This is a genomic window from Streptomyces sp. NRRL S-37 (genome assembly GCF_000721605.1).
Lineage (GTDB): Bacteria > Actinomycetota > Actinomycetes > Streptomycetales > Streptomycetaceae > Streptomyces.
In genome coordinates this window covers 168,054-222,187 of record NZ_JOIZ01000007.1, presented here as the reverse complement: position 1 = coordinate 222,187, position 54,134 = coordinate 168,054, and the positions used below count along the sequence as shown (strand labels likewise).

Here is a 54,134-nt window from a genome sequence, read left to right as displayed (position 1 = left end):
TAGATCGAGTCGACCGGGATACGGCCGATCTCCTGGCCGACCTGCTTGTTCTGCACGGCGGAGACGTAGCCGCGACCGCGCTCGACGGTCAGCTCCATCTCCAGCTTGCCCTTGCCGTTGAGCGTGGCGAGGACGAGGTCGGGGTTGTGCACCTCGACACCGGCCGGCGGGGCGATGTCGGCGGCGGTGACCAGACCCGGGCCCTGCTTGCGCAGGTACATCACGACCGGCTCGTCGTGCTCCGAGGAGACGACCAGCTGCTTGATGTTGAGGATCAGGTCGGTGACGTCCTCCTTGACGCCCGGCACGGTGGTGAACTCGTGCAGGACGCCGTCGATGCGGATGCTGGTGACAGCGGCACCGGGGATCGACGACAGGAGGGTACGGCGGAGCGAGTTGCCGAGGGTGTAGCCGAAGCCCGGCTCCAGCGGCTCGATCACGAACCGGGAGCGGAATTCGTCGACGACCTCTTCGGTCAACGAGGGACGCTGAGCGATCAGCATGTGGTGATCCTTCAGTCAGGGGCGCCCGCTATTTGACGCCCGACCAGTACTGCAAGGGTACGGGCGATACGACCCGAAAGAGTCGTACCGCCCGTGAAAACCCTGGTGAAGCAGGATCAGACGCGTCGGGAACGACGCGACGGATCAGACGCGACGGCGCTTCGGCGGGCGGCAGCCGTGCTGCGACATTGCGGGGGACGACCCCCGCACCCCCAGCAGGGAGCCGACCGACCGGGCCCGTGCGTCAGACGCGACGGCGCTTCGGCGGGCGGCAGCCGTTGTGCGGGGTCGGGGTGACGTCCTGGATGGAGCCGACCTCGAGGCCCGTGGCCTGCAGGGAGCGGATCGCGGTCTCACGACCGGAACCCGGGCCCTTGACGAACACGTCGACCTTGCGCATGCCGTGCTCCTGAGCGCGGCGGGCGGCCGACTCGGCGGCCATCTGCGCGGCGAACGGCGTGGACTTCCGGGAGCCCTTGAAGCCGACGTGGCCGGCGGAGGCCCAGGAGATCACGTTGCCGGACGGGTCCGTGATCGACACGATCGTGTTGTTGAACGTGCTCTTGATGTGCGCGTGGCCGTGAGCGACGTTCTTCTTTTCCTTGCGGCGCACCTTCTTGGCAGCGCCCTGACGACCCTTGGGGGGCATCTGTACTCCTACGGGAGGTGGTCGGTCCTACAGCGAAGACCGCTGGACGGCGAAGTCCGCTGAGGACTACTTCTTGCCCGGCTTCTTCTTGCCGGCGATGGCGCGACGCGGGCCCTTGCGGGTACGCGCGTTGGTGCTGGTGCGCTGACCGCGGACGGGCAGACCGCGACGGTGACGCAGACCCTGGTAGGTGCCGATCTCGACCTTGCGGCGGATGTCGGCCTGGATCTCGCGACGGAGGTCACCCTCGGTCTTGATGTTGTTGTCGACGTACTCGCGGATCGCGACGAGCTGCTCCTCGGAGAGGTCGCGGACGCGGGTGTTCGGGTCGACGCCGGTGGCGGCCAGCGTCTGCTGCGAAAGGGTCCGGCCGATGCCGAACACGTAGGTGAGGGCGATCTCCACGCGCTTTTCGCGCGGGATGTCAACACCGGAAACGCGTGCCATTCAATGGCTCCAGTTGATTGTCGGAGGTCTTCCACAGGACCGGATCCCGGCCCGCCGTACCAGGTACGGACCAGGTCCCCGGCCTCCGAGCCGGGGGTGTCGAGCCGTGCGGCTCGGGACCTGCGTATGAACGTGTGTTGCTCGCGTCGCGCGAAGTTCTGCGGAAGTCGCAGAGGGTCGATCGTGCTGCGGTCAGCCCTGGCGCTGCTTGTGGCGCGGGTTCTCGCAGATGACCATGACCCGGCCGTGACGGCGGATCACCCTGCACTTGTCGCAGATCTTCTTGACGCTCGGCTTGACCTTCATGGGTGTGAGGTTCTCCGGGTCAGTGCCATCACCCCGGCATGCCGGGGAGCGGGCAAGATCTACTTGTATCGGTAGACGATCCGGCCACGCGTCAGGTCGTACGGAGACAGCTCCACCACGACCCGGTCGTCAGGGAGGATGCGGATGTAGTGCATACGCATCTTGCCGCTGATGTGTGCCAGGACCTGGTGGCCGTTCTGGAGCTCGACCCTGAACATGGCGTTCGGAAGAGACTCGACGACAGTGCCCTCGATCTCGATGGCACCTTGCTTCTTGGCCACGCTTCGCCCTTCGAATCGACTACCTTGATCGACTCTGGCGTGCACCGTGTGTAGTACATGCAGGCATGCGGGTGCACAAGAGCCGACGAGTCAGTCTACGTCAGCGCACCCGGAAAAACGAATCGAGAGATCCTGCCCCACGCGGGAGATCCTTAACCGAGCGGAACGCGTCCCTTGACGCCGCTCGCGCGGACCCGGCGTCCGGGGCGCCTCACAGGCGCTCCGCGCAGCCGCACCGGCCGGCGGACCGCCTGTGGCCGGCGGCCGTCAGCCGAGCGGGTCCGGAGCCGCCGTGATGCCCATCTCCGCGAGCTTGGCCTTGCCGCCGTCGGGGGCGGTCAGGACCAGGGGGCCCTGCTCGGTGAGGGCGACCGAGTGCTCCCAGTGGGAGGACCAGGTGCCGTCGGTGGTGATGACCGTCCAGTCGTCGGAGAGGACCTTCGTCCTCGGGGTGCCCAGGGAGACCATCGGCTCGATGGCCAGGCAGAAGCCCGGGACCAGCTTGGGGCCCTTGCCCCGCTTGCGGTCGACGTAGTTCAGCAGGTGCGGGTCCATGTGCATCTCGGTGCCGATGCCGTGGCCGCCGTAGTCCTCGATGATCCCGTACTTGCCGCCGCCCGGCTTGGGCTGGCGGCGGATGTACGTCTCGACCGCGCGGGAGATGTCGACGAGCCGGTTGCCCTGCTTCATGGCCGCGATGCCGGCCCACATCGACTCCTCGGTCACCCGGGACAGCTCGACCAGCTCCGGGGAGTGGCCGGACCCGACGAACGCGGTGTACGCGGCGTCGCCGTGCCAGCCGTCGATGATCGCGCCGCAGTCGATGGAGATGATGTCGCCGTCCTTGAGGACGACGTCGTCGGAGGGGATGCCGTGGACGACGACGTCGTTCACCGAGGTGCAGATCGTCGCGGGGAAGCCGCCGTAGCCGAGGAAGTTCGGCTTGGCGTTGTGCTCCGCGAGCACCTTGCGGGCGACCTGGTCCAGATCCTTCGTCGTGGCCCCGGGCACGGCGGCCTCACGGGTGGCCGCGTGGATGGCGGCGACCACCAACCCCGCCTCACGCATCTTGGCGATCTGCTCAGGGCTCTTGATCTGCACCATGGGGACGACGGCCTTTCTGGACCGGGAAGGGACACGAACGCTATCCACGATAACCGCGGGCAATCGTGCCGCGGGGCGGCACGGGCGGGCGGTGGGGGTCCCCCCGCCCGAGCGCAGCCGGGAGCGGGGGAGGCACCCCGCGAAGGCCGGGCCGCGCGCACACCCCCGGCCAAGCCACAGCCGCGGCCCCTCACCCACAGGAACCGCGGCCATGACCGTCGTACAGGAACTACTCGCCGCTCTTCAGCGCCTCCAGCGCCCGCTCCGTGACCTCGTCGACGGGGCCCATCGCGGAGATGGTCACGACCAGCCCCTGCGCCCGGTAGTAGTCGATGATCGGCTCGGTCTGCGTGTGGTAGACCTCCAGCCGCGTCCGCACGGTGTCCTCGGAGTCGTCGTCCCGCTGGTACAGCTCACCACCGCAGACGTCGCAGACGCCCTCCTGCTTCGGCGGGCTGTACGTCACGTGGAACACGTGCGCGGACTCGTTGCGGCAGATCCGCCGCCCGGCGATCCGCTTGACGACCTCGTCCTCGGGGGCCTCCAGATCGAGGACCGCGTCCAGCTTGATGCCCTCGGTCTGCAGCAGCTCGTCCAGCGCCTCGGCCTGCGACACGTTGCGCGGGAAGCCGTCCAGCAGGAAGCCGCCCTCGGCGTCGGGCTGCTCCATACGGTCCTTGGCCATGGCGATGGTGACCTCGTCGGGGACGAGATTGCCCGCGTCCATGTAGGACTTCGCGAGCTTCCCCAGTTCGGTCTGCCGGCTGATGTTGGCGCGGAACAGGTCGCCTGTCGAAATGTGCGGGATGCGCAGTTTCTCGGCAAGGCGGGTGGCCTGCGTACCCTTACCGGCACCCGGCGGCCCGACGAGGACGATTCGCATCAGCGGAGGAACCCTTCGTAATTGCGCTGCTGGAGCTGGCTCTCGATCTGCCTCACCGTCTCGAGACCGACACCCACGATGATCAGGATGCTGGTCCCGCCGAACGGGAAGTTCTGGTTCGCCCCGAAACCAGCCAACGCCATTGTCGGCACGAGAGAGATCAGACCCAAGTACAGCGAACCCGGCCAGGTGATCCGGTTGAGTACGTAGCTGAGGTACTCAGCGGTCGGTCGGCCAGCCCGGATGCCCGGGATGAAGCCACCATACTTCTTCATGTTGTCGGCGACTTCCTCGGGGTTGAAGGAGATCGCCACGTAGAAGAAGGCGAAGAACACGATCAGGAGGAAGTACAGGACGATGTGCGCCGTGGCCGCGGGGTTGGCGAGGTTCGCCTCGACCCACGTCGCCCAGCCCGCCGTCGAGCTGGAGAACTGGACGATCAGCGCCGGGATGTACAGCAGCGACGCGGCGAAGATGACGGGGATGACGCCCGCCTGGTTCACCTTGAGCGGGATGTACGTCGACGTACCACCGTAGGAACGGCGGCCGACCATGCGCTTGGCGTACTGCACGGGGATCCGGCGCTGGGCCTGCTCCACGAAGACGACCAGGCCGACCATGACGAACCCGACGAGCATCACGGTGCCGAACTCGATCCAGCCGTCCGCGAGGCTGCCCTGCTCCTTGATGGCCCACAGGGCGGAGGGGAAGGTGGCGGCGATCGAGATGAACATCAGGATCGACATGCCGTTGCCGATGCCGCGGTCGGTGATGAGCTCACCGAGCCACATGACCACGGCCGTGCCGGCGGTCATGGTGATGACCATGGTGATGGTCACGAAGATCGACTGGTCCGGGACGATCTGGCTCGCGACCGGGCAGCCCTGGAACAGGGCGCCGCTGCGGGCGGTGGCCACCAGACCGGTGCCCTGGAGGATGGCCAGCGCCACCGTCAGATAACGGGTGTACTGCGTGATCTTCGCCGTACCGGACTGGCCCTCCTTCTTGAGGGCTTCCAGACGCGGGATCACCACGGTCAGCAGCTGCAGGATGATCGACGCGGTGATGTAGGGCATGATGCCCAGCGCGAAGATCGTGATCTGGAGCAGAGCCCCGCCGCTGAACATGTTGACCAGACCGAACAGACCCGAGTTGGCTTCGGCGTTGTCGATACAGGTCTGGACGTTGCGGTAGTCGACGCCCGGGATGGGAACGTTGGTACCGATCCGGTACACCACGATGATGCCGAGCGTGAAGAGCAGCTTCTTGCGCAGGTCGGGCGTCTTGAACGCCCGGGCGAACGCGGTGAGCACGGTGCCTCCTGCGACCCCCCGCGCATCTGCGTCAAGGGTGACGGTCTTGAGATTCCGACTAAGGACGAATACGTAACGGTCAACTGCCGCCCTGAGTGCCCGCGTGGGGCGCCCGAGGTCGGTGGGCAGCGCAGGCCACCTTACCGGCGACCATGCCGCCCTAGGAACGACCAACCGGGGATACCCCAAATGTGGGGTATCCCCGGTCGGGATCGCTCTACGTCATCGAGACACCTGAACGGGTCAGACGAGCTCGGTGACGGTACCGCCGGCGGCGGTGATCTTCTCCTTGGCGGAGCCGGAGACGGCGTCGACCGTCACCTGCAGCGCCACGGAGACCTCGCCCTGGCCGAGGACCTTGACGAGGCTGTTCTTGCGAACGGCGCCCTTGGCCACCAGGCCCTCGACGGTGACCTCGCCACCCTCGGGGTACAGCGCGGCCAGCTTGTCGAGGTTCACGACCTGGTACTCGGTCTTGAACGGGTTCTTGAAGCCCTTCAGCTTCGGGAGACGCATGTGGAGCGGCATCTGGCCACCCTCGAAGCGCTCCGGAACCTGGTAACGGGCCTTGGTGCCCTTCGTACCACGACCGGCCGTCTTACCCTTCGACGCCTCACCACGACCGACACGGGTCTTGGCGGTCTTGGCGCCGGGGGCGGGACGGAGGTTGTGGATCTTGAGCGGGTTGTTCTCCGCCATGATCAGTCGACCTCCTCGACCGTCACGAGGTGGCGGACGGTGTGCACCATGCCGCGGAACTCGGGGCGGTCCTCCTTGACGACCACGTCGTTGACCTTCTTCAGGCCGAGCGAACGCAGGGTGTCACGGTGGTTCTGCTTGCTGCCGATGTAGGACTTGACCTGCGTGATCTTGAGCTGCGCCATGATCACACACCCGCCCCGGCACGCGCACGGAGCAGAGCCGCGGGGGCGACGTCCTCGAGCGGCAGACCACGGCGGGCCGCGATCTCCTCGGGACGCTGCAGACCCTTGAGGGCCGCCACGGTCGCGTGCACGATGTTGATCGCGTTGTCGGAGCCGAGCGACTTCGACAGCACGTCGTGGATACCGGCGCACTCGAGCACGGCGCGCACCGGACCACCGGCGATCACACCGGTACCGGGCGACGCGGGCTTGAGCAGCACGACGCCGGCAGCCTTCTCACCCTGGATGGGGTGCGGGATGGTGCCCTGGATGCGGGGGACCTTGAAGAAGTGCTTCTTGGCCTCCTCAACGCCCTTGGCGATGGCGGCCGGCACCTCCTTGGCCTTGCCGTATCCGACACCCACGGTGCCGTCACCGTCGCCCACCACGACCAGCGCGGTGAAGCTGAAGCGACGACCACCCTTCACAACCTTGGCGACGCGGTTGATCGCGACGACGCGCTCAACGTACGCGGTCTTCTCGGCGGCAGCTGCGCCGCCGTCACGGCCCTTCCGGTCCCGCCGCTCGCCGCCACCGGCACCGCCACCGCGGCGCTGGGGTCCAGCCATTGGAATTACCTCTCTCTGTTTCCGCTAGCTCGGAACCGGCTCAGAACTTCAGGCCGGCTTCGCGGGCGGCGTCCGCCAGAGCGGCGATGCGCCCGGCGTACTGGTTACCACCACGGTCGAACACGACGGCCTCGACACCGGCGGCCTTGGCGCGCTCGGCGACCAGGGCGCCGACCTGCTTGGCCTGCGCGGACTTGTCGCCCTCGCCACCGCGGACCGACGCGTCCAGGGTGGACGCCGACGCCAGGGTGTGACCCTTCAGGTCGTCGATCACCTGCGCCACGATGTGGCGGTTGGAGCGGGTCACGACCAGACGGGGGCGCTCCGCGGTACCCGCGATCCGCTTGCGGATCCGGATGTGGCGGCGCTTGATCGCGGCGCGCTTGTAGGCGTCGCCCTTGAGGATCTTCTGCCCGTATGCCATGGCTTACTTACCCGCCTTTCCGACCTTGCGGCGGATGACTTCGCCCTCGTACTTGACGCCCTTGGCCTTGTACGGGTCGGGCTTGCGCAGCTTGCGGATGTTGGCCGCAACCTCGCCGACCTTCTGCTTGTCGATGCCCTCGACCGAGAAACGGGTCGGGGACTCCACCTTGAAGGTGATGCCCTCGGGGGCCTCGACGGTGATCGAGTGGCTGTAGCCGAGGGAGAACTCCAGGTTCGAACCCTTGGCGACAACGCGGTAACCGACACCGCTGATCTCGAGCTTCTTCACGTAACCCTGGGTCACGCCGGTGATCATGTTCGCCACCAGCGTGCGGGACAGGCCGTGCAGGGCCTTGCTCTGACGCTCGTCGTTGGGGCGGGTGACGTTCAGCACGCCGTCCTCACCCTTGGCGATCTCGATCGGCGCCACGACGGTGTGGGTCAGCGTGCCCTTGGGGCCCTTGACCGCGACCGTACGGCCGTCGATGGTGACGTCCACGCCGGCGGGAACCGCGATGGGGAGCTTGCCGATGCGCGACATAGCTGTTTCCTCCGTTCCCTTCCGCTACCAGACGTAGGCGAGGACTTCCCCACCCACGCCCTTCTTGCCGGCCTGCTTGTCGGTGAGGAGCCCGTGCGACGTGGAGATGATCGCCACGCCGAGGCCGCCCAGCACCTTCGGCAGGTTGGTGGACTTCGCGTACACCCGGAGACCGGGCTTGGAGATCCGCTTGATGCCCGCGATGGAGCGCTCACGGTTCGGGCCGAACTTCAGCTCGAGGACGAGGTTCTTGCCGACCTCGGCGTCCTCGGTCTTCCAGCCCGTGATGAAGCCCTCCTGCTGGAGGATCTCCGCGATGTGCGACTTGATCTTCGAGTGCGGCATCGCCACGGAGTCGTGGTACGCCGAGTTCGCGTTCCGCAGACGCGTAAGCATGTCTGCGATCGGATCAGTCATGGTCATGAATTGGCCTTCGGCCTCTCTCGCCGGGGTTTCCTGGTGCGCCATCCCTCTCCCCGATCCGAGACGGGACGGGTGCGGCGCGGTGGACCTACGGCGTAGTAAGTCGTCTGGGGCACGGCAGGTGCCCAACCCCGCAAGCCTAAGCCATGCGGAGCGGGCCTCCTGCCGTTCCCAATGCTTACCGAGAGCCCTGGGAGTCCGGAATTGCCCGGATTACCAGGAGCTCTTGGTCACGCCCGGCAGCTCGCCACGGTGAGCCATCTCACGAAGGCACACGCGGCACAGGCCGAACTTGCGGTACACGGAGTGCGGGCGGCCACAGCGCTGGCAGCGGGTGTAGCCACGCACACCGAACTTGGGCTTGCGAGCAGCCTTCGCGATCAGAGCCTTCTTCGCCATCTCGCTCACGCCTCCTTGAAGGGGAAGCCGAGGTGACGGAGAAGGGCGCGGCCCTCTTCGTCGTTGGTCGCCGTGGTCACCACGGTGATGTCCATACCCCGGGTGCGGTCGATCTTGTCCTGGTCGATCTCGTGGAACATGACCTGCTCCGTGAGACCGAAGGTGTAGTTGCCACGGCCGTCGAACTGCTTGGGGGACAGGCCGCGGAAGTCGCGGATGCGCGGCAGCGCGAGCGACAGGGTGCGGTCCAGGAACTCCCACATGCGGTCGCCACGGAGCGTGACGTGGGCACCGATCGGCTGGCCCTCGCGCAGCTTGAACTGCGCGATGGACTTGCGGGCCTTGGTGACGGCCGGCTTCTGACCGGTGATCGTGGTGAGGTCGCGGATGGCGCCCTCGATCAGCTTGGAGTCGCGGGCGGCGTCGCCCACACCCATGTTGACCACGATCTTGACGAGGCCGGGAACCTGCATGACGTTCTCGTAGGAGAACTGCTCGCGCAGCTTGCCCGCGATCTCCTCGCGGTACTTCGTCTTCAGACGCGGAGTGGTGGTGGTCGTCATCAGATGTCCTCACCCGTCCGCTTGGCAACGCGGATCTTGTTGCCTTCGTCGTCGAAGCGGTAACCGACGCGCGTGACGACCTTCTTGCCGTCCTTCTCCACGACCAGCTGGACGTTGGAGACGTGGACCGGGGCCTCGGTGGTCACGATGCCGCCGGCCTGCGAGCCGCCGGCGGTCGGGCCGGCCTTGGTGTGCTTCTTGACCCGGTTGACACCCTCGACCAGGACACGGTCCTCGCGGGGGTAGGCCGCGATGACCTTGCCCTGCTTGCCCTTGTCCTTGCCGGTGATGACCTGGACCAGGTCGCCCTTCTTGATCTTCATGCTCACAGCACCTCCGGCGCGAGGGAGATGATCTTCATGAACTTCTTCTCGCGCAGCTCACGGCCGACGGGGCCGAAGATACGGGTGCCGCGAGGGTCGCCGTCGTTCTTCAGAATGACGGCGGCGTTCTCGTCGAAGCGGATGTACGAGCCGTCCGGACGGCGGCGCTCCTTGACGGTGCGAACGATGACCGCCTTGACGACGTCACCCTTCTTCACGTTGCCACCGGGGATCGCGTCCTTGACGGTGGCGACGATGACGTCACCGATGCCCGCGTAGCGGCGACCGGAGCCACCGAGCACACGGATGCAGAGGACTTCCTTCGCACCCGTGTTGTCGGCGACACGCAGTCGCGACTCCTGCTGGATCACGTCTATCTCCTGTTTGTCTGCCGGTTCCCCGACGGGGTCGGTCGATCGACCCCGTCGGAGCCTGGCGGAACTGTCCTGCGAGGGATGCCCCGCGGGAACGTACTGGGGAATTCCCTTGCGGGAATTACCTACTTGGCCTTCTCGAGGATCTCGACGATGCGCCAGTGCTTCGTGGCGGACAGCGGCCGGGTCTCCATCAGGAGGACGCGGTCGCCGACGCCGGCGGAGTTCTGCTCGTCGTGGGCCTTGAGCTTGCTCGTGCTGCGGATGACCTTGCCGTACAGCGCGTGCTTCTTGCGGTCCTCGACAGCGACGACGACGGTCTTGTCCATCTTGTCGCTGACGACGATGCCCTCGCGGGTCTTGCGGTCGCCCCGAGCCTCGGTGTTCGTCTCAGTCACGTTGTTCTCGCTCATGCGTTCTCCACCGTCTCGATGCCCAGCTCGCGCTCGCGCATCAGGGTGTAGATCCGCGCGATGTCCTTACGGACGGCCTTCAGCCGACCGTGGTTCTCGAGCTGACCGGTCGCCGCCTGGAAGCGGAGGTTGAACAGCTCTTCCTTGGCCTCGCGGAGCTTCGCCAGAAGCTCCTCGTTGCCCAGCTCGCGCAGCTCGGACGCCTTGGTACCGGCCGACATCACGCTTCACCTGCCTCGCGCTTGACGATCCGGCACTTCATCGGCAGCTTGTGGGCCGCACGCGTCAGCGCCTCACGGGCGATCTTCTCGTTGGGGTAGGACAGCTCGAACATGACCCGGCCCGGGTGCACGTTCGCGATCCACCACTCCGGCGAACCCTTACCGGAACCCATGCGGGTCTCGGCCGGCTTCTTCGTGAGCGGGCGGTCCGGGTAGATGTTGATCCAGACCTTGCCGCCACGCTTGATGTGGCGGGTCATCGCGATACGGGCCGCCTCGATCTGGCGGTTGGTCACGTACGCCGGCGTGAGGGCCTGGATGCCGTACTCGCCGAACGCGACCGTCGTACCACCCTTGGCCATACCGCGGCGCTTCGGGTGGTGCTGCTTGCGGTGCTTGACCCTACGGGGGATCAGCATGTCGGTCAGGCCTCCGTTCCGGTGCTCTCAGCCGGAGCGGCAGCCGGAGCGTCGGCCTTGGGGGCCTCGGCAGCGGGAGCCTGCTGCGGCTTGCGGCCGCGACCGCCACGCTCGCCACCGCGGCCACCACGGGCCGGGCGGTCGGCGCCACCGCGGGCCGGGCGGTTACCCGCACGGGCAGCGGCGTTCTCGGCGCGGACCTCGGCGATGTTCTTGACGTCGCCCTTGTAGATCCAGACCTTCACGCCGATGCGGCCGAAGGTCGTCTTGGCCTCGAAGAAGCCGTAGTCCACGTTCGCGCGGAGCGTGTGCAGGGGCACACGGCCCTCGCGGTAGAACTCCGAGCGGGACATCTCGGCGCCACCGAGGCGGCCACCGCACTGGATCTTGATGCCCTTGGCGCCGGCCTTCATCGTGCCCTGCATGCTCTTGCGCATGGCGCGACGGAAGGAGACGCGGGAGGAGAGCTGCTCGGCGACGGCCTGGGCCACCAGCTGAGCGTCCGTCTCGGGGCTCTTGACCTCGAGGATGTTCAGCTGGACCTGCTTGCCGGTCAGCTTCTCCAGGTCACCGCGGATGCGGTCGGCCTCGGCGCCGCGGCGGCCGATGACGATGCCGGGACGGGCGGTGTGGATGTCCACACGCACGCGGTCACGGGTGCGCTCGATCTCCACCTTCGAGATGCCGGCGCGCTCCATGCCGGACGTCATCATCCGACGGATGGCGACGTCTTCCTTGACGTAGTCCTTGTACAGCTTGTCGGCGTACCAACGCGACTTGAAGTCGGTCGTGACACCGAGCCGGAACCCGTGCGGGTTTACCTTCTGGCCCATTACCGGGTTCCTTCCTTGCTGCTGACGACCACGGTGATGTGGCTGGTCCGCTTGCGGATCCGGTAGGCACGGCCCTGGGCGCGCGGACGGAACCGCTTCAGGGTCGGGCCCTCGTCGACGTACGCCTCGGAGATGTAGAGGCTGTCGGCGTCGGTGTGGTCGTAGTTGTGCGCGGCGTTGGCGATGGCGCTGTCCAGCACCTTGCCGACCGGCACGCTCGCGGCCTGCGGGGCGAAACGCAGGACCGCCTGAGCCTCCGTGGCGTCCATGCCACGGATGAGGTCCACCACGCGGCGGGCCTTCATGGGCGTGACGCGGATGTACCGCGCCTGGGCCCTGGCTTCCATGGTTGTCCCTTCAGTGTTTGTCATGGTCAATCCACCCCGCTGACTAGCGGCGCTTCGACTTCCGGTCGTCCTTGACGTGACCCCGGAAGGTGCGCGTCGGCGAGAACTCGCCGAGCTTGTGGCCGACCATGGACTCGGTGACAAACACCGGGATGTGGGTCTTGCCGTTGTGCACCGCGATCGTGTGGCCCAGCATCGCCGGGACGATCATCGAGCGACGGGACCAGGTCTTGATGACGTTCTTGGTACCGGCTTCGTTCTGCGCGTCCACCTTCTTGATCAGGTGGTCGTCGACGAAGGGTCCCTTCTTCAAGCTACGAGGCATCTCAACCCGTCCTTAGCGCTTCTTGTTCGTCTTGCGGCGGCGGACGATGTACTTGTTCGACGCCTTCTTGGGCGAACGAGTACGGCCTTCCTTCTTGCCCCACGGGGACACGGGGTGACGACCACCGGAGGTCCGGCCCTCACCACCACCGTGCGGGTGGTCCACCGGGTTCATGACCACACCACGGACGGTCGGGCGGACGCCCAGCCACCGCTTGCGGCCCGCCTTGCCCCAGTTGATGTTCGACTGCTCGGCGTTGCCGACCTCGCCGACCGTGGCGCGGCAGCGCTGGTCGACCAGGCGGATCTCTCCGGACGGCATGCGCAGGTGGGCCATCGAGCCCTCCTTCGCGAGCAGCTGCACGGAGGCACCGGCCGAGCGGGCGAACTTGGCGCCGCCACCGGGACGGAGCTCGATCGCGTGGATCGTGGTACCGACCGGGATGTTGCGGAGGGCCAGGTTGTTGCCCGGCTTGATGTCGGCCCCGGGACCGTTCTCGACGCGGTCGCCCTGCTGCAGGTTGCGCGGGGCGAGGATGTAGCGCTTCTCGCCGTCGGCGTAGTGCAGCAGCGCGATGCGCGCGGTGCGGTTGGGGTCGTACTCGATGTGCGCGACCTTCGCCGGCACGCCGTCCTTGTCGTGACGACGGAAGTCGATCACGCGGTAGGCGCGCTTGTGGCCACCGCCCTGGTGGCGGACGGTCACACGACCGGAATTGTTACGGCCGCCCTTGCTGTGCAGGGGACGGACCAGCGACTTCTCCGGCGTGGACCGCGTGACCTCGACGAAGTCGGCGACGCTGGAGCCACGACGGCCCGGAGTCGTCGGCTTGTACTTGCGGATACCCATTTCTCAGTCCTCGTCCGATATCGGACGATCCTGACCGCTTACGCGGTCGGACCGCCGAAGATGTCGATACGGTCGCCCTCGGCGAGGGTCACGATCGCGCGCTTGGTCGCCGCGCGCTGGCCGAAGCCGGTGCGGGTGCGCTTGCGCTTGCCGATGCGGTTGATCGTGTTGACCCCGGTGACCTTGACCTCGAAGACCGCCTGGACGGCCTGCTTGATCTGGGTCTTGTTCGCGCTGGGGTCGACGATGAACGTGTACTTGTTCTCGTCGATGAGCGCGTAGCTCTTCTCCGACACGACCGGCTTCAGCAGGACGTCACGGGGGTCCGTGTAGGCCTTGCTCGCCGGGGTGACGACGGTGTTCTTGCCTTCGGCCTCGTGGCGGCGTGCCTTGGCGACGCGCGCGGCCTTGGCCTTCTTGGCCGCCTTGGAGGCGATGGAGGGGTGACGGGCAGCCATCAGACCTCGCTCCCTTCGTTGTCGTTGGCCTTGTTCGGGCCGGCGACGAAGGACTCGAAAGCGGCCTTGGTGAAGACCACGTCGTCCGAGACGAGAACGTCGTACGTGTTCAGCTGGCCCGGCTCCAGGATGTGGACCTGGGGCAGGTTGCGGGCGGACAGCCACGCGGCCTCGTCGGCGCGGTCGACGACCAGGAGCAGGTTCTTGCGCTCCGAGATCTTGCCGAACAGCGACCTGGCGGCCTTCGTGGAGGGGGTCTCGCCCTCGATCACGCCGGAGACGACGTGAATGCGGTTGTGGCGCGCCCGGTCGGTGAGGGCGTGACGCAGGGCGGCAGCCTTCATCTTCTTGGGGGTGCGCTGGGAGTAGTCGCGCGGCACGGGACCGTGCACGACGCCACCACCGGCGAACTGCGGCGCGCGGGTCGAGCCCTGACGGGCGCGGCCGGTGCCCTTCTGGCGGTAGGGCTTCTTGCCACCGCCACGGACTTCGCCGCGGGTCTTGGTCTTGTGGGTGCCCTGGCGGGCGGCGGCCAGCTGCGCGACGACGACCTGGTGGATCAGCGGGATGCTGACCTTCTCAACGCCGAAGATCTCCGCGGGGAGCTCGACGGTACCGGCCTTGTCGCCCGCGGGCGAAAGGATGTCAACAGTGCTCATCGGTTACCTCAGGCCCCCTTGGCCGCGGTGCGGACCAGGACGAGGCCGCCGTTCGGACCGGGAACCGCGCCCTTGATGAGCAGCAGACCCTTCTCCGCGTCAACGGCGTGGACGGTCAGGTTCTGGGTGGTGACCCGCTCGTTGCCCATACGGCCCGCCATGCGCAGGCCCTTGAACACGCGACCCGGGGTGGCGCAGCCACCGATGGAACCGGGCGAGCGGTGCTTGCGCTGGGTGCCGTGTCCGGCGCCGAGGCCCTTGAAGTTGTGACGCTTCATGACACCGGCGAAGCCCTTGCCCTTGCTCTTGCCGGTGACGTCGACCTTCACGCCCGACTCGAAGACCTCAGCGGTGACTTCCTGGCCCAGCGTGTACTCGGAGGCGTCCGACGTGCGGATCTCGACGAGGTGACGACGGGGGGTGACGTCGGCCTTGGCGAAGTGGCCCTTGAGGGGCTTGTTCACCTTGCGCGGGTCGATCTCGCCGAAGGCGATCTGGACCGACTCGTAGCCGTCGACGTCGTTCGTGCGGACCTGGGTGACGACGTTGGGGCCGGCCTTGACGACGGTGACCGGAACAACACGGTTGTTCTCGTCCCACACCTGCGTCATGCCGAGCTTCTCGCCCAGGATGCCCTTGATCTGCTTAGCCATTCTCAGATCACCGGCCTTCAGAGCTTGATCTCGATGTCGACACCGGCCGGGAGGTCGAGTCGCATCAGAGAGTCAACGGTCTTGGGGGTCGGGTCGAGGATGTCGATCAGGCGCTTGTGCGTGCGCATCTCGAAGTGCTCGCGCGAGTCCTTGTACTTGTGCGGCGACTTGATGACGCAGTACACGTTCTTCTCAGTGGGCAGCGGCACCGGGCCCGCGACCGACGCACCAGTGCGGGTCACCGTCTCGACGATCTTCTTCGCCGAGGAGTCGATGACCTCGTGGTCGTAGGCCTTGAGCCGGATGCGGATCTTCTGTCCCGCCATGGCTACTTCGTAGTCCTGTCTCTCTTTACGCTCCGGAACCCGATGTTCCAGGGCTCGTCCTCCGACCCACGCGGTCGGGTGTGTCGCACTCCCGTCGACATGAATGTCCCTTGTCCGAACATCCCTGCGGGATTGACACGGCCCTACCAGAACCGCGGACCGGGGGCGAAAGGCCCACCGGGCGCCTGGCCGGTGCCGCGCTCCGCTTCCCGGAAGATTCCCGTACGTCCGCCCCTGATCAGGGACGACGAGTACTGTGGGACTCGCTTCCGGTCCTCCCGGCGGGAGGCGCGCAGCATCAACACTCGACCGAGCAACTCGGACAGTCTGCCACACGGGGACCGGGGCTGGCCAATCGAGCGGAAGACATTACCCCGAAGGTGACGCGGATCAAACGCCCGCCGGGACGGTTCCCGCGCCGCGCGGCACCGGCGCTCCCCCCTGTCCCTCATCGGGAGCAGAGCTCGCCGTCGCCGGCTCCCGCCACCCCGGCGACGCCCTGGCCGCCGAACGCGGGGAACGGGCCCGCGTCCGGCCGGCTCCTGACCATCAGATCACGCGGAAGAGGTCGGCGGTGCCGTGGACGTCGGTGAGGTCCTCGATGAGGCGGAGGTTGTCGCACAGGGCCTCCAGGACCGAGTCGGCCGCGGCGGCGCGCGGGGCGCCGATGACCAGGCCGAAGACCCGGAAGCCGAGCCGGTGCCGGGTCTCGTTCCAGGCGCGCGTCCACTGCTCGGTGACGCCGCAGTCGTCGTCGGTGATCATCACGATGTCGCCGCGCATGCGGGCGGTGTCGTCGAACTCCGCCTCCAGCAGTTCGGCCGCCGCCGACAGCGGGGTCTGGTAGCTGGTGCCGCCGCCGAGGAAGGTCTCGGCGAAGTCGACGGTCCGCTCGACGGGGGCCGGCTCGTCCGCCGGGAAGCGGAAGACCTGGAGCCTGCCGGGGCCGGAGAACAGGATGCCGACGAAGTCGCGTCCGGCGGCGCGGGCCTGGTCGAGCAGGGCCAGGGCGCACGCCTTGGACCAGGCCTCCCGGGTGATCCCGCCGGGCCCCTCCTCGTACATGGAGTGCGAGGTGTCCACGCAGGCGATGATCGCGCCCCGGCCGGTGGCCTGCTCGCCCCGGCTGTCGTAGAGCATCAGTTCCCCGGCGGCGTAGCGGGCGGCGAACACCGCGCGCAGCTCGGGCAGGCCGAGGTGGGCCAGTTCGGAGGGGATGACGCGGGAGAGGTCGTCGCCGAGGGTGACGCCGACCAGTTCCCCGGTGGCGTTCTCCACCTTGCGGGCGCGCTCGCCGCTCGCCATCTGCCGGAACCGGCCGATCAGGTCGGCCCATTCGGCGAGGCGGCCGGTGCGCAGCCGTTCGGCGAGGCGGGCGCGTTCGGCGAACGGCATCCGCTCCAGTGCGCCGGATCCGACTCCCCACGCCCGCATCAGCGCGGCCTCCCGCCGGACAGTCTCCGCGGCCCGCGCCGTCGCGCTTCGTGCGGTGGCGCGGATTCCGGGGACGGCCGTCGCGGCGGCCAGGGCGGCCTGCCGTGCCGCGGCCGCGGCCGCCTCGGCCGCCTCTGCGGTCTCGATCGCCCGGCGTACGGCGTCGGCGGCCCGCGCGGCGCCGGTCTCGTCGGCCTCGTCGGCGGCTTCCTCGGCGGCCTCCTGGAGCGTCTCGTCCACGGCGGTCGCCGCCGTCTCGGCGGCCCGCTGGGCCCGCCGCGCCCGCTCGCCCCGCTCCTGCGCGTCCCGGGCGCGTTCCAGCAGCCCGCGCAGGGCGGCGGCCTGGGCGAGGACGGCCATGGCAGCGGCGTAGGGGTCGCCGGCCGTCTCCTGGCGCAGTCCGGCGAACTCCGGTGACTCCATCAGGGCGGTCATGATCCGGTGGTTGACCAGCCGGGAGGGGTCCATCGCGGCCGGTTCGCGCAGCTTGGGGCCGGTCTTGTACGCGGCCAGGAACACGTCGGTGAGGAGGTCGGCGGTGTGGTGGCCGTGGCGGTCGTGGTGGTCGCCCAGCTCCGCCGCCAGATCGCGCAGGGCGGCCGACTGCTCGTAGGTGTCGTGCCAGGTGACGCGGTCGAACCGGTCCGCGACCACGGCGGCGGTGTGCCGTTCGGGGGCGGGGGCGGCGGTCCGGGCGAGCCATGCCCCGGCCCTGGTCGCGAGCTCGTCCACGGTGCCCCTCAGAGCTGCGTCTGCACCATGCTCGCGTCCACGCCGAGGGCCTCGGTGAGGACGCGGGCGCGGACGGCGCGCTGACGGCCGGCGACCCGGTCGATGGCGGTGGTCGAGCGGCCGGCGCCCACCGCCTCGGCCCTCAGTTCCTCCAGCCGTCTGCCGGCCGTGGCGAGCTGGTGGTGCGCCTTCTTGATGACCCACTCGCTCAGCGCCTCGCGGGACTGTCCGGCCATGGCGTCGAGCTGGGCCTCCAGTTCGTCGATGGTGTCGGCCAGGTCGAGCGCCTCCTTGGCGTCGGGGTTGACCAGGTGCAACACCTCGCGTTCGACGGTCGGGCGCTGGGCCGGGGAGTCCCACAGCACATGGGTCAGCACCGGCAGGTCGGTCTCGGCGACCGCCGTACGGCCGTCGAGGTAGGCGGAGGCCTGGAGCAGGCCGACCGCCTGCCGCCAGCGGCGGTCGGAGGCGACGAGTTCCTTGCGGCGCAGGGCGGCCCGCAGGGTGCACACCGCGTCGACGATCGCGTCGGGGACGTCCACGGCCGGTACGGCGTCGGTCACGGCGTGCCGCAGCGCGCCCAGCCCGATGGTCGTCCGGGCCGGGGCGGCCGGGCGGTGGACGGCGGAACGGACGAGCGCGGCGAAGTTGGAGGGGTCCTCCAGGTAACCGACCTCGATCCGCACCAGCAACCGGTCGTAGATCGCGGCCGAGTCCTCTCCGCTGGGGAGTTCGTTGCTGGCGGTGATGGCCCCGATGAGGGGGCAGCGGATCGGTTCGCCGCCGTTCTCGGGGTGGTAGATCCGCTCGTTGAGGTAGCCGAGGGTCTCGTTCAGGGCCGCCGTGGAGCATTTGAAGATCTCGTCGATGAACGCGACGTGGGCGGTGGTGGCGCGGCCTTCGTAGACCTGGCGGTACTCGCCCCGGGCGAGCGCGGCGACGTCGATGGGGCCGAACATCCGCGTCGGCGCGGTGAACTTCGACAGCAGGATCTCCCAGTAGGCGGCGCCCTCGATCCGGCCCGTGAGCTCGCGCGCCATCTCGGACTTCGCCGTCCCGGGCGGTCCGAGCAGCAGCGAGTGCTGCCCGGCCAGCAGGGTCACCAGCAGCGTCCGTACGACGTCGGCGCGTTCGTAGAACCGCTCCGACAGCTCGTCGCCGATCGCCCGCAGTCGTCCGGCCGTGTCCTCGGCGGTCAGCGCCTCCATGTGGCGGGCCATGACGCCGGTGTCCCCCTTCGGTCGGCGTGTTCGATCATCTGTTCCGACATCGTGCCATCGAGGGGACCGTGCGTGTGACGGAATCCGGCTCGTACGGTTCCGCGCCTTCCGGCGGGGATCCACGAGGGGACGCCCCTCGGGGACGCGGGACCGTACCGGCGTGCGGCTGCCGCCGCGTCCGCCGTCCGCCGGAGCCGGCGGTGTCCGCTCAGGCGGTGCCGTTCAGCATCGCGGCCGTGAGGACGTTGCCGGCGACGCCCCAGCCGCCGTCGGGGACCTCCTCGACGAGGACGACGGTGGTGGGGCGGGCCCGTTCCCCGTAGATCTCCGCGTAGAGGTCGGTGGTGCGCTCGACGAGCTTCTTCTTGTCCTCGGCGGTGAGGGTGCCCGCGGGGACCTTGAACTGGGCGAAAGGCATGGGTGTCTCCTGTCGGGGGGTACTGGTGGGTGCGTTGTCGTGCTGTCGTGCCGTCGTCAGACCATGCCGCCGTTGGCCCGCAGGATCTGGCCGTTCACCCAGTGCCCGGCGGGGCTGCCGAGGAAGGCGACCACGGCGGCGATGTCGTCCGGCGTGCCCAGCCGCTCCAGCGGCGGCGTCCTGGCCAGCCGGTCGATCTGCTCGGGGCTCTTGCCGGTGAGGAACAGGTCCGTGGCCGTCGGGCCGGGGGCCACGGTGTTCACGGTGACGTCCCTGCCGCGCAGCTCGCGTGCCAGGATCAGCGTCATCGCCTCCACCGCGCCCTTGCTCGCCGCGTACGCGCCGTAGGAGGGGAACTGCGTGCCCACCACGGAGGTCGAGAACCCCACGAACGAGCCTCCCGTCCGCACGCGCCGCGCGGCCTGCTGGGCGACCACGAAGGTGCCGCGGACGTTGGTGCGGTACATGGCGTCGAGCGCCGCCAGGTCCAGGTCGGCGACGGGCGACAGGGTCATCCGCCCGGCCGCGTTCACGACCACGTCGACGCCGCCGAACTCCGCCTCCGCCCGGTCGAACAGCGCGGCGACCTCCTTCTCCTCCGCCACGTCCGCCTGGACGGCGATCGCCCGGCCGCCGGCCTCGGTGATCGCCGCCACCGTCTCGTCGGCGGCCGCGGCGTCGCGGGCGTAGTTCACGACGACGGCCAGGCCGTCCTCGGCGAGTTTCCGCGAGACCGCGCGGCCGATGCCGCGGGATCCGCCGGTGACGACGGCGACCCGTGCGGTCTCCGGTGCGGGCGTGTGCTGGTGCTCGTTGTCCGTGGTCATGCCTCCACGATGCGCCGGGCCGGCCGGCGTATCCAGGGGATGCCGTCCCCTGGGTCACCGGCCCCGCCGGACGCAGAATGGGGGGCATGAGCGCTGTGAAGTACGCCGAGCTGGGGACATTTCTGCGTTCGCGGCGCGGGCGCATCCGCCCGGCCGACGTCGGACTCCCGGCCGGACCGCGCCGCCGGGTGCCGGGGTTGCGCCGTGAGGAGGTCGCCCAGCTCTCCGGGGCGTCCGTGGACTACTACAACGAGCTGGAGCGCGGCGCCGGGTCCCAGCCGTCCGAGCAGATGCTCGCCGCGCTGGCGAGGGCGCTGCGGCTGTCCGCCGACGAGCGGGACTACCTGTACCGGCTCGCGGACCGGCCGGTGCCCGCGCAGGGCGGGCCCGCCTCGCACGTGCACCCCGGCATGCTCGACCTGCTCGACCGCATGACCTCGACGCCCGCGCAGGTGATCACCGACCTGCACGTCACCCTCGTACAGAATCCGCTGGCGGTCGCGCTGCTCGGCGACCAGTCCGGTCTGCGGGGGCCCCGGGCCAGCTTCGTCCACCGGTGGTTCACCGAGCCGGAGGCCCGGAACCTGTACCCCGAGGCCGACCACGAGAGGCAGTCCCGCTCCTTCGTCGCGGATCTGCGGGCCGCCGCCGCGAGGCGGGACGCGAAGGACCCCGAGGCCCGGTCGATGATCCGTACGCTGCTCGACGTCTCACCGGAGTTCGCCGCGCTGTGGGCCGACCATGACGTGGCCGTCCGTCGGGACGACCGGAAACGGCTCCGGCACGGCGTGCTGGGCCTGATCGAGGTCAACTGTCTGAACCTGTTCAGCGAGGACGGGCGTCAGCGGCTGCTCTGGTTCACTCCGGCCGTCGGTACGGACAGCGCGGGGCTGCTGGATCTGCTGTCGGTGCTCGGCACGCAGGAGATCGTCGAGCCGTCGGGCTGACGCCCTCCCCGGATGCCGGTTCCCGGCCGTCCGGACCGTCGGGGAGGGTCTGTGGCCGAGGCGGTGGCACCTCACGGACCGGGTCAGGCGTCCCCGGCGTTCCGCATGCGGGCGAACGACGTGTCCAGTCCTCTCTTCAGCAGCCGGGACACCGGGCGTTCCACGAGACGGTGGATCAGGTAGCTCAGTACCAGGAAGCCGGTGATGACCACGGCCACCAGGAGCCGGGCGTCCATCGTGCCGTGGAGGCGGTTGATCAGTGTCGTGCCGGCCACGTAGTGGATCAGATAGAGGGGGTACGTCATGGCGCCGGCCGTGACCAGCCACTTCCAGCGGATGCGGTCGGTGCGGCCGAGGGCGACGGCGACCATGAGGAGCAGGAAGACGGTGAAGATCGCCACGCTGCCGCGCCAGCTGGAGACGTGTTCCACCTTCTCGATGCGGTTGCCCAGCTCCAGCTGCCCCATCAGCCAGGCCATGGCGAGGATTCCCCACAGGAGGAGGTCCTGGCCGTAGCGGTGCATGAGGTAGAGGGCGAGGCCCGCGATGAAGTACCAGGCGCCTTCCGGGTTGGCGGCCAGTTCCAGCAGGTGGAGGTCGGCGACCGGCGCGAGCATCGCCGCCGCGCCCCACACGCAGCAGAAGACCACGACCCTGCGGTAGGTCAGGCCCATGGCGACCACGACCAGGAAGAGCAGGTAGAAGCGCAGCTCCGACCAGAGGGTCCAGTAGACGCCGTCGACGTTCGGTACGGCCGAGCCGGCCTGGAGCATGGTGAGGTTGAGGAGCACCTCGCGCAGGCGCAGGCGTTCCCACACTCCCGGCAGGGCGATCAGGACGGCCGTGGTGAACAGGACCGCGAACCAGTACGCCGGGTAGAGGCGGATCACGCGGGAGACGAAGAACTGGCGCGGGGTGCGGCCCCAGCACGACATGCAGATCACGAAGCCGCTGATCACGAAGAAGATCTCGACGCCGACCCAGCCGTAGGAGGCGACCCGGAACACCGTCGGCATGATGTCGGAGACCGGCCGGTCCCAGATCCGGTTGCCGGGCTGGTCGACCCGCCAGGTGCCGACGTAGTGGTGCGCGGCCACCATCAGCGCGGCGAGCAGGCGGATGCCGTCGATGACGTACAGGCGGCCGCCCGGCCGTGCGCGCTTCGCCGGGTGTGCGGGCGTCGCCGGCCGGGGGGCGGTCCCGGCCGGCGGGGGCGCGGCGGGCGGCGGGAGCGGTCGCTTCAACCGTCTCGCCATACGTTCCGCGACTCGCTCGGGTCTCGATATTCCACTGTCCGCCGTACTGCTCATCCACCCAGACAAAAACAACGCGTACGTCAGCGGTAGTACTTTCGGCGAGTCGCCGCCTTCGCCCCGTGCGGTGTTGACGGCGTGTTCACCCGTGCGTCAGATGACGCCCTGTGCGAGCATCGCGTCCGCCACCCGCTCGAAGCCGGCGATGTTCGCGCCGGTCACGTAGTCGCCGGGGGCGCCGTAGCGCTCGGCGGTCTCGGCGCAGGTGGTGTGGATGTCGGTCATGATGCGGGCCAGCTCGTCCTCGACCTGGTCGGCCTTCCACGACGTACGCGACGCGTTCTGGGTCATCTCCAGCGCGCTGACCGCGACGCCGCCCGCGTTGGCCGCCTTGCCGGGGCCGAAGGCCACGCCGGCCCGCTGGAACAGCTGCACGGCCTCCGGCGTGGTCGGCATGTTGGCGCCCTCGGAGACCGCCTTCACGCCGTTGCGGATGAGGGCGTCGGCGTCGACGGCGTTCAGTTCGTTCTGGGTCGCCGACGGCAGGGCGACGTCGGCCGGGACCTCCCAGACCCGCCCGCCGGGCACGAACCGCGCGGAGGCGCCCCGGCGCTCGGCGTAGTCGCTCACCCGGCCGCGCTCGACCTCCTTGATCTGACGCAGCAGGTCGAGGTCGATGCCCTTCTCGTCGACGACGTAGCCGCTGGAGTCGGAGCAGGTCACGGGGTTGGCGCCGAGGGCGGCCAGCTTCTGGATGGTGTAGATCGCGACGTTGCCGGAGCCGGAGACGACCGCGGTCTGGCCCTCCAGGTCCTCGCCGCGGGCGCGCAGCATGGCCTCCGCGAACAGCACGTTGCCGTATCCGGTCGCCTCCGGGCGGATCAGCGAGCCGCCCCAGCCGGCGCTCTTGCCGGTGAGGACGCCGCCCTCCCAGCGGTTGGTGATCCGCCGGTACTGGCCGAACAGGTAGCCGATCTCGCGGGCGCCGACGCCGATGTCACCGGCCGGGATGTCGGTGTACTCGCCGATGTGCCGGTACAGCTCGGTCATGAAGGACTGGCAGAAGCGCATGACCTCCGCGTCGCTGCGGCCCTGCGGGTCGAAGTCGCTGCCGCCCTTGCCGCCGCCGATGCCGAGACCGGTCAGGGCGTTCTTGAAGATCTGCTCGAAGCCCAGGAACTTGATGATCCCGAGGTTCACGGAGGGGTGGAAGCGCAGGCCGCCCTTGTAGGGGCCGAGGGCGCTGTTGTATTCGATCCGGAAGCCCCGGTTGACGTGCACCCGGCCCTGGTCGTCCTGCCACGGCACCCGGAACATGATCTGCCGCTCCGGCTCGACCAGCCGCGCGACGAGCCCCGGCTCGGCGTACTCGGGGCGCGCCGCGAGCACCGGGGCGAGGGTGTCCAGCACCTCGCGTGCGGCCTGGTGGAACTCGGGCTCCGCCGGGTTACGGCGCTCGACCTCGGCACGGAGCAGGTCGAGGGAGGTCTTGGGGTCGGGGCGTGAGGTCACGGGGTCCCTTTCTGGCGCGGCTGACACCGGTACGTACAGCCGGTGATGGGCGTACGTATAGCCGGTGATGGGCGCTCGGCGCCGTTGCCGCGCGCAGGACAGCGGCCGCCCGGTCGTATACGACAGGTCGGCCGACCCTCACAGTGTTACTCCTGTGTTAACTCGATACCAAGAGCCGGGCCGGATTGTCCGCTATCTGGACAGGGCGATCGGAGTCCGGATGGCGAGGAACAGTTCCCGACCTCGGCGGACGCCGGTGGATGTACGGTTGACGGCGATATATGAAGCCGGCTGCGGGAGGCATCATGTCCAAGCCCCTGGTCGACATCGACGACGGCAAACCAACCTTCGTCCAGCAACAGCTCGGCACCCGGACGAAGCGGGAGACCATCGACCGCGCGCTGACCATAGCGTCCGCCATCAGCGCCGACGACCGGGCACGAGCCCTGCGCCGGCTCCAGGAGAACGCGGACTCCTTCCTGGACTTCGACGTCCTCGCGGAACGCGAACAGGCGGGCTTGTGACCTACCTAGCGGACACTTCCGCCGTGTGACGACTGCCGTGCGGGCAGCTCGACTCCCCTTGGCCCAGTCGTGTGGCACGAGGGCCGACCGCCATCTGCCCGCCCGTCGAGGCCGAACCGATGTCCGGCCTTCGCTCCGACCGGGACTACGAGCCCTTCTTCACCGTGCTCGGCCAGACCTTCGGCCGGGTGCCGGCACTCGACGACCCCTGGTCGAAGATCAGGGAGGTGCAGCGGGACCTGGTGAAGATCGGCCACCACCGCGGCCCCTCACCCATGGACGTCCTGATCGCCCTCACCGCCGAGCACCACCGCCTGACCGTTCTCCACGTCGACGACGACTTCGCGGCCATCGCCAAGGTGAGGCCGGACATCGCCATGGTCCGGGGCGAGGCACGAGGCAACTGACCGCGAAGCACTACGGATCCCCGTGACAACCAGGCGCGGCACGCGTGCCGTTGGGGTGTCAGCGCTCCGACGCGTACGTCACGAAGCTCGCCCAGGCGGTCGGCGTGAGTGCGAGTCGAGGCCCTGCCACGTTCTTGGAGTCGCGGACGTGGATGGTGCGGGGCGCTATCGCGATCTCCACGCAGGAGTTGCCATCGGGGCCGTCGCTGTAGCTGCTCTTGAACCAGGCCAGTTCAGCAGCGTCCCCGGCAGAAGCCTTGCGGATCATGTCTCTCCCAGCACTTGCTCGATGAAGGCCAGCGACTCCCGAGGGGTGAGAGCCTGCGCCCGGATCGTCCCATACCGCAACTCAAGGATCTGTAGCTGCTTCGGATCGAAAGTCGGCCGGCCGCTGAACGCACCGTCGGAACGACCTGCCGCCGTGCCGTCGGCGAACTTCAGCACCTCGATCCTGCCGTCCAGCCCAGGGTGAGCCCCCGCACTGGTAGGCATCACCTGCAACGTGACGTTACGCAACCGCCCCATCTCCAGCAGGTGTTCGAGCTGCTGTCGCCACACCATTGTGCCCCCCAACGCGCCGACGCAGCGTGGCCTCTTCCAGGACGAAGCTGAGAGCCGGAGCAGGAGACCGCTCGAAGACCGACTTCCGGGCCATGCGAGCAGCGACCAGACTCTCCGCCTCCTCCTCCGAGTACGGCGGCTGCCATGCGTCGAACAGCGCCCGCGCATGCTCCGGCGTCTGCAACAGCCCATGGATGCTGAGTCCGACGTACACGCCAAGCTCGACCGCCTTGGCCTCCAGCTCCGCCAGCGCCCGCACGCTCTTCGGATACCGGACCCTCTTCACGTCCTCCCAAGCCGCCGAGAGCAGCCCACCCGCCCCCAACACCTCGTCGGCCCTGTCCAGATACTCCCGCTGGGGGATCCGCTTTCCGCCCTCGACCTTGTAGACGAGGTCCTCCCCGTACCCGATCGCTGCCCCGAACTGGCCGGCCCGCATCCCCGCCGCCTCGCGCCGCAGCTTCAACTGCCGCCCCACCGTGGTGATGACGGCGACGCCTCACTCGTCGTCCGGGTCCACCTCCCACCCCGGCTCGTCCGCCTCCCCCTTGAGCCGTACCGCCTCACCGTCCACCGCCGTCATGCCACACCCCTCCGTCGTCCCGCGCCGTACCGCGGCGCCCTACCCGCACCAACCACCCCGACAGCCCGGACAGCACCGGACAACCAGCGGACAGTCACCACACACAGGGAGATCCGCCCCCACTCACGCTAGATCGCGACATGAACCCCAGTGCAGGCTAAACGCACAATTCACACGTTCGAGCGGTCGCGCTCCGCCCTCGGTCAGTGCGCCACTACTGAGGCCCCGGTGCGGGTGGACGCCCGGAATTGAATCGTGAAGGGCGATGTACCCCGCCAGGTGCTGGCCGACAGGCGACAGGACGGACGGGTCCGCGATCCGACGGTGCGGCGGACGGCAGAGCGCACCCGGCGCCCCACCGCTCAGCCGATGGCGGATTCCGGGAAGATGCCCTCGCCCCCGAACTCGAAGGGCAGACACAACAGCACACCCTTGTAGGTGTCGCCCGGGGAGAAATCGCGGAAATTGCGGGTCATGAACACCTCGGCCCCGGCGAAGCAGGCGCACGCCAGATGCACCGCGTCAGCACCCTTGATCTTCGGGCGGTCGGCGGTGAGGTCGTTCGCGAGGAGCCCGACGCGCCGGGTCACGTCCACGAGCGTGATGTACGGCTCCTGGAGCAGGGTCCGGATGCGTAGCCGGTGTTCGCTCGCGCTCGTGCCACGAGCTTCGGCCAAAGTGAGCGTGGAGGTGAAGAGACGCACGTGTCCGGCGCGCCCCGCCCGGAGCATGCTTTCCGCCTCACGGTGACAGTGAGTCCCCTGTGCCCAGTCGACGAAGCAGTTGGTGTCCAGGTAGACCGAGTCGGGGCGGTCAGTTGTCCCCACGAAGGGCCTCCACATACTCCACCGCGTCCTGGCCGCTCGTCATGTCGGGCCAGAACCCGCCCCGCAGTTCGTCATCGGAGAGCTGCGGACTCGTCGGCAGGAGCTCGATGTCCCGAGCGCGCATCCACATGCTCTGCCCCTGCGCGTTCTCGGTGATCTCGCCGATGATCTCCACCCGGTCGCGCCGCCAGGCCCGCCTGAGCTCGGGATCGAGATCGTCACCGAAGTACACGGGGATCACCTCACCACCGACCTCGGTGCGGAGCACGCCTCGAAGACGGCGCTGCCTGCCCCCCTCCTGCAGTCCGCTCAGGCGGCCCCTGCGAGAACCGAACGTGCGGTGGCGCGTCCTGGTGGCTTCGTCCAGATGCAGCGCGGCCCGCTGGGTGATCTCCGCGGTGCGCAGGGCCTCTCCGTCTCCCCGTACCTCAAGGATCATGCCGACGTCGGGAGACGCCCCGAGCGACTTGGCGACGCGCCGGCCGAGGCCCGCGGCCTTCAGCGTCCAGCCGGTGGGAATGCGCGCGGTGGACTCGGCCTCGCACAGTCCGCCCACCGCGTTGCGCGCCACTCGTTCGACCACGTCATAGGTCGAGTGTTCGGCGATCCGCAGCGGCTCCAGAACGCACGTCACACTGCCGAGCCGCAGTTCGTTGAAGGTCCAGCGAGTTCCTTCCACACCCGGCCGGGCGGTTTCGGTGGCCTCCAGTTCCCGCAGGAGGGCCAGCATGGTGGTGAGCGTCTGGAGCGAGTCCTGGGCGTCCATGCCCGCGTGCGGGCCGAGCAGCTTCAGGGCGAGCTCGATCCTCATGATGTCCCTCCCTCCTCACGGTCACGGTTCTCGGCGTCACAGTATGCGAACCCCTCCACCAGACTGAGCGCATTCCCGGCAACTGTCACCCTCAGGAGACCGGCGAACCCTCGGGTAGGCCGGACGCTTCTGGGTCACGGACACCCATGCGCCCGGAGCGTCGCTCTGCCGCGCCGAAGCGCGAGCGATCTCTCCGCTCCACCGGTCCGCATGTGATCGTGGGCAGGCGCAGAAGCGCAGGGACCGCGCTCTCACACAGTCGAGCCGACAACGCCGACAGCATCGGCCACATCACCGACAGTGACGGTACGCGCCTCCACAATCACGCATGGCGACGGGTGCGAGCCATCACTCTGAATGCCGTGCATCAGGAAACCGCCGGCATCACGGCTCAACCGCCCAGTCCCTTCCCCCACTTCAGCGTGCTGCTGTCCGCCACCCCGCGCAGCGCCCGCCTCGCCCGCCTCCTCGCGGACGCCCAACTCCGCGACTGGGGATACGACTCCGAGACCGCACGCCAGGTCGTGGCCGAACTGGCCGTCAACGCCGTCACTCACGGCCGCGTTCCGGGCCGGGACTTCCGCCTCGTGCTCTACGTGGTCGACGGCACGCTCCGCATCGAGATCACGGACACGCGCGGCGAACGCCTGCCCGAGCTCCGACCGCCCTCCCCCGACGCGGAGTCGGGCCGCGGCCTGCGGCTCGTGGAAGCGCTCGCCGACCGCTGGGGCGTGACCGAGGACCGCTTCCCGCGCAAGACCGTCTGGGCCGAACTACGGCTTACGGCACCGGAACCCGAGTTCTGAGGCTCCGGTGCCGTCGGCGCCTTCCCAAGGGAAGAACCCGGGGGAAAGCACCCCACCAAACCCCACCCTTTCCCGCCCGAGGCGTGTCGTCACTCGGGCGGGTGAACATCACCGGCTCAGCTGGATTTCCGGCCCCCCGACACCTCTACGCTCAGCCACACCACCCGCTTCGTGGTGATCGGCAACCACCTCACCCAGCACCCCGAGCTGTCCCTGGTCGCCATCGGCCTCGCCTGCCACATCCAGTCGCTGCCCACCGGCACCCCCGTCGACATCAAGAGCCTCGCCGCCCGCTTCAAAGAAGGCACCAAACGCATCGCCGACGCCCTGCGCGAACTGGAGACCCACGGCTACCTGCGCCGCGAACGCGTCCGCACTCCCACCGGCCGCATCATCACCCGCACCACCTCCTGCAACCAGCCGCACCAGCGGCGCGAGCCGGCGACCACCGACTGCCCCGCCCCGCCACCCCGGCCGACGCGGGAACGCACCCCCCAGCCCCGCCCCCGCAAGGCCCTCCCCACCGTCCCCCAGCCCGGCTACGCCGCCCCGGCCCTCCTCCAGCAGGCCACCGACCTCCTCACCACCCTCCGCCGCCACGACCCCCGCCTCCTGCTCTCCGCGACGGACACCGAACACCTGGCCCCCGGAGTCATCGCCTGGCTCGAACGCGAGGTCACCCCCACCGCCCTACGCCACGCCCTCACCGACAACCTCCCCGACGAACCCCTCCACCGCCCCGCGGCCCTCCTCGCCCACCGCCTCACCGACGGGCTCCCACCCCTGCCCCCGTACCGGCCCCCGGCCGACCCCGTGCCCGTACGCCACGGCCTCCGCAACTGCGACGGCTGCGACCACGCCTTCCGCGCCCCCGAAACCGAAACCCACTGCCCCAACTGCCGTACAACAGACCCCCACCGCCTCTAACCTCGAATGCGGCCCCTTCCTCACCCACCGCCTTCAGGACCTATGTGCTGCCTTCCTTCACCGCCACGGACTTCCTCCCCCTCGGCCGCTACTCGGTCTCTGCCGAAGAAGCGGAATCCCTGCTGGTCAAAGCACCGGAGTTCGAGGATTCCAAAACCCGGACCAGGCTGTGGACCAAACTGCACAGCTACGTCGAAGGGTTCCTCGCCCTGGAGGACGCGTACGCGAGCGTCCTCGACGGCCTTCCGCTCATCCACAGGCTGTGGCTCGGCGGCAGTTTCGTCAGCGCGAAGCTCGACCCCCGCAACATCGACGCGACCCTGTTGATCGACGTCCGGGCCGAGCGTGCGATACGCGGTAGACCAGGCTCCAAGTGGCTGACCGCGGCGTTCAAAAGGGACAGCATCCAGCGGCACTTCGAGGTCTCGCCGGTCCGGGTCGGCTACTTACCGGTCAGCCACGTCTTCCGGCCTGGGCATATGTCCCCCGAGGCACAGACATACTTCATGGAAAGAGGGGTGTGGGACGACTGGTGGCAGCGCTGTCGACTACCTGATCAGGCGGACCGCTCCCCGTCCGAGGCCAGTGCCGCCCCGGCGCGTGGATATCTGGAGGTGCGACTGTGACGACCGGCGACAGCTGGCGCGAACGCAGACGCGAACTCCTCAGGAACAACCCGACCGCCGCAGCCGCCGCACGACAGCGGCTGTGGGAGATGGGAACAGAACACCGGGACGACGACGAAGTCGAGGCCGAGCACCGGGCGAACCGGCTCGCCGCGGCACGGGAGTACGAGCCCCACGCACGTCTCGACGAAGAGCTGCGGCTCCGGCTCACCGGGCCGCACACGGAACGCGGCGCGTTGCGCTTCCAGTGGGGAGACGCCCTCCTCGATCCGGTGGAGAAGGCCGTGTCCGCCGCTGCGGGCACCCCGGTCCGCCTGGAACTCACCGGCCTCTCGGCGGGCAGCACCGTGATCCACGCACGCCCCGTCGCCACGGCGCACGCGACGGACGAACCGATCGTGGACGGTCTCTCCGCGGCCGGTATCGGTGTGCTGACCTTCTGCCGACTCCTTCACGTCCTGGAGTCCGAAGAGGACGTCCGTGACTGGCCGCAGCTCTTCGACTCCGTCGATGCCGTGGCACGCGCGCTGGACGAGTTCGCTCTGTCCTTGGACGTGGCCTGGTACGACACCTACGGTCACGTCCTCAGGGCCCGCCTCGGTGAACGCGGCCGGCACCACGCCGAACGTCTCCGCCGCACCCGGTCCCGGGATCAGGAGATCACGATCTCCGGCCGCATCACGGAACTGCGGGAGAGCGGCTGGGCCAAGGTCAAGACGGGTACGGCCGGGAGCGCCCCCTCCTACGACATCCACTTCGAGGACCCCGAGGTCCTGCTCCGCATGCGCCCCGGCCTCGGGGACAACGTCCACTTCCGGGTCCGGTTCAGACAGCGACTGGACGCCGTCGGCATCGCGCGGGCCACGGAGTACACGTACCTGGGACAGGCTGCGGAGCAGGTACCGCTACCGCTGGATTCCTGACCAGCCCCTGCGCAGACCCACCGAACGGGAGAAGTGCGCCTCATGAGCACTCAGTCCGAGCAGTGACAGCCCTTCAGACCGGTACGGAGTCGGGTCCTGGTCCGGACCCAGGAGCCCCTGCGGGAGTTCGGTGCCGTCCTGGAGTTCGGCAGGTGTCCCGGGGCCGCAGGGCGACGGGTGCCCGGCGCGGCGCGTCGGGCAGGGGGCGGTTATCGTGGCGGGCGCGGTCGAAGAAGGTCAACTGCCGGGTGGGACAAGGGGAATCGACGTGGATCAGCAGAACTCCGACACGCATGCTCCCCTGCCGATCGACACGAGCAAGCCGCATCCCGCGCGGATGTACGACTGGTTCCTCGGCGGCAAGGACAACTACCCGGTGGACGAGGCGCTGGGCAGGCAGCTCGTGGGGTTCGCGCCGCCCATTCCGGTCATGGCGCGGATGAACCGAGCGTTCATGCACCGTGCCACCCGTTGGACGGCCGGCCAGGGCGTGCGGCAGTTCCTCGACATCGGGACCGGTATCCCGACCGAGCCGAACCTGCACCAGGTGGCCCAGGGGATCGCCGCCGACGCACGGGTCGTGTACTGCGACAACGACCCGATCGTCCTGGTCCACGCCGAGGCGCTGCTGCGCGGCACTCCCGAGGGGGCCGTCGACTACGTGCAGGCGGACGCCCGTGACACCGCCGCCATCGTCGAACGCGCCCGCGGGACGGTGGACTTCGAGCGGCCGGTCGCGCTCTCCCTGATCGCGCTGCTGCACTTCATCGGCGACGAGGACGGGGCGTACGAGCTGGTGGAACGGCTCAAGGAGGCGCTGGCGCCGGGCAGTTACCTGGTCATGTCCCACCTCACGCCCGACTTCCACCCGGAGGAGGCGTCGAAGAAGGTGACCGACCTGTACCGGGCGGGCGGGCTCACCATGGACATGCGCAGCCGGGACCGTTTCGCCCGCTTCTTCGAGGGGCTGGAGGTCGTCGCCCCCGGCATCGTGGCGGCCGAGGAGTGGCACCCGGAGCTCGGTGAGCCGGTCCCTGGTCAGGAGGGCGTCCACAGCGGGGCGTACGTGGCGGTGGCCCGCAAGGCCTGAGCCCTCGCGGAGCGAGACGGCGGGGCCGCCCCGGCCGGGGCGGCCCCGCCGGGCGTTCTCAGCCCTTCCCGTGCTTGTGGTGCTTGCGGTGCTTCTTGCAGTCGTCCTTCCGGGCCGCCTCCTTCAGCGTGTCCCGCAGGGCGTAGAAGGCGGGCTTGCGGTCGAAGTCGGCGGTCATGACGTTCGCGAAGCCCTCGCCCTCGAAGAACACCGGAACCCACGAGTACTTGTCGGTGAAGCCCCAGATGGTGAACGAGTTGCAGCCGTCGACGGCCAGGCACGCCTCCAGGGTCCGCTGGTAGTAGTCGGCCTGCTGCCGCTCCTGCGCCTCGGTGGGCACCTCGCCCTCGGGGACGTCCATGCGGACGTCCAGCTCGGTGACGGCGGTCTCCAGACCGAGCGCGTCGAACCGGCGCAGGTTGTCCTCCAGGTCGCCCGGGAAGCCGTACCGCGTGCTCAGGTGGCCCTGGACGGAGAAGCCGTGCACGGGCACGCCCTGCTCCAGCAGGTCCTGGATGAGGGCGTAGTAGGCGTCGCTCTTCGCGTTGACGCCCTCCACGTTGTAGTCGTTGAAGAACAGCTTCGCCTTCGGGTCGATCTCGTGGACCCACCGGAAGACGTCCGCGACGATGCCCGGGCCCAGCTCGCGGATCCAGATGTTGTCCTGGGTGCGCAGGTTGCCCTGGTCGTCGAAGATCTCGTTGGCGACGTCCCACTGCTGGATCCTGCCGGCGTAGCGGCCGACGACGGTGGTGACGTGCTCGCGCAGGATGGCGCGCAGCTCCTCCTTCGAGAAGTCGCCCTCCTCCAGCCACGCCGGGTTCTGGCTGTGCCACAGCAGGGTGTGGCCGCGTACGACCTGGTGGTTCCGCTTGGCGAACGCGACGATGGCGTCGGCCTGCGCGAAGTCGTAGCGGTCCCGCTCGGGGTGGATGTAGTCCCACTTCATCTGGTTCTCGGGGGAGACCGAGCTGAACTGGCGCCCCAGGATCTTCCGGTACTCCTTGTCGTGCGTGAAGGGGTCCGGGTAGTCCTGCTCCAGGTGGTGGCCGCCGCCCGCCACCGCGGTGCCCACGACGAAGCCCTCGGGAGCGGCCTCGCGCAGCCGGTCGGACGTGGCGTGGGAGTGCGGCGCGGCCTTCCCGCCGGCGGACGGGTCGGCGGCGGCCGAGCCCGCCATGAGCGGCAGGGCCAGGGCGGCGGTGGCGAGGGCCACGGTGGCGAAACGAATGGATCTCATGCGGGGAGTCTCATTCCCATCGTCGTTCTCGAATGTTTCGAAATCGAATCCGAAACATTAGGGATGGGCGGACGCTAAGGTCCGGCCGAGCCGCGCGTCAATACCCGTGCGCAGCCCATGTCCACGCCGACGGCCGACAGGTCACCAGATCCGTACCAACCTCCTGCCCCGTCCCTCTCACGTCGTAAGATCCCCTCGTAGAGCTGGAGTCGCGGCGCCTGAAGACCACTCGGGTGATCGTCGACGTCGGCAGTCCCATCAGGGCGACGACGGTGCTCGGGCCGGCGCGTCCCGCACCGAGCCCGCGGCTCAAGCGGATCGAACGCGCCCGGGGCGGTGAACTGTCCGAGCGTGGCCGGCACGGAGTGCGGGCCGCCGCACCGGGCGAACCGGTGCCGGAACGCAGCCGGATCGCGCTGCCGGCGGTGACCGAACTGCAGCAGGAAGCGGCCCGGTTCGCCCCCGCACGCGACAGCGTGCTTCCGGCCGGGCGGCACCCATGGTCCGCTGCTGGGCGCCCTGGTGGACCGGCCGGCGGACGCGGTGCCGGACGCCTGCGTCACCACCTGCACGTCCTGGTCCGAGCGGGAGCCAGTCGCACTGCTCGTCGAGGGCCGGCCGGACTTCGCCCTCGCCGGGACCTGCGGTTCGGCCGAGCCCGCCCGCCCTCCTCACGGCCATGGAACGCGACCTCGTCCTGGACCGGGCGCAGGCGGAGCGGCGCCTGGCCAACGAGGCGGAGGCCGGAGCGACGGCGGGCCGCCTGCGCGCCGCGCTCGGCGCCGGCTTCGCGGACGCCTGGGTGCGCGGCGTCGAATCCGGCACACTGACCGCGGCGACGACGGACGCCGGTGACGTACCGGCCACCGAGGCGCAGGGCGCGGTCGTACGCCACTCCCTCGCCGACCTGGACGCGGCAAAGTCCCGCCTGGACCGGGCGGCTCAGTGCAACGACACCTTCCCATGCCCCGCAAGGCCTCGCGCCCTGCGGGTGCCGCTCGATATCTACTCTCCGTCACCCATCAGTCGGTGTCACGAAAGCTGCTCCCGCGGGAATGAGCGCAGGGCCGACAACACCTCGGCACTATAGGTGTCACACGCATTCAGCAGTTCACGCCCTGCCTGATTGGCGAACACTTCAGGGCCATCAGAAGCAGCCAGAATGACTTCATGACATTGACTCTCGACTTCGAGATTCCTGGTGGCGAAATACCCTAGACCATAGGAGCGGAAACGATCATCGACGCTCTCCAGATAACGCCCTCGAAGATCTTCACCTTCGATCACCATAAGAGTGCCCTCAATGCACTGATCGAGGTAATCAGCCTGTTCCCGGGCAAGGATGATGATCCTGTCGGTCTGGACCTCACTCAACTCACCCAGAGCTTGGCCCAACAGGATCCAGCCACCAATGGCCTCCAACTGGAAGCTTTCTGCGAGTTCTGGGTCAATTTCGGACTCGAACAGCGGCGCCCGCATCAGTTGAGCAATGCTCTGTTGGAACGCATCGTCCAACTCACCATTCAGCCGTTCGGCGCCGGTATGGACCAAGGATTCGATCACAGCGGGTTCGATTCCCCAGTCCCCCGGCATCTCAATCTCCAGCAAAGGCGCCTGAAGTCGACGCAGCGCGAGAAACGCTGCCTGATGGCGCTGCGCCCTGTTCATCCTCTGGATCTGAGCTGTCAGCACCTCGTCGAAACGCCAGTCGAGCGGGTCGCCCATTACACTCACTGATATCCCATCGTCGCCAGAAAATTCGTCCATGCCTCATAGCCATTCCATACATACATGGACTGCCCTGGTATCTTCGCGCTCGGGGCGTCCACCCGCCGGCGCCCGATGAGACCGCCCTCCGCACATGACGGTGGGTGAGCTCCCTCAGCCGCTCGACCCCACCGGCCGACCGCACCCCGCGCTTGGGCAGCACGCACATGCCGGCCACCGTGTCGTCGACCGACAGTACGAACAGGTTTTCGGTCTCCTGGCACCGTGTGAAAGCCGCCCACAGGAGCGTGCTGGAGGAGACGGCCGTGCGGCTGTGGATGCCGATGTCGTCCACGCGCACGGCGTACTGCTCCTGGGCCCGCGCCCACCGGTCCAGCGCGGACACCCTGCGACGCAGCCGCAACGCGTCGTAGAGGGACCCCAGCAGCGCCCCGAACGGCACCGGCGCCAGGAACGCGAGCACATGCAGCGGCCCCGGCAGGGTGACGGCGGCGACCAGGAGCAGAGTCGACCCGAGGAGGAGGGGGATCTGCCGGGTGGCACGGGGATCCGCCCGCCCCGACCGCGCGCACAGCGCCTCGGTCAGCTCCGCCTCGGTCGCCCGGAACTCCAGCTCGACCACCGGAGCCGAGGCGTCCCGGGCCGCGTCGGCAGCCATCAGCGGCGGCCTTCCCCGGCCGCGGGCAGGTGCGCGTCCAGCAGGGCGCGCAGCGGCTCGGACCGGTCCTGACCGTCCGTACTCCGCTTGGGCACACAGACCAGGCACGCGACCTGCTCGTCGGCACTGACCAGCACGAACAGACGTCGTGTCTCGACGTACCGCGACAGGGCGGCCCAGCCGGTCCTGCTGAGGGTGTGAGCGGTCTCGACGCACACTCCGGACGCGTCGACGGTAATCACCCGCTCCCCTCGGGCCTCATGGATCCGCTGCTGGGCGCGAGCCGCCGCCCGGGGTGCCAGGACCAGCGTGATCAACAGCACCAGCGCGGCACCGCCCAGTCCGAACGGATTGAGGGAACCGCCTTCCGGCATGACGCGGAACGACATGGCCGCGAGGACGAGCGCCACCACGATCACGAACCGCCGCCGCCACCGTGCCGCCGGCGACACCTTCCCGTGCCCCCGCAATGCCTCCAGCCACTCGTCGGCCGTCGTCGCGTGCCGCACTTCGACACGCCGCTCACCGACGTGCTCCACATCCGTCGTCATGGCACACCCGCCCCTTGCTCTCTCCGCATTCCCTCCGTTCCCGAGCCCTCTCAGCTCACAGGAGTCCGACGTCACGGCCGGCCTGAGGGAGTCCCCAGGGCTCCGGCCCACCGCCGCAGTACTACTCGGCGAGGAACTGCACGGCACCGCCCTCGTAGTGCCACCGGCCGCCGTTGCGGAAGGCGAGGTGACGGGCCGCTGCCGCGGACCGACGGTGCGGGAGCAGTGCCGGCACGGCGTGTTCCGGTGCCGCGATCGCCTCGTCCGGGTCGGTGATACGCCGTACCGGTGCCCGGGTGCCGATCGGATCATCCGTTCCCGCCGCCACGGGTGAGCACCGGTGCGACTCCGACACTCCGGAGACGGCCGGCCCGGTCGGCCGGCAGCACTCCACGGAGGCCCTGTCATACTCGGCCGCATGACGGAAGACCTCATCGGCACCCAGACACCACGTATGAGGATCACCGATCCGGCAACTGCCGTCCGGAGGCTCGAACAGTCCGTTCCGGATCTGTCCGCGTATCGGCGCCCTGAACCGGCTCTCATCAACTGGTCGCTGATGGAAGCGGACCTGGGAACGGCACTCCCCTCGGATTACAAGCTTCTTTCCGAGCTCTATCCCTCCTTCACCCTCGGTGACGGTTACCTTCACGTCGGCCTGACGGAACCGGGCACCGAATCGGAAAACGCCGGAATGTTCGAGGCTCTCGAGATCGTCCGGGACTGGTGGGAAAACGACATGTCCCTCGGCATCCCACCGTATCCCGCCCCCGGCGGCCTGCTTCCGTGGACCGACACGGACGGCGGAGACCTGTTCCTGTGGATCACCACAGGGGAACCGGACGACTGGACGGTCACCGTGGCCACCCGCGGCGGCGACTGGTGGCACTACCAGGGAGGCGCGGTCCAGTTCCTCGCCGAACTGATGGACGACACCCTGGAGCCCTGGGAACTGGCGGACCTGAGCGGGGACGTCAGGCTCTCCGGTTCCTGACCCACCCCGCCGGCCCGCCGGACGGCCCGTCACCTCAGGGCCCTGGGCGTCGAGCAGGTGACCTGCCATTCACTGGTGTTCGCCACCCATTTGTCGAACAACTTCCCCTGACCGGTGTACGCCGTCATCTGAATTCCACTGGGCAGGTCGTCACTCGGATTCACACGACTCAGCTTGCCGTAGTACAGGACCGGGTTGCCGGCCGCCAGCTGCTTCCTGATCCGGCTCTCACAACTCTTCATGCCGCTCAGATTCATACGGCTGTACCCGGGGAAAAGGTTCTCCGAAACCGGGTCGCCCCCGAACTTGTCGCCGATTATGTGCGTCTTCTGGAAATGCGTCACGCCCTTTCGGATCGCATTGTCCTGAGTGGACGGCATACCCTTCACCGGAACGCCGTCCAGCTTGTCCTTCTTGCCGTTCTTCAGGTCACCGGGGCAGAGCACCGCCATGGCCCCTTGCGAACGGCCGTCCGTCAAAGGCTCATAGTGGAACCGTTCGACCTTCGGCCGCGAGCACGGATCCGGTCCCCTGTTGCCTGTGCCCGGGGGCGCTCCCGGCTGTGGCGAGGGCGAGAGGCCAGGGGCCGGCTGGTCCTCCCCGTTGGGGAAGAACTTGAAGTAGCCGCGCAACTGCTCCGGGGTGAGCTTCAGATCCTTCTGGGCGCGCTGGTACATGTCGTCGACGTATTCCTGGTGCCCGGAGTCACTGTCCGTGTCCGAGGTGGGACGGGGCACAGCCCTGCTGAGGGCCTCCTTGATGAACTCACGCCACGGCGGCGGAGGCGGCGGAGGCGGGGGCCCTCACGGCTTGTCCGGGCGGACGCGGGGAAGCTGCCACGGATCACTGCCACCGCGTCCCGGGTCCTTGCCCTTGCCCGGATTGCCGCTGCCGCCCCCGCAGCCGCTGCGGCAGCCGCTCGACGTGTCGGTCTTCGTGGTCGACGCCGCCAGCGACGCGGCATAGGCGGCGAGGGCCGCGGCCGCCGACTTCCCCGACTGCGACAGCGAGTTGCCCCAGCCGGAGCTGTACCCACCGGAGGAAGACGAACTGCCGCCCCAGTCCCAGCCCCACTCCCAGGAAGAGCTGTCCCAGTTGTCGATCGCGACCTTGGTCGCGGCGCCCACCGCAACGGAGACGATGACGATCCCCGTCACTTCCATGACGCAGGCGTCCCAGAAGCAGTGCCCGCTCGGGTCCGTGTTGACCAGCGGGCTGCCGCCCGCGTAGCCGTACCGGTTCGCCCGGACCGACGGGACCGAGTTCAGGGTCCAGGAGTCCCGGGCGGAGAAGCCGCCCGTGGCCGGGTCGTACCAGCGGGCGTGCATGTTGACCTGGCCGGTGTCCGGGTCGGTGTACTCGCCCTGGTAGCCCAGCGGGCCGGTGCTGCCAGAGGCCGCCGTGACCTCGCCGAAGGGCGAGTAGCCCGTCGAGCCGGCCATCGTGCCCATGGCCGCCGTGAAGGCGCCGATGACGTCGCCGTGCACGTCCGACAGGAGCACGGCCGCGTTCGTGCCGTCCGCCCGGGCCGAGGACAGGGCCTCGCCCGACGGGTCGCGGAAGACCAGGCCGGCGGCCGTGGCGACCGGGTTGTTGGACTGGTCCGCGTACGTGAGCGTGTCGTCGCCCTGCCGCACCAGGCGGCCCAGCGCGTCGTACCCGTACGCCGTGCCGTCCGCCGACACCATCCGGCCCAACGCGTCGAAGGCGAAGGTGTGGCTGCCGCCCGCGTCGCCACTACCGGTGCGGTTGCCGCGCGCCGCGTACGTGTACGTCACGTCCCCGGCCGTCAGCAGGCGGTTGCGCGCGTCGTACGTCGCCGTCGTGTCACCGGCGGACGTGCGGTTGCCCGCCGCGTCCCAGGTGTAGTCGGTGACCGTGCCGTCGGCGGCCGTCCAGCTGGTCAGCCGGCCCGCCCGGTCGTAGCCGTAGGACTGGGTGCCCGCGCCGGCCGTGCCCGTCGTCGTCTTCTCGACCAGGCGGGAGGCGTCGTCGTAACCGTACGCGACCGAGGCCGTCGTCGTGCCGCCCGGTGCCTTCAGGGTGTCCGAGGTCGGGCGATCCAGGGCGCCGCCGGCCGGCTGGCGGTCCTGTACGGCGGCCCGCAGGGGCTGTCGGCCAACAGCCGCGTGAAGCTGTTCGACCAGGATTCACCGGGTATCTCCGGTGCGCCCGAGGCGGAGGACTTCTTCTCCTCATCCCTCGCCGCCGGCGACTTCGACCGCGACGGTGTGGACGACCTGGTGGTCGGTATGCGCAGCGAGGCGATCGGCTCGGTGAAGGGCGCCGGGGCCTCGATGGTCCTCTTCGGCAACCCGACCGGTGGCATCACGACCAAGGGCGCCCTGTGGATCGACCAGGAGACGGCCGGGGTCCCCGGCACGGCCGGTGAGGGCGACCACTTCGGCTGGACCGTCGGCGCCCTGGACACCGACGGCAACGGCCGGGTGGAACCGCTGGTCGGCGCTCTGGGCAACACGGCCGGAACCGTCACGGTCCTCAAGGTCAGGCCCGGCACCCTGGAGTCGGCCGCGGCCCTGGCCGAGGCCGACCTGGGTTTCGCGGCGGGGAGCGACGGCGATGCCTTCGGGATGGCGCTGCCGCACTGAGCAGGCTCAGTCCGCCTCGCCGTCGAAGAGTTCGGCGGCCGACGTCGCCGTGACGGCCCGGAGGAACCAGACGTTCAGTGTGTCGAGGTCCCGGCAGCCTGCGATGCGTTCCCGGTCCTCTTCGCTGACCTCGACACCCCGGTGACCCAGCAGAACCAGAACGGCCTTCGCCTGGCCCCTCGCCTCGCCCCTCGCCTCGCCCTCGGCCCGGAGCTGCTGAGCCGTCTGCGACTGGAACCAGGAAAGGTCCATCAGTCCACGAGCCCCGTCTCACCGGCCGACGCGAAGAGCTCCGCCGTCGACGTCGCGGTGAGGGCCCTCGTGAGCCACAGGCCCAGTACGTCAGGGTCATCACAGCCGATGATCCGCTGCCGGTCCTCCTCGCTGACCTCGACACCCCGGTGACCCAGCAGAACCAGAACGGCCTTCGCCTGGCCCCTCGCCTCGCCCCTTGCCTCGCCCCTCGCTTCGCCCTCCGCCCGGAGCTGCTGGGCGGTCTGCGACTGGAAGAACGAGAGGTCGACGGCCATGAGATGCCTCCAGAGATCCGCGGCCTGCGTCGTGCCGAGGCCTTGTTCCATGAGTTCGATGAAGGTGCCTGCGGTGTTCTCGTCGTCGGCCGACAGGCCTTTCAGTGCCTTTGCCAGCGCATTCAGTATGGCATCGGCTTCCGGCTCGCAGCGGTGAAGAGCCGCCGACAGGATCGTGAGCGGGATGTCACGAGCCGCTTCGTCGGGACTGTCGATCACCGGCAGGTCGTCGGGACCCAGGACCAGTGGCCGCAGCGTGAGCGAGGGCCACTGGCGTGGGCCGATGTCGAACGGCTGGGCCGCCCAGGCCGCCGTCTTCCGGTCCGGGCACACGACGAGCAGTACCGGCGGGACGCGGTACTTGGCGTACACGTGGGACAAGTAGTAGGCCCAGCTGGCCGGCTTGTGCGGGCTCGGCCGGCTCTGCGACTCCACGGCCAGGACGAAACTGCCGTCCTCGGTGTCCATGCGCAGCAACGTGTCCACCCGCCGCTCCAGCGGCCGGGTCTCCGTGAGGTCGGTGGAGAGTTCGGAGGCGGACACGGGTGGGGGAAAGGCGACGCCGAGGTTCCTGGCGACGCGTGCGAAGAGGCCCGGTTCCTGCTGGAAGATCCGGTGCAGGGCCTCATGGGATGAGCTGACCATGCGGCGAACCTATGGGCGCAATGGCATACGCCAGGCACATATGCGGCATTGTTCACGCGACCGAGCGACCCGCCCGGCGCCGCGTTGACGCCCCGAAGCGCCGCGCAGGCGAAAGGGCCCGTACGACCGAAGTCGTACGGGCCCTCTCAGGTGCTCGCGGCAGGAGCTACCAGGTCAGATCAGCAAGCTCACTTGTTGATCTTGGTGACCTGGCCGGCGCCCACGGTCCGGCCACCCTCACGGATGGCGAACTTCAGGCCCTCCTCCATGGCGACGGGCTGGATGAGCTCCACCTTCATCTCGGTGTTGTCACCCGGCATGACCATCTCGGTGCCCTCGGGGAGGGTCACGACGCCGGTCACGTCCGTCGTACGGAAGTAGAACTGCGGGCGGTAGTTGTTGAAGAAGGGGGTGTGACGGCCACCCTCGTCCTTCGACAGGATGTAGGCCTGGGCCTCGAACTCGGTGTGCGGGGTGACCGAACCGGGCTTGATGATGACCTGGCCGCGCTCGACGTCCTCGCGCTTGATGCCGCGGAGCAGCAGACCGACGTTCTCACCGGCCTGGCCCTCGTCGAGCAGCTTGCGGAACATCTCGATGCCGGTGACCGTGGTGGTGGTCTTCTCGGTCTTGATACCGATGATGTCGACGGTCTCGTTGACCTTGAGGACACCACGCTCGATACGACCGGTGACGACGGTGCCACGACCGGTGATCGTGAAGACGTCCTCGATCGGCATCAGGAACGGCTTGTCGACGTCACGCTCGGGCTGCGGGATCGCCTCGTCGACGGCGGCCATCAGGTCCAGGACCGACTGGCCCCACTCCTTGTCGCCCTCGAGAGCCTTGAGCGCCGAGACCTTGACGACCGGAACGTCGTCGCCCGGGAACTCGTACTCGGAGAGGAGCTCACGCACCTCGAGCTCGACGAGCTCCAGGATCTCCTCGTCGTCCACCATGTCGGCCTTGTTCAGGGCGACGACGATGTACGGAACGCCGACCTGGCGGGCCAGGAGCACGTGCTCCTTGGTCTGCGGCATCGGGCCGTCGGTGGCGGCGACCACGAGGATGGCGCCGTCCATCTGCGCCGCACCCGTGATCATGTTCTTGATGTAGTCCGCGTGACCGGGGCAGTCGACGTGGGCGTAGTGACGCGTCTCGGTCTGGTACTCGACGTGCGCGATGGAGATGGTGATACCGCGCTGGCGCTCTTCGGGAGCCTTGTCGATCTGGTCGAAGGCCGAGGCCTCGTTCAGGTCCGGGTACGCGTCGTGCAGCACCTTGGTAATGGCGGCCGTGAGGGTCGTCTTACCGTGGTCGATGTGACCGATGGTGCCGATGTTGACGTGCGGCTTAGTCCGCTCGAACTTCGCCTTCGCCACTGGGGTCCTCCTGTGGAGTGGTTCTGTACGCCTTACTTCATCGGCGCCAGGTGATCTTTGCTGGGAAACCCGGGCCCGGGACATTCCACCGGGTTGGCGGCGGAATGCCCCTTGCAGGCTCCGGGGTCAAGCCTAAAGCGTGGATACGGGGTCCGTTAAACGGAGTCCGTTACTCGCCCTTGGCCTTCGCGATGATCTCCTCGGCGACGTTCCGCGGAACCTCGGCGTAGGAGTCGAACTGCATGGAGTAGCTGGCACGGCCGGACGTCTTGCTGCGCAGGTCGCCGACGTAGCCGAACATCTCCGAGAGGGGCACGAGCCCCTTCACGACGCGGGCACCGGCCCGCTCCTCCATGGCCTGGATCTGGCCACGGCGGGAGTTGATGTCGCCGATGACCTCACCCATGTAGTCCTCGGGCGTGGTGACCTCGACGGCCATCATCGGCTCCAGGAGCACGGGCGAAGCCTTGCGCGCGGCCTCCTTGAAGGCCTGCGAACCGGCGATCTTGAACGCGAGCTCGGAGGAGTCGACCTCGTGGTAGCCACCGTCGATGAGCGTGACGCGGACGCCCGTCATCTCGTAGCCGGCCAGGATGCCGAACTGCATGGCCTCCTGCGCACCGGCGTCCACCGAAGGGATGTACTCCTTCGGGATGCGGCCACCGGTCACCTTGTTCACGAACTCGTACGAGGCGTCGCCGCCCTCGATCGGCTCGATCGCGATCTGCACCTTGGCGAACTGACCGGTACCACCGGTCTGCTTCTTGTGGGTGTAGTCCACGCGCTCGACGGCCTTGCGGATCGTCTCGCGGTAGGCGACCTGGGGCTTGCCGACGTTGGCCTCGACCTTGAACTCACGGCGCATACGGTCGACCAGCACCTCGAGGTGCAGCTCGCCCATACCACCGATGATGGTCTGGCCCGTCTCCTCGTCCGAGTGGACCTGGAAGGACGGGTCCTCCTCGGCCAGACGCTGGATCGCGACGCCCAGCTTCTCCTGGTCGCCCTTCGACTTGGGCTCGATGGCGACCTGGATGACCGGCGCCGGGAAGTCCATGGACTCCAGGATGACCGGGTTCTTGTCGTCGGACAGCGTCTCACCGGTGGTGGTCTGCTTCAGGCCCATGACGGCGACGATGTCGCCGGCGCCCACCGACTCGATCTCCTCACGCTTGTTGGCGTGCATGCGGTAGATCTTGCCGATGCGCTCCTTCTTGCCCTTGACGGAGTTCAGCACGGCGGTGCCGGACTCCAGGCGGCCCGAGTAGACCCGGACGAAGGTGAGCTTGCCGAGGTGCGGGTCGCTCATGATCTTGAACGCGAGCGCGGCCAGCGGCTCGTCCTCGGACGGCTTGCGCTTGACGACGACCTCGGCGTCCTTCGGGTCGTGACCCTCGATGGCCTCGACGTCGAGCGGGGTCGGCAGGTAGCGCACGACCGCGTCGAGCAGGGGCTGGACGCCCTTGTTCTTGAACGCGGTACCGCAGAACACCGGGGTGACCGTGGTGTCGCTGGACTTGCCGGACGCGATGGTGATGCGACGGATCGCGGCGTACAGCTGCTCCTCGGTGGGCTCCTGGCCCTCCAGGTACAGCTCCATGATCTCTTCGTCGTTCTCGGCGACGGCCTCGACCAGCTTGCCGCGCCACTCCTCGGCGGCCTCGGTGTGCGTGGCCGGGATGTCGACGATGTCGTACATCTCGCCCTTGGCGGCCTCGGCGGACCACACGAGCGCCTTCATGCGGACCAGGTCCACGACGCCCTGGAAGTCGGCCTCGGCACCGATCGGGAGCTGCATGACGAGCGGCTGGGCGCCCAGGCGGTCCGAGATCATGTCCACGCAGCGGTGGAACTCGGCGCCGGTACGGTCCAGCTTGTTGACGAAGCAGATGCGCGGGACGCCGTAACGGTCGGCCTGACGCCACACCGTCTCGGACTGCGGCTCGACACCGGCGACACCGTCGAACACGGTCACGGCACCGTCGAGCACACGCAGGGATCGCTCCACCTCGACGGTGAAGTCGACGTGCCCGGGGGTGTCGATGATGTTGATCGTGTAGTCGTTGTCCTCGAGCGGCCAGTGGCAGGTGGTGGCAGCGGACGTGATCGTGATGCCACGCTCCTGCTCCTGCTCCATCCAGTCCATGGTGGCGGCGCCGTCGTGGACCTCACCGATCTTGTACGACACACCGGTGTAGAACAGGATCCGCTCGGTGGTGGTCGTCTTGCCCGCGTCGATGTGGGCCATGATCCCGATGTTGCGGACCCTGGCCAGGTCAAGTGAAGTGGTAGCCATAAGGCTTCAGTCTTCTCTCGGTCTCGATGTGGGTAGCGACTACCAGCGGTAGTGCGCGAAGGCCTTGTTGGACTCGGCCATCTTGTGCGTGTCCTCGCGCTTCTTCACAGCGGCACCCAGGCCGTTGGAGGCGTCGAGAAGCTCGTTGAGCAGACGCTCGGTCATGGTCTTCTCGCGACGGGCGCGGGAGTAACCGACCAGCCAGCGCAGCGCGAGCGTGTTGGCACGACCGGGCTTGACCTCGATCGGGACCTGGTACGTCGCACCACCGACACGGCGGGACTTGACCTCGAGGGTCGGCTTGATGTTCTCCAGCGCGCGCTTCAGCGTGATGATCGGGTCGTTGCCCGTCTTCTCACGCAGACCCTCCATGGCGCCGTAGACGATGCGCTCGGCGGTGGAGCGCTTGCCGTTGAGCAGCACCTTGTTGATCAGGGAGGTCACCAGAGGAGAACCGTAGACCGGGTCGATGATGACCGGGCGCTTCGGGGCGGGGCCCTTACGAGGCATTCTTACTTCTCCTTCTTGGCGCCGTAACGGCTGCGAGCCTGCTTGCGGTTCTTGACACCCTGGGTGTCGAGGGAACCGCGGATGATCTTGTAGCGAACACCCGGCAGGTCCTTCACACGGCCGCCGCGCACGAGCACGATGGAGTGCTCCTGCAGGTTGTGTCCCTCACCCGGAATGTAGGCCGTGACCTCGATGCCGCTGGTCAGACGCACACGCGCGACCTTACGCAGGGCCGAGTTCGGCTTCTTCGGGGTGGTCGTGAACACACGCGTGCAGACGCCACGACGCTGAGGGGAACCCTCGAGTGCGGGCGTCTTGTTCTTCTCGACCTTGTCCTGCCGGCCCTTGCGGACCAGCTGCTGGATCGTAGGCACTACTTCTCCGGTTTCTGTGTGCCGAATGGTGAAGCTAACCTGGAACGTCACCGACCCACGCGGTCGGGTGTGTCGAATCCCGCGGACTCCCGCCGCGAGGCGAAAGAACGTGTGGATTGCGGTGGCCGTTCAGCGGCCCCCGGTGCGGTGTGATGGCACGCACGAAGGCCAGGGCACACCCCAGGCACAAGGTCTGAGCGTACCTATCGCATTCGCTGCGGTCAAAACAAATGGGCCCGGCACGCGCGCCGGGCGGAACACGCCGGTCCTCGCTTGTCAACCGGAGGCCAGCGCGAGCGCGAACGACAGCAGCATCAGGACCACCCACGCCCCGTTCGCCAGCCAGCCGAGCGCCAGACCGGTCAGCGCCAGTCCGTCGCCCTCCTCCCCCGTGCGCGCGATCTCGGCCCGCGCCGCGTGCCCCAGGATCACCGCCGGGATGCCGGTGAGCCCGAAGGTGACCAGGCAGAGCCCGCCGCAGACGGCGGAGGCGACCGCCTTGCCGTTCACCCGCACCCGGGGCACCGGCCGGAACACCGCCGGCACGGCGGGCACCGCATGCGGTACGGGCCCCTGCGGCAGGTCGGCCACCAGCAGCGCCAGCTCCCCCACCGTACGGGCGGCGTACGCCCGCGCGGCCCTCCGGTCGAACTCGGGCTTCTCCAGCCGTCCCTCCCCGTACCCGGCTCTGAGGACGTCCACGGCCCGCTCCCGGTCGGCGTGCGAGGCGAGCATCGGCGGGGCGGCCCAGCCGGCCCACGGCTGCCCGGGCCACGGCTGCGGCACACCGTGCCCCTGCTGCCAGGGCTGCCCCTGCGGATACGGCGAATACGACACCGGGCGCCACCTCCCCCGTCATACCGGGTCCCTCCATGATGCGCCCGGGCGGCCGTTCCGGCACGGCTTCGGCACACGACGCCGAGGGGCGGCCACCCCGTACGGAGTGACCGCCCCTCAGTGCTTCAGACGTACGCCTTACTGGTTGTACGGACCGTAGTCGTAGTCCTCCAGCGGAACGGCCTGGCCGGAGCCCGTGCCGAACGGCGAGTAGTCGATGTCGTCGTAGCCGACGGCCGAGTACATCGCGGCCTTGGCCTCCTCGGTCGGCTCGACCCGGATGTTGCGGTAGCGGGACAGACCCGTACCGGCCGGGATGAGCTTACCGATGATGACGTTCTCCTTGAGGCCGATGAGGCTGTCGGACTTGGCGTTGATCGCCGCGTCCGTCAGGACTCGGGTCGTCTCCTGGAAGGAGGCGGCCGACAGCCAGGACTCCGTCGCCAGCGAGGCCTTGGTGATACCCATCAGCTGCGGACGACCGGAGGCCGGGTGACCACCCTCCTGGACCACACGACGGTTCTCGGTCTCGAACTTCGAGCGCTCGACCAGCTCGCCGGGCAGCAGCTCCGCGTCGCCCGACTCGATGATCGTCACCCGGCGCAGCATCTGCCGGATGATGATCTCGATGTGCTTGTCGTGGATCGACACACCCTGCGAGTTGTAGACCTTCTGGACCTCGCCGACCAGGTGGACCTGGACGGCACGCTGACCCAGGATGCGCAGCACGTCGTGCGGGTTGGTGGCACCCACGGTGAGCTGCTGGCCCACCTCGACGTGGTCGCCCTCGCCGACCAGGACCTTGGCGCGCTTCGAGATCGGGAACGCCGTCTCGTCGCTGCCGTCGTCCGGGGTGACGACGATCTTCTTGGTCTTCTCGGTCTCCTCGATCCGCACGCGGCCGGAGGCCTCGGAGATCGGGGCGACACCCTTCGGCGTACGGGCCTCGAAGAGCTCGACGACACGGGGCAGACCCTGGGTGATGTCGTCACCGGCCACACCACCGGTGTGGAAGGTACGCATCGTCAGCTGGGTACCGGGCTCACCGATGGACTGGGCGGCGATGATGCCGACCGCCTCACCGATGTCGACCAGCTTGCCGGTGGCCAGCGAACGGCCGTAGCACATCGCGCAGGTGCCGACGGCGGACTCGCAGGTCAGGACCGAGCGGGTCTTGACCTCCTCGACGCCGCGGGAGACGAGCTCCTCGATGAGGACGTCGCCCAGGTCGGTGCCGGCCGGGGCCAGCACCTGTCCGTCGACCACGATGTCCTCGGCGAGGCAGCGCGCGTACACGGAGGTCTCGACGTCGCCCTCCTTGCGGAGCACGCCCGTCTCGTCCCGGCTCGCGATCTTGAGACGCAGACCGCGGTCGGTGCCGCAGTCCTCCTCGCGGATGATGACGTCCTGGGAGACGTCGACCAGACGACGGGTGAGGTAACCCGAGTCGGCGGTACGCAGAGCGGTGTCCGCCAGACCCTTACGGGCACCGTGCGTGGAGATGAAGTACTCCAGCACGGACAGGCCCTCACGGAACGACGCCTTGATCGGACGCGGGATCGTCTCGTTCTTCGCGTTCGACACCAGACCACGCATACCGGCGATCTGACGCATCTGCATCATGTTGCCTCGTGCGCCCGAGTTCACCATCATGAAGATCGGGTTGGTCTTCGGGAAGTTGTCGTTCATCGCCTCGGCGACCTCGTTGGTCGCCTTGGTCCAGATGTTGATGAGCTCCTGCGTGCGCTCGTCCTTGGTGATCAGACCGCGCTCGTACTGCTTCTGGACCTTCTCGTCCTGCGCCTCGTAGCCCTTGACGATCTCCTTCTTCGCCTCGGGGACGACGACGTCGGAGATGGCGACGGTGACGCCGGAACGGGTGGCCCAGAAGAAGCCGGACGCCTTCAGGTTGTCGAGCGTCGCCGCCACGATGACCTTCGGGTAGCGCTCGGCGAGGTCGTTGACGATCTCGGAGAGCTGCTTCTTGCCGACCTCGTAGTCGACGAACGGGTAGTCCTCGGGCAGCAGCTCGTTGAAGAGCGCGCGGCCCAGGGTGGTGTTCAGCCGGAAGCTGTCACCCTGCTGCCACTCGGGCTCGCCCTCCTCGCGCGCCGGCGGGGTCCAGCCGCGCGGCGGGATGGTGCCGACCGGGAAGCGGATGTCGATCCTCGACTGGAGCGACAGCTCGCCCGCGTCGAAGGCCATGATCGCCTCCGCGACCGAGGCGAAGGAACGGCCCTCGCCCTTGAGGTCGCGCATCTCGCCGTCGGTGGTGAGGAAGAACAGACCGAGGACCATGTCCTGGGTCGGCATCGTCACCGGGCGGCCGTCGGCCGGCTTGAGGATGTTGTTCGAGGACAGCATCAGGATGCGGGCCTCGGCCTGCGCCTCCGCGGACAGCGGCAGGTGCACGGCCATCTGGTCACCGTCGAAGTCCGCGTTGAACGCGGTGCACACGAGCGGGTGGATCTGGATGGCCTTGCCCTCGACCAGCTGCGGCTCGAAGGCCTGGATGCCGAGGCGGTGCAGGGTGGGAGCGCGGTTCAGCAGGACCGGGTGCTCCGCGATGACCTCTTCCAGCACGTCGTACACGACCGTGCGGCCGCGCTCGACCATGCGCTTGGCCGACTTGATGTTCTGCGCGTGGTTCAGGTCGACCAGGCGCTTCATCACGAACGGCTTGAAGAGCTCCAGCGCCATGGCCTTCGGCAGACCGCACTGGTGCAGCTTGAGCTGCGGGCCGACGACGATCACGGAACGCGCCGAGTAGTCGACTCGCTTGCCGAGCAGGTTCTGACGGAAGCGGCCCTGCTTGCCCTTGAGCATGTCGGACAGCGACTTCAGCGGACGGTTGCCGGGGCCCGTGACCGGGCGGCCGCGGCGGCCGTTGTCGAAGAGCGCGTCGACGGCCTCCTGGAGCATGCGCTTCTCGTTGTTCACGATGATCTCGGGCGCGCCGAGGTCGAGAAGCCGCTTCAGGCGGTTGTTGCGGTTGATGACACGGCGGTACAGGTCGTTCAGGTCGGAGGTCGCGAAGCGGCCACCGTCGAGCTGCACCATCGGACGCAGGTCCGGCGGGATGACCGGCACGCAGTCGAGCACCATGCCCTTGGGGCTGTTGGACGTCTGCAGGAACGCGGAGACGACCTTCAGCCGCTTGAGCGCACGGGTCTTCTTCTGGCCCTTGCCGGTGCGGATGATCTCGCGGAGACGCTCGGCCTCCTCCTCAAGGTCGAAGGACTCCAGGCGCTTCTGCAGCGCCGCGGCACCCATCGAGCCGTCGAAGTACGTGCCGAAGCGGTCGCGCAGCTCGCGGTAGAGCAGCTCGTCGCCCTCGAGGTCCTGGACCTTGAGGTTCTTGAACCGGGTCCACACCTCGTCGAGGCGGTCGATCTCGCGCTGCGCGCGGTCGCGCAGCTGCTTCATCTCGCGCTCGGCGCCCTCGCGCACCTTGCGGCGCACGTCGGCCTTGGCGCCCTCGGCCTCCAGCTCGGCCAGGTCGGTCTCGAGCTTCTTGGCGCGGGCCTCGAGGTCGGCGTCGCGGCGGTTCTCGATCTGCTGGCGCTCGACGGAGACGTGGGCCTCCAGCGAGGGCAGGTCGCGGGTGCGGCGCTCCTCGTCGACGTACGTGATCATGTACGCCGCGAAGTAGATGACCTTCTCCAGGTCCTTCGGGGCGAGGTCGAGCAGGTACCCGAGGCGCGACGGAACGCCCTTGAAGTACCAGATGTGCGTGACGGGCGCGGCCAGCTCGATGTGGCCCATCCGCTCGCGGCGCACCTTGGCGCGCGTGACCTCGACGCCACAGCGCTCACAGATGATGCCCTTGAAGCGGACGCGCTTGTACTTGCCGCAGTAGCACTCCCAGTCCCGGGTCGGACCGAAGATCTTCTCGCAGAAGAGTCCGTCCTTCTCGGGCTTGAGGGTGCGGTAGTTGATGGTCTCGGGCTTCTTGACCTCGCCGTGGCTCCACTGACGGATGTCGTCAGCGGTGGCCAGGCCGATCCGGAGCTCGTCGAAGAAGTTGACGTCGAGCACTATGCGTCAATCCCTCTCAGGGTTGTAAGTCTTGGGGTCTGAAACGGGGGTCCTGGGGCGGGCGGCCTTCACGGGGAAGGCCGCCCCACTCCCGTCAGACCTCTTCGACGCTGCTCGGCTCGCGCCGGGACAGGTCGATGCCGAGCTCCTCCGCAGCGCGGAAGACGTCCTCGTCGGTGTCACGCATCTCGATGGACATACCGTCGCTGGACAGCACCTCCACGTTCAGGCACAGGGACTGCATCTCCTTGATGAGGACCTTGAAGGACTCGGGGATGCCGGGCTCGGGGATGTTCTCGCCCTTGACGATGGCCTCGTAGACCTTCACGCGGCCGGTGACGTCGTCGGACTTGATGGTCAGCAGCTCCTGGAGCGCGTAGGCGGCGCCGTACGCCTCGAGTGCCCACACCTCCATCTCGCCGAACCGCTGGCCACCGAACTGAGCCTTACCGCCCAGCGGCTGCTGGGTGATCATGGAGTACGGACCGGTCGAACGCGCGTGCAGCTTGTCGTCGACCAGGTGGTGCAGCTTCAGGATGTACATGTAGCCGACCGAGATCGGCTCCGGGAACGGCTCGCCGGAGCGGCCGTCGTACAGCCGTGCCTTGCCGGACGGGAGCACCATGCGCTCGCCGTCGCGGTTCGGGATGGTGTGCTGGAGCAGACCCGCGAGCTCGTCCTCACGCGCACCGTCGAAGACCGGGGTGGCGACGTTGGTGCCGGGCTCGACCTTGTCGGCGCCGATGGCCTGGAGCCGCTCGGCCCACTCCTCCGCGAGGCCGGAGACGTCCCAGCCGCGGCTGGCGAGCCAGCCGAGGTGGATCTCCAGGACCTGTCCCGGGTTCATTCGGGACGGGACACCCAGCGGGTTGAGGATGATGTCGACCGGGGTGCCGTCCTCCAGGAAGGGCATGTCCTCGATCGGGTTGATCTTGGAGATGACGCCCTTGTTGCCGTGGCGGCCGGCGAGCTTGTCACCGTCGGTGATCTTGCGCTTCTGCGCGACGTAGACGCGCACCAGCTGGTTGACGCCGGGGGGAAGCTCGTCACCCTCCTCGCGGTCGAAGACGCGCACGCCGATGACCTTGCCGGTCTCGCCGTGCGGCACCTTCAGCGAGGTGTCACGGACCTCACGGGCCTTCTCACCGAAGATCGCGCGGAGCAGGCGCTCCTCGGGGGTCAGCTCGGTCTCACCCTTGGGCGTGACCTTGCCGACGAGGATGTCACCGGCGATGACCTCGGCACCGATGCGGATGATGCCGCGCTCGTCGAGGTCGGCGAGGACCTCCTCGGAGACGTTCGGGATGTCCCGGGTGATCTCCTCGGGGCCGAGCTTGGTGTCACGGGCGTCGACCTCGTGCTCCTCGATGTGGATCGAGGAGAGGACGTCGTCCTGCACGAGGCGCTGCGACAGGATGATCGCGTCCTCGTAGTTGTGACCCTCCCACGGCATGAACGCGACCAGCAGGTTCTTGCCGAGCGCCATCTCGCCGTTCTCGGTGGCCGGGCCGTCGGCGAGGACCTGGCCGGTGATGATCCGGTCGCCCTCGTTGACGATGACCTTCTGGTTGACCGAGGTGCCCTGGTTGGACCGGGAGAACTTCGCCAGGCGGTACGTGATGTACGTGCCGTCGTCGTTGGCGGTGGTGATGTAGTCCGCGGAGACCTCCTGGACCACACCGTCCTTCTCGGCCTTGACCACGTCGCCGGCGTCGACGGCGGAGCGGTACTCCATGCCGGTGCCGACGAGCGGGGACTCGCTCTTGATCAGCGGCACGGCCTGGCGCATCATGTTCGCGCCCATGAGGGCACGGTTGGCGTCGTCGTGCTCGAGGAACGGGATCATGGCGGTCGCGACCGACACCATCTGGCGCGGCGAGACGTCCATGTAGTCGACGTCGTCACCGGGGACGTAGTCGACCTCGCCGCCGCGGCGGCGGACCAGGATCCGGTTCTCCACGAACCGCATGTCGTCGCTGAGCGGGGCGTTGGCCTGCGCGATGACGAAGCGGTCCTCCTCGTCGGCGGTCAGGTAGTCGACCTCGTCGGTGACCTGGCCCTCGACGACCTTGCGGTACGGCGTCTCGATGAAGCCGAACGGGTTGATCCGGCCGTAGGAGGCGAGCGAACCGATCAGACCGATGTTCGGGCCTTCCGGCGTCTCGATCGGGCACATGCGGCCGTAGTGCGACGGGTGCACGTCACGGACCTCGAAGCCGGCCCGCTCACGGGAGAGACCACCCGGGCCGAGGGCGTTCAGACGACGCTTGTGCGTCAGCCCCGACAGCGGGTTGTTCTGGTCCATGAACTGCGACAGCTGGCTGGTGCCGAAGAACTCCTTGATGGAGGCGACGACCGGCCGGATGTTGATCAGGGTCTGCGGCGTGATCGCCTCGACGTCCTGGGTGGTCATGCGCTCGCGCACGACGCGCTCCATACGGGCGAGACCCGTACGGACCTGGTTCTGGATCAGCTCGCCGACGTTGCGGATGCGGCGGTTGCCGAAGTGGTCGATGTCGTCGGTCTCGACCATGATCGAGCGACCGGACTCGCCGACCGTCTCGGTCTCCCCGGCGTGCAGCTTCACCAGGTACTTGATGGTGGCGATGATGTCGTCGGTGGTGAGCACGCCGGCGTCCAGCGGCTCGTCCCCGCCGAGCTTCTTGTTCACCTTGTAGCGGCCGACCTTGGCGAGGTCGTAGCGCTTGGGGTTGAAGTAGAGGTTCTCGAGCAGCGTCTGCGCGGCCTCACGCGTGGGGGGCTCGCCCGGACGCAGCTTGCGGTAGATGTCGAGCAGCGCGTCGTCCTGGCCCTGGGTGTGGTCCTTCTCCAGGGTGGCGCGCATGGACTCGTACTCGCCGAACTCCTCGAGGATCTGCTCGGTGGTCCAGCCGAGCGCCTTCAGGAGGACGGTGACGGACTGCTTGCGCTTGCGGTCGATGCGGACACCGACCATGTCGCGCTTGTCGATCTCCATCTCCAGCCAGGCACCCCGGGACGGGATGATCTTGGCGGAGAAGATGTCCTTGTCGGACGTCTTGTCGATGGAGGAGTCGAAGTAGACACCCGGCGAACGGACGAGCTGCGACACCACGACACGCTCGGTGCCGTTGATGACGAAGGTGCCCTTGTTCGTCATGAGCGGGAAGTCGCCCATGAAGACGGTCTGGGACTTGATCTCGCCGGTCTCGTTGTTGGTGAACTCGGCGGTGACGAAGAGCGGGGCCGCGTACGTGAAGTCGCGCTCCTTGCACTCGTCGATGGAGTTCTTCGGCGGCTCGAAGCGGTGGTCGCGGAAGGTCAGCGACATCGACCCGGAGAAGTCCTCGATCGGGGAGATCTCTTCGAAGATCTCCTCCAGACCGGACTTGGTGGGGACGTCGTGCCCGCTCTCGAGAGCCTCCTCGACCCGACTCTGCCAAGCGGTGTTCCCGAGCAGCCAGTCGAAGCTTTCGGTCTGCAGCGCGAGCAGGTTCGGAACCTCGAGAGGCTCCTTGATCTTTGCAAAGGAGATGCGCAGCGGGGCGGTGCTGGCACCGTTGTTCGTATTCGCGGTCGAGGCGTTGCGCGAGGCGGCCAAGAGGGGGTCCTTCCGAGGGCTCGGACTCACTACGCGCGTACCGGCCCCCCACTGGGCAGAGAGACAGACATCCCAGGTCAGAGATGATCTAGTCGTCGGTGCTCGAGTGAGGGCATGCCCCTGGTGACGGGCAGGGGACAGCTAACAGGCAGCGCAAAGGGTCAGTGTAGCCATTTGGCACACTGATGTCCAATGCCGGTTTAC

At 68.4% G+C, this 54,134-nt stretch carries 65 protein-coding genes and 3 pseudogenes (1 of these 68 only partly in view); 13 read left to right on the top strand and 55 right to left on the bottom strand.

Going from position 1 to position 54,134, the window contains the following annotated elements; translation table 11 throughout:
* The 33 genes from IH50_RS0113950 to IH50_RS0113790 form a co-directional block, all read right to left on the bottom strand.
* A protein-coding gene (locus IH50_RS0113950; protein ID WP_003966937.1) for a DNA-directed RNA polymerase subunit alpha crosses the window boundary here: on the bottom strand, window positions 1-503 show its 5' portion. It extends 520 nt beyond the left edge of the window; 503 of the gene's 1,023 nt are visible here — the first part of the coding sequence; it begins with the start codon at window positions 501-503; its stop codon lies off the left edge, out of view.
* 244 nt (window positions 504-747) lie between these two features.
* Window positions 748-1,152, bottom strand: coding sequence for a 30S ribosomal protein S11 (gene rpsK / locus IH50_RS0113945; protein WP_003956432.1), 405 nt, complete (start codon window positions 1,150-1,152; stop codon window positions 748-750).
* Between the two features lie 66 nt (window positions 1,153-1,218).
* Window positions 1,219-1,599: a 30S ribosomal protein S13 gene (gene rpsM / locus IH50_RS0113940; protein WP_004984507.1), complete on the bottom strand. Its 381-nt coding sequence runs from the start codon at window positions 1,597-1,599 to the stop codon at window positions 1,219-1,221.
* Between the two features lie 192 nt (window positions 1,600-1,791).
* Window positions 1,792-1,905, bottom strand: a complete 114-nt coding sequence (rpmJ, locus tag IH50_RS0113935; RefSeq protein ID WP_003998809.1) for a 50S ribosomal protein L36 — start codon at window positions 1,903-1,905, stop codon at window positions 1,792-1,794.
* Between the two features lie 59 nt (window positions 1,906-1,964).
* Entirely contained in the window at window positions 1,965-2,186 is a 222-nt protein-coding gene (gene infA, locus IH50_RS0113930) for a translation initiation factor IF-1 (protein WP_004927214.1), read from the bottom strand.
* Window positions 2,187-2,453: 267 nt separating this feature from the next.
* The gene (map, locus tag IH50_RS0113925) at window positions 2,454-3,290 is read right to left on the bottom strand and encodes a type I methionyl aminopeptidase (protein ID WP_030860997.1); all 837 of its coding nucleotides are present in this window, start codon (window positions 3,288-3,290) and stop codon (window positions 2,454-2,456) included.
* 229 nt (window positions 3,291-3,519) lie between these two features.
* Complete coding sequence (locus IH50_RS0113920; protein WP_030860995.1) at window positions 3,520-4,173, bottom strand: adenylate kinase; 654 nt, start codon at window positions 4,171-4,173, stop codon at window positions 3,520-3,522.
* Window positions 4,173-5,486: a preprotein translocase subunit SecY gene (gene secY, locus IH50_RS0113915; RefSeq protein ID WP_030860993.1), complete on the bottom strand. Its 1,314-nt coding sequence runs from the start codon at window positions 5,484-5,486 to the stop codon at window positions 4,173-4,175. Before secY ends, IH50_RS0113920 begins: the two co-directional genes overlap by 1 nt.
* Before the next feature lie 243 nt (window positions 5,487-5,729).
* Window positions 5,730-6,185 carry a 50S ribosomal protein L15 gene (gene rplO, locus IH50_RS0113910; protein ID WP_006140897.1) on the bottom strand — a complete coding sequence of 152 codons (456 nt, stop codon included), beginning with the start codon at window positions 6,183-6,185 and terminating at the stop codon, window positions 5,730-5,732.
* A 2-nt stretch (window positions 6,186-6,187) separates the two neighbouring features.
* Window positions 6,188-6,370, bottom strand: a complete 183-nt coding sequence (rpmD, locus tag IH50_RS0113905; RefSeq protein ID WP_004984515.1) for a 50S ribosomal protein L30 — start codon at window positions 6,368-6,370, stop codon at window positions 6,188-6,190.
* 2 nt (window positions 6,371-6,372) lie between these two features.
* Window positions 6,373-6,978: a 30S ribosomal protein S5 gene (gene rpsE, locus IH50_RS0113900; protein ID WP_030860989.1), complete on the bottom strand. Its 606-nt coding sequence runs from the start codon at window positions 6,976-6,978 to the stop codon at window positions 6,373-6,375.
* 40 nt (window positions 6,979-7,018) lie between these two features.
* A complete protein-coding gene (gene rplR / locus IH50_RS0113895; protein ID WP_030860987.1) occupies window positions 7,019-7,402 on the bottom strand; it encodes a 50S ribosomal protein L18 in 384 nt (127 codons plus the stop codon).
* A gap of 3 nt (window positions 7,403-7,405) precedes the next feature.
* Complete coding sequence (gene rplF, locus IH50_RS0113890; RefSeq protein WP_030860985.1) at window positions 7,406-7,945, bottom strand: 50S ribosomal protein L6; 540 nt, start codon at window positions 7,943-7,945, stop codon at window positions 7,406-7,408.
* Between the two features lie 24 nt (window positions 7,946-7,969).
* A complete protein-coding gene (gene rpsH / locus IH50_RS0113885) occupies window positions 7,970-8,368 on the bottom strand; it encodes a 30S ribosomal protein S8 (protein ID WP_030831671.1) in 399 nt (132 codons plus the stop codon).
* A gap of 213 nt (window positions 8,369-8,581) precedes the next feature.
* Window positions 8,582-8,767 carry a type Z 30S ribosomal protein S14 gene (locus IH50_RS0113880; protein WP_003948630.1) on the bottom strand — a complete coding sequence of 62 codons (186 nt, stop codon included), beginning with the start codon at window positions 8,765-8,767 and terminating at the stop codon, window positions 8,582-8,584.
* A gap of 5 nt (window positions 8,768-8,772) precedes the next feature.
* Window positions 8,773-9,330 carry a 50S ribosomal protein L5 gene (gene rplE / locus IH50_RS0113875; RefSeq protein ID WP_030860981.1) on the bottom strand — a complete coding sequence of 186 codons (558 nt, stop codon included), beginning with the start codon at window positions 9,328-9,330 and terminating at the stop codon, window positions 8,773-8,775.
* Window positions 9,330-9,653, bottom strand: a complete 324-nt coding sequence (rplX, locus tag IH50_RS0113870) for a 50S ribosomal protein L24 (protein ID WP_030860979.1) — start codon at window positions 9,651-9,653, stop codon at window positions 9,330-9,332. The genes rplE and rplX overlap by 1 nt, the downstream gene beginning before the upstream one ends.
* A gap of 2 nt (window positions 9,654-9,655) precedes the next feature.
* Window positions 9,656-10,024: a 50S ribosomal protein L14 gene (rplN, locus tag IH50_RS0113865; RefSeq protein WP_030831680.1), complete on the bottom strand. Its 369-nt coding sequence runs from the start codon at window positions 10,022-10,024 to the stop codon at window positions 9,656-9,658.
* A gap of 128 nt (window positions 10,025-10,152) precedes the next feature.
* The gene (gene rpsQ / locus IH50_RS0113860; protein WP_030860977.1) at window positions 10,153-10,440 is read right to left on the bottom strand and encodes a 30S ribosomal protein S17; all 288 of its coding nucleotides are present in this window, start codon (window positions 10,438-10,440) and stop codon (window positions 10,153-10,155) included.
* Window positions 10,437-10,661: a 50S ribosomal protein L29 gene (gene rpmC, locus IH50_RS0113855; RefSeq protein WP_007494763.1), complete on the bottom strand. Its 225-nt coding sequence runs from the start codon at window positions 10,659-10,661 to the stop codon at window positions 10,437-10,439. Before rpmC ends, rpsQ begins: the two co-directional genes overlap by 4 nt.
* Window positions 10,661-11,080, bottom strand: a complete 420-nt coding sequence (rplP, locus tag IH50_RS0113850) for a 50S ribosomal protein L16 (protein WP_007443989.1) — start codon at window positions 11,078-11,080, stop codon at window positions 10,661-10,663. Before rplP ends, rpmC begins: the two co-directional genes overlap by 1 nt.
* 5 nt (window positions 11,081-11,085) lie before the next feature.
* On the bottom strand, window positions 11,086-11,913 hold the full coding sequence (gene rpsC / locus IH50_RS0113845; protein WP_030860973.1) for a 30S ribosomal protein S3: 828 nt from the start codon (window positions 11,911-11,913) through the stop codon (window positions 11,086-11,088).
* Entirely contained in the window at window positions 11,913-12,260 is a 348-nt protein-coding gene (rplV, locus tag IH50_RS0113840) for a 50S ribosomal protein L22 (RefSeq protein WP_019329637.1), read from the bottom strand. Before rplV ends, rpsC begins: the two co-directional genes overlap by 1 nt.
* Window positions 12,261-12,303: 43 nt before the next feature.
* Complete coding sequence (gene rpsS / locus IH50_RS0113835; RefSeq protein WP_010036728.1) at window positions 12,304-12,585, bottom strand: 30S ribosomal protein S19; 282 nt, start codon at window positions 12,583-12,585, stop codon at window positions 12,304-12,306.
* 12 nt (window positions 12,586-12,597) lie between these two features.
* On the bottom strand, window positions 12,598-13,434 hold the full coding sequence (gene rplB / locus IH50_RS0113830) for a 50S ribosomal protein L2 (RefSeq protein WP_004927281.1): 837 nt from the start codon (window positions 13,432-13,434) through the stop codon (window positions 12,598-12,600).
* Window positions 13,435-13,472: 38 nt separating this feature from the next.
* Complete coding sequence (gene rplW, locus IH50_RS0113825) at window positions 13,473-13,892, bottom strand: 50S ribosomal protein L23 (RefSeq protein WP_030860969.1); 420 nt, start codon at window positions 13,890-13,892, stop codon at window positions 13,473-13,475.
* A complete protein-coding gene (gene rplD, locus IH50_RS0113820; protein WP_030860967.1) occupies window positions 13,892-14,551 on the bottom strand; it encodes a 50S ribosomal protein L4 in 660 nt (219 codons plus the stop codon). The genes rplW and rplD overlap by 1 nt, the downstream gene beginning before the upstream one ends.
* A gap of 8 nt (window positions 14,552-14,559) precedes the next feature.
* A complete protein-coding gene (gene rplC / locus IH50_RS0113815) occupies window positions 14,560-15,204 on the bottom strand; it encodes a 50S ribosomal protein L3 (protein ID WP_004927290.1) in 645 nt (214 codons plus the stop codon).
* Between the two features lie 17 nt (window positions 15,205-15,221).
* Window positions 15,222-15,530 (bottom strand): 30S ribosomal protein S10, encoded by a 309-nt coding sequence (rpsJ, locus tag IH50_RS0113810; protein ID WP_003948644.1) that lies wholly within the window; start codon window positions 15,528-15,530, stop codon window positions 15,222-15,224.
* Window positions 15,531-16,079: 549 nt separating this feature from the next.
* On the bottom strand, window positions 16,080-17,696 hold the full coding sequence (locus IH50_RS0113805; protein WP_234328155.1) for a VWA domain-containing protein: 1,617 nt from the start codon (window positions 17,694-17,696) through the stop codon (window positions 16,080-16,082).
* Window positions 17,697-17,704: 8 nt separating this feature from the next.
* The gene (locus tag IH50_RS0113800; RefSeq protein WP_030860964.1) at window positions 17,705-18,904 is read right to left on the bottom strand and encodes an AAA family ATPase; all 1,200 of its coding nucleotides are present in this window, start codon (window positions 18,902-18,904) and stop codon (window positions 17,705-17,707) included.
* Between the two features lie 220 nt (window positions 18,905-19,124).
* Window positions 19,125-19,334 (bottom strand): 4-oxalocrotonate tautomerase family protein, encoded by a 210-nt coding sequence (locus IH50_RS0113795; RefSeq protein WP_030860962.1) that lies wholly within the window; start codon window positions 19,332-19,334, stop codon window positions 19,125-19,127.
* Window positions 19,335-19,390: 56 nt separating this feature from the next.
* Complete coding sequence (locus tag IH50_RS0113790; protein ID WP_030860960.1) at window positions 19,391-20,161, bottom strand: SDR family oxidoreductase; 771 nt, start codon at window positions 20,159-20,161, stop codon at window positions 19,391-19,393.
* Window positions 20,162-20,238: 77 nt separating this feature from the next.
* Here IH50_RS0113790 and IH50_RS0113785 point away from each other — a divergent pair, with 77 nt between their 5' ends.
* A complete protein-coding gene (locus tag IH50_RS0113785; protein WP_030860958.1) occupies window positions 20,239-21,108 on the top strand; it encodes a helix-turn-helix transcriptional regulator in 870 nt (289 codons plus the stop codon).
* Window positions 21,109-21,191: 83 nt separating this feature from the next.
* Here the strand turns inward: IH50_RS0113785 and IH50_RS37665 are convergent, their stop codons facing one another.
* Together IH50_RS37665 and gdhA are read right to left on the bottom strand one after the other, a co-directional pair.
* On the bottom strand, window positions 21,192-22,364 hold the full coding sequence (locus tag IH50_RS37665) for an acyltransferase family protein (RefSeq protein WP_199822079.1): 1,173 nt from the start codon (window positions 22,362-22,364) through the stop codon (window positions 21,192-21,194).
* 150 nt (window positions 22,365-22,514) lie between these two features.
* Window positions 22,515-23,873, bottom strand: coding sequence for an NADP-specific glutamate dehydrogenase (gene gdhA, locus IH50_RS0113775; RefSeq protein ID WP_030860954.1), 1,359 nt, complete (start codon window positions 23,871-23,873; stop codon window positions 22,515-22,517).
* 305 nt (window positions 23,874-24,178) lie between these two features.
* Here gdhA and IH50_RS0113770 point away from each other — a divergent pair, with 305 nt between their 5' ends.
* Window positions 24,179-24,397 carry a hypothetical protein gene (locus IH50_RS0113770; RefSeq protein ID WP_030860952.1) on the top strand — a complete coding sequence of 73 codons (219 nt, stop codon included), beginning with the start codon at window positions 24,179-24,181 and terminating at the stop codon, window positions 24,395-24,397.
* Between the two features lie 119 nt (window positions 24,398-24,516).
* The gene (locus IH50_RS37660) at window positions 24,517-24,804 is read left to right on the top strand and encodes a PIN domain-containing protein (protein ID WP_234328153.1); all 288 of its coding nucleotides are present in this window, start codon (window positions 24,517-24,519) and stop codon (window positions 24,802-24,804) included.
* Between the two features lie 58 nt (window positions 24,805-24,862).
* Here IH50_RS37660 and IH50_RS0113760 read toward each other — a convergent pair whose 3' ends face one another.
* The 4 genes and pseudogenes from IH50_RS0113760 to IH50_RS0113745 form a co-directional block, all read right to left on the bottom strand.
* Entirely contained in the window at window positions 24,863-25,072 is a 210-nt protein-coding gene (locus IH50_RS0113760) for a DUF397 domain-containing protein (RefSeq protein ID WP_030860950.1), read from the bottom strand.
* Window positions 25,069-25,852 (bottom strand): annotated as a pseudogene (locus tag IH50_RS37655) (helix-turn-helix domain-containing protein). Before IH50_RS37655 ends, IH50_RS0113760 begins: the two are co-directional and overlap by 4 nt.
* 458 nt (window positions 25,853-26,310) lie before the next feature.
* Entirely contained in the window at window positions 26,311-26,790 is a 480-nt protein-coding gene (locus tag IH50_RS0113750) for a type II toxin-antitoxin system VapC family toxin (RefSeq protein WP_030860947.1), read from the bottom strand.
* Complete coding sequence (locus tag IH50_RS0113745; protein ID WP_030860945.1) at window positions 26,762-27,586, bottom strand: hypothetical protein; 825 nt, start codon at window positions 27,584-27,586, stop codon at window positions 26,762-26,764. The genes IH50_RS0113750 and IH50_RS0113745 overlap by 29 nt, the downstream gene beginning before the upstream one ends.
* A gap of 353 nt (window positions 27,587-27,939) precedes the next feature.
* Here IH50_RS0113745 and IH50_RS0113740 point away from each other — a divergent pair, with 353 nt between their 5' ends.
* From IH50_RS0113740 to IH50_RS0113720, 5 genes are all read left to right on the top strand, one after another.
* Window positions 27,940-28,392 carry an ATP-binding protein gene (locus tag IH50_RS0113740; RefSeq protein WP_420709058.1) on the top strand — a complete coding sequence of 151 codons (453 nt, stop codon included), beginning with the start codon at window positions 27,940-27,942 and terminating at the stop codon, window positions 28,390-28,392.
* 120 nt (window positions 28,393-28,512) lie between these two features.
* Entirely contained in the window at window positions 28,513-29,319 is an 807-nt protein-coding gene (locus IH50_RS0113735; protein WP_063759482.1) for a hypothetical protein, read from the top strand.
* Between the two features lie 44 nt (window positions 29,320-29,363).
* Window positions 29,364-29,945 (top strand): DUF6932 family protein, encoded by a 582-nt coding sequence (locus IH50_RS0113730; protein ID WP_030860936.1) that lies wholly within the window; start codon window positions 29,364-29,366, stop codon window positions 29,943-29,945.
* The gene (locus IH50_RS41620; protein ID WP_051767293.1) at window positions 29,942-30,868 is read left to right on the top strand and encodes a hypothetical protein; all 927 of its coding nucleotides are present in this window, start codon (window positions 29,942-29,944) and stop codon (window positions 30,866-30,868) included. The genes IH50_RS0113730 and IH50_RS41620 overlap by 4 nt, the downstream gene beginning before the upstream one ends.
* A 268-nt stretch (window positions 30,869-31,136) precedes the next feature.
* A complete protein-coding gene (locus IH50_RS0113720) occupies window positions 31,137-31,958 on the top strand; it encodes an SAM-dependent methyltransferase (protein ID WP_030860932.1) in 822 nt (273 codons plus the stop codon).
* A gap of 58 nt (window positions 31,959-32,016) precedes the next feature.
* On the opposite strand, the gene IH50_RS0113715 is transcribed toward IH50_RS0113720, so the two are convergent.
* A complete protein-coding gene (locus IH50_RS0113715; protein WP_030860930.1) occupies window positions 32,017-33,198 on the bottom strand; it encodes an endo-1,4-beta-xylanase in 1,182 nt (393 codons plus the stop codon).
* 203 nt (window positions 33,199-33,401) lie between these two features.
* On the opposite strand from IH50_RS0113715, the pseudogene IH50_RS42520 reads away from it, so the two are divergent.
* Both IH50_RS42520 and IH50_RS43530 read left to right on the top strand, forming a co-directional pair.
* A pseudogene (locus IH50_RS42520) lies at window positions 33,402-33,882 on the top strand (LysR family transcriptional regulator); the annotation flags it as partial.
* Window positions 33,878-34,288 (top strand): hypothetical protein, encoded by a 411-nt coding sequence (locus IH50_RS43530; RefSeq protein ID WP_420709055.1) that lies wholly within the window; start codon window positions 33,878-33,880, stop codon window positions 34,286-34,288. The pseudogene IH50_RS42520 and the gene IH50_RS43530, both read left to right, overlap by 5 nt.
* On the opposite strand, the gene IH50_RS0113710 is transcribed toward IH50_RS43530, so the two are convergent.
* Both IH50_RS0113710 and IH50_RS43525 read right to left on the bottom strand, forming a co-directional pair.
* Window positions 34,231-34,965 (bottom strand): hypothetical protein, encoded by a 735-nt coding sequence (locus IH50_RS0113710; RefSeq protein ID WP_234328152.1) that lies wholly within the window; start codon window positions 34,963-34,965, stop codon window positions 34,231-34,233. The genes IH50_RS43530 and IH50_RS0113710 overlap by 58 nt on opposite strands.
* A gap of 166 nt (window positions 34,966-35,131) precedes the next feature.
* A pseudogene (locus IH50_RS43525) lies at window positions 35,132-35,209 on the bottom strand (hypothetical protein); the annotation flags it as partial.
* On the opposite strand from IH50_RS43525, the gene IH50_RS42515 reads away from it, so the two are divergent.
* A complete protein-coding gene (locus IH50_RS42515; RefSeq protein WP_234328151.1) occupies window positions 35,193-35,339 on the top strand; it encodes a hypothetical protein in 147 nt (48 codons plus the stop codon). The pseudogene IH50_RS43525 and the gene IH50_RS42515 sit on opposite strands and share 17 nt — an antisense overlap.
* 244 nt (window positions 35,340-35,583) lie before the next feature.
* Here the strand turns inward: IH50_RS42515 and IH50_RS40915 are convergent, their stop codons facing one another.
* The gene (locus IH50_RS40915) at window positions 35,584-36,135 is read right to left on the bottom strand and encodes a YcxB family protein (RefSeq protein ID WP_030860923.1); all 552 of its coding nucleotides are present in this window, start codon (window positions 36,133-36,135) and stop codon (window positions 35,584-35,586) included.
* Between the two features lie 121 nt (window positions 36,136-36,256).
* Window positions 36,257-36,463, bottom strand: coding sequence for a hypothetical protein (locus IH50_RS0113695; protein WP_030860921.1), 207 nt, complete (start codon window positions 36,461-36,463; stop codon window positions 36,257-36,259).
* A 366-nt stretch (window positions 36,464-36,829) separates the two neighbouring features.
* Here IH50_RS0113695 and IH50_RS42510 point away from each other — a divergent pair, with 366 nt between their 5' ends.
* The gene (locus IH50_RS42510) at window positions 36,830-37,129 is read left to right on the top strand and encodes a hypothetical protein (protein WP_234328150.1); all 300 of its coding nucleotides are present in this window, start codon (window positions 36,830-36,832) and stop codon (window positions 37,127-37,129) included.
* A gap of 29 nt (window positions 37,130-37,158) precedes the next feature.
* Here IH50_RS42510 and IH50_RS0113685 read toward each other — a convergent pair whose 3' ends face one another.
* Both IH50_RS0113685 and IH50_RS0113680 read right to left on the bottom strand, forming a co-directional pair.
* Window positions 37,159-37,806: a DNA/RNA non-specific endonuclease gene (locus tag IH50_RS0113685; RefSeq protein WP_158801206.1), complete on the bottom strand. Its 648-nt coding sequence runs from the start codon at window positions 37,804-37,806 to the stop codon at window positions 37,159-37,161.
* Window positions 37,807-37,932: 126 nt separating this feature from the next.
* Window positions 37,933-38,907: an RHS repeat-associated core domain-containing protein gene (locus IH50_RS0113680; protein ID WP_030860914.1), complete on the bottom strand. Its 975-nt coding sequence runs from the start codon at window positions 38,905-38,907 to the stop codon at window positions 37,933-37,935.
* Between the two features lie 351 nt (window positions 38,908-39,258).
* On the opposite strand from IH50_RS0113680, the gene IH50_RS41610 reads away from it, so the two are divergent.
* Window positions 39,259-39,738: an FG-GAP repeat protein gene (locus tag IH50_RS41610; protein WP_030860912.1), complete on the top strand. Its 480-nt coding sequence runs from the start codon at window positions 39,259-39,261 to the stop codon at window positions 39,736-39,738.
* A 6-nt stretch (window positions 39,739-39,744) separates the two neighbouring features.
* On the opposite strand, the gene IH50_RS0113670 is transcribed toward IH50_RS41610, so the two are convergent.
* The 9 genes from IH50_RS0113670 to rpoB all read right to left on the bottom strand — a co-directional run bounded on the left by IH50_RS0113670 (window position 39,745) and on the right by rpoB (window position 53,930).
* Window positions 39,745-39,990, bottom strand: a complete 246-nt coding sequence (locus IH50_RS0113670) for a hypothetical protein (protein ID WP_030860910.1) — start codon at window positions 39,988-39,990, stop codon at window positions 39,745-39,747.
* Window positions 39,990-40,913 (bottom strand): hypothetical protein, encoded by a 924-nt coding sequence (locus IH50_RS0113665; protein ID WP_030860908.1) that lies wholly within the window; start codon window positions 40,911-40,913, stop codon window positions 39,990-39,992. The genes IH50_RS0113670 and IH50_RS0113665 overlap by 1 nt, the downstream gene beginning before the upstream one ends.
* 188 nt (window positions 40,914-41,101) lie before the next feature.
* Entirely contained in the window at window positions 41,102-42,295 is a 1,194-nt protein-coding gene (gene tuf / locus IH50_RS0113660; RefSeq protein ID WP_030860906.1) for an elongation factor Tu, read from the bottom strand.
* A 169-nt stretch (window positions 42,296-42,464) separates the two neighbouring features.
* Window positions 42,465-44,591, bottom strand: coding sequence for an elongation factor G (gene fusA / locus IH50_RS0113655; protein WP_030860905.1), 2,127 nt, complete (start codon window positions 44,589-44,591; stop codon window positions 42,465-42,467).
* Between the two features lie 39 nt (window positions 44,592-44,630).
* Window positions 44,631-45,101, bottom strand: a complete 471-nt coding sequence (gene rpsG / locus IH50_RS0113650) for a 30S ribosomal protein S7 (RefSeq protein ID WP_003992340.1) — start codon at window positions 45,099-45,101, stop codon at window positions 44,631-44,633.
* Between the two features lie 2 nt (window positions 45,102-45,103).
* Window positions 45,104-45,475 (bottom strand): 30S ribosomal protein S12, encoded by a 372-nt coding sequence (rpsL, locus tag IH50_RS0113645; RefSeq protein ID WP_003948652.1) that lies wholly within the window; start codon window positions 45,473-45,475, stop codon window positions 45,104-45,106.
* 276 nt (window positions 45,476-45,751) lie between these two features.
* Window positions 45,752-46,312 carry a DUF1707 and DUF4190 domain-containing protein gene (locus tag IH50_RS0113640; protein ID WP_030860903.1) on the bottom strand — a complete coding sequence of 187 codons (561 nt, stop codon included), beginning with the start codon at window positions 46,310-46,312 and terminating at the stop codon, window positions 45,752-45,754.
* Window positions 46,313-46,450: 138 nt separating this feature from the next.
* Complete coding sequence (locus tag IH50_RS0113635; RefSeq protein WP_030860901.1) at window positions 46,451-50,350, bottom strand: DNA-directed RNA polymerase subunit beta'; 3,900 nt, start codon at window positions 50,348-50,350, stop codon at window positions 46,451-46,453.
* A 94-nt stretch (window positions 50,351-50,444) separates the two neighbouring features.
* Window positions 50,445-53,930, bottom strand: a complete 3,486-nt coding sequence (gene rpoB, locus IH50_RS0113630; protein WP_030860899.1) for a DNA-directed RNA polymerase subunit beta — start codon at window positions 53,928-53,930, stop codon at window positions 50,445-50,447.
* Between the last annotated feature and the right edge of the window lie 204 nt (window positions 53,931-54,134).

Bases quoted from the DNA above. Each gene is read 5' to 3' on its own strand.
- rpsK (WP_003956432.1), bottom strand. From the start codon at position 1,152: ATGCCCCCCAAGGGTCGTCAGGGCGCTGCCAAGAAGGTGCGCCGCAAG.
- rpsM (WP_004984507.1), bottom strand. From the start codon at position 1,599: ATGGCACGCGTTTCCGGTGTTGACATCCCGCGCGAAAAGCGCGTGGAG.
- rpmJ (WP_003998809.1), bottom strand. From the start codon at position 1,905: ATGAAGGTCAAGCCGAGCGTCAAGAAGATCTGCGACAAGTGCAGGGTG.
- map (WP_030860997.1), bottom strand. From the start codon at position 3,290: ATGGTGCAGATCAAGAGCCCTGAGCAGATCGCCAAGATGCGTGAGGCG.
- IH50_RS0113920 (WP_030860995.1), bottom strand. From the start codon at position 4,173: ATGCGAATCGTCCTCGTCGGGCCGCCGGGTGCCGGTAAGGGTACGCAG.
- rplO (WP_006140897.1), bottom strand. From the start codon at position 6,185: ATGGCGGAGAACAACCCGCTCAAGATCCACAACCTCCGTCCCGCCCCC.
- rpmD (WP_004984515.1), bottom strand. From the start codon at position 6,370: ATGGCGCAGCTCAAGATCACGCAGGTCAAGTCCTACATCGGCAGCAAG.
- rpsE (WP_030860989.1), bottom strand. From the start codon at position 6,978: ATGGCTGGACCCCAGCGCCGCGGTGGCGGTGCCGGTGGCGGCGAGCGG.
- rplR (WP_030860987.1), bottom strand. From the start codon at position 7,402: ATGGCATACGGGCAGAAGATCCTCAAGGGCGACGCCTACAAGCGCGCC.
- rplF (WP_030860985.1), bottom strand. From the start codon at position 7,945: ATGTCGCGCATCGGCAAGCTCCCCATCGCGGTTCCCGCCGGCGTGGAC.
- rpsH (WP_030831671.1), bottom strand. From the start codon at position 8,368: ATGACCATGACTGATCCGATCGCAGACATGCTTACGCGTCTGCGGAAC.
- IH50_RS0113880 (WP_003948630.1), bottom strand. From the start codon at position 8,767: ATGGCGAAGAAGGCTCTGATCGCGAAGGCTGCTCGCAAGCCCAAGTTC.
- rplE (WP_030860981.1), bottom strand. From the start codon at position 9,330: ATGACGACCACCACCACTCCGCGTCTGAAGACGAAGTACCGCGAGGAG.
- rplX (WP_030860979.1), bottom strand. From the start codon at position 9,653: ATGAAGATCAAGAAGGGCGACCTGGTCCAGGTCATCACCGGCAAGGAC.
- rpsQ (WP_030860977.1), bottom strand. From the start codon at position 10,440: ATGAGCGAGAACAACGTGACTGAGACGAACACCGAGGCTCGGGGCGAC.
- rpmC (WP_007494763.1), bottom strand. From the start codon at position 10,661: ATGTCGGCCGGTACCAAGGCGTCCGAGCTGCGCGAGCTGGGCAACGAG.
- rplP (WP_007443989.1), bottom strand. From the start codon at position 11,080: ATGCTGATCCCCCGTAGGGTCAAGCACCGCAAGCAGCACCACCCGAAG.
- rpsC (WP_030860973.1), bottom strand. From the start codon at position 11,913: ATGGGCCAGAAGGTAAACCCGCACGGGTTCCGGCTCGGTGTCACGACC.
- rplV (WP_019329637.1), bottom strand. From the start codon at position 12,260: ATGGAAGCCAGGGCCCAGGCGCGGTACATCCGCGTCACGCCCATGAAG.
- rpsS (WP_010036728.1), bottom strand. From the start codon at position 12,585: ATGCCTCGTAGCTTGAAGAAGGGACCCTTCGTCGACGACCACCTGATC.
- rplB (WP_004927281.1), bottom strand. From the start codon at position 13,434: ATGGGTATCCGCAAGTACAAGCCGACGACTCCGGGCCGTCGTGGCTCC.
- rplW (WP_030860969.1), bottom strand. From the start codon at position 13,892: ATGGCTGCCCGTCACCCCTCCATCGCCTCCAAGGCGGCCAAGAAGGCC.
- rplD (WP_030860967.1), bottom strand. From the start codon at position 14,551: ATGAGCACTGTTGACATCCTTTCGCCCGCGGGCGACAAGGCCGGTACC.
- rplC (WP_004927290.1), bottom strand. From the start codon at position 15,204: ATGGCTAAGCAGATCAAGGGCATCCTGGGCGAGAAGCTCGGCATGACG.
- rpsJ (WP_003948644.1), bottom strand. From the start codon at position 15,530: ATGGCGGGACAGAAGATCCGCATCCGGCTCAAGGCCTACGACCACGAG.
- IH50_RS0113800 (WP_030860964.1), bottom strand. From the start codon at position 18,904: ATGGAGGCGCTGACCGCCGAGGACACGGCCGGACGACTGCGGGCGATC.
- IH50_RS0113795 (WP_030860962.1), bottom strand. From the start codon at position 19,334: ATGCCTTTCGCCCAGTTCAAGGTCCCCGCGGGCACCCTCACCGCCGAG.
- IH50_RS0113790 (WP_030860960.1), bottom strand. From the start codon at position 20,161: ATGACCACGGACAACGAGCACCAGCACACGCCCGCACCGGAGACCGCA.
- IH50_RS0113785 (WP_030860958.1), top strand. From the start codon at position 20,239: ATGGGGGGCATGAGCGCTGTGAAGTACGCCGAGCTGGGGACATTTCTG.
- IH50_RS37665 (WP_199822079.1), bottom strand. From the start codon at position 22,364: ATGGCGAGACGGTTGAAGCGACCGCTCCCGCCGCCCGCCGCGCCCCCG.
- IH50_RS0113770 (WP_030860952.1), top strand. From the start codon at position 24,179: ATGTCCAAGCCCCTGGTCGACATCGACGACGGCAAACCAACCTTCGTC.
- IH50_RS37660 (WP_234328153.1), top strand. From the start codon at position 24,517: ATGTCCGGCCTTCGCTCCGACCGGGACTACGAGCCCTTCTTCACCGTG.
- IH50_RS0113760 (WP_030860950.1), bottom strand. From the start codon at position 25,072: ATGATCCGCAAGGCTTCTGCCGGGGACGCTGCTGAACTGGCCTGGTTC.
- IH50_RS0113750 (WP_030860947.1), bottom strand. From the start codon at position 26,790: ATGTGGAGGCCCTTCGTGGGGACAACTGACCGCCCCGACTCGGTCTAC.
- IH50_RS0113745 (WP_030860945.1), bottom strand. From the start codon at position 27,586: ATGAGGATCGAGCTCGCCCTGAAGCTGCTCGGCCCGCACGCGGGCATG.
- IH50_RS0113715 (WP_030860930.1), bottom strand. From the start codon at position 33,198: ATGAGATCCATTCGTTTCGCCACCGTGGCCCTCGCCACCGCCGCCCTG.
- IH50_RS43530 (WP_420709055.1), top strand. From the start codon at position 33,878: ATGGAACGCGACCTCGTCCTGGACCGGGCGCAGGCGGAGCGGCGCCTG.
- IH50_RS0113710 (WP_234328152.1), bottom strand. From the start codon at position 34,965: ATGGACGAATTTTCTGGCGACGATGGGATATCAGTGAGTGTAATGGGC.
- IH50_RS40915 (WP_030860923.1), bottom strand. From the start codon at position 36,135: ATGACGACGGATGTGGAGCACGTCGGTGAGCGGCGTGTCGAAGTGCGG.
- IH50_RS42510 (WP_234328150.1), top strand. From the start codon at position 36,830: ATGTTCGAGGCTCTCGAGATCGTCCGGGACTGGTGGGAAAACGACATG.
- IH50_RS0113685 (WP_158801206.1), bottom strand. From the start codon at position 37,806: ATGTACCAGCGCGCCCAGAAGGATCTGAAGCTCACCCCGGAGCAGTTG.
- IH50_RS0113670 (WP_030860910.1), bottom strand. From the start codon at position 39,990: ATGGACCTTTCCTGGTTCCAGTCGCAGACGGCTCAGCAGCTCCGGGCC.
- IH50_RS0113665 (WP_030860908.1), bottom strand. From the start codon at position 40,913: ATGGTCAGCTCATCCCATGAGGCCCTGCACCGGATCTTCCAGCAGGAA.
- fusA (WP_030860905.1), bottom strand. From the start codon at position 44,591: ATGGCTACCACTTCACTTGACCTGGCCAGGGTCCGCAACATCGGGATC.
- rpsG (WP_003992340.1), bottom strand. From the start codon at position 45,101: ATGCCTCGTAAGGGCCCCGCCCCGAAGCGCCCGGTCATCATCGACCCG.